The 57,671-nt window shown below is 38.9% G+C and carries 45 protein-coding genes and 2 tRNA genes (1 of these 47 running past the window's edge); 30 read left to right on the top strand and 17 right to left on the bottom strand.

Annotated elements, in window-relative coordinates:
• The first annotated feature begins 40 nt into the window (after window positions 1-40).
• From H4O18_RS04290 to tsaB, 7 genes are all read left to right on the top strand, one after another.
• Window positions 41-1,153 carry an efflux RND transporter periplasmic adaptor subunit gene (locus H4O18_RS04290; protein ID WP_187581870.1) on the top strand — a complete coding sequence of 371 codons (1,113 nt, stop codon included), beginning with the start codon at window positions 41-43 and terminating at the stop codon, window positions 1,151-1,153.
• Window positions 1,154-1,252: 99 nt separating this feature from the next.
• The gene (locus tag H4O18_RS04285; RefSeq protein ID WP_187581869.1) at window positions 1,253-1,954 is read left to right on the top strand and encodes an ABC transporter ATP-binding protein; all 702 of its coding nucleotides are present in this window, start codon (window positions 1,253-1,255) and stop codon (window positions 1,952-1,954) included.
• Window positions 1,947-3,176 (top strand): ABC transporter permease, encoded by a 1,230-nt coding sequence (locus H4O18_RS04280; protein WP_187581868.1) that lies wholly within the window; start codon window positions 1,947-1,949, stop codon window positions 3,174-3,176. Before H4O18_RS04285 ends, H4O18_RS04280 begins: the two co-directional genes overlap by 8 nt.
• Before the next feature lies 1 nt (window position 3,177).
• The gene (locus H4O18_RS04275; RefSeq protein WP_187581867.1) at window positions 3,178-4,440 is read left to right on the top strand and encodes an ABC transporter permease; all 1,263 of its coding nucleotides are present in this window, start codon (window positions 3,178-3,180) and stop codon (window positions 4,438-4,440) included.
• 30 nt (window positions 4,441-4,470) lie between these two features.
• A complete protein-coding gene (locus H4O18_RS04270) occupies window positions 4,471-5,619 on the top strand; it encodes an efflux RND transporter periplasmic adaptor subunit (protein WP_187581866.1) in 1,149 nt (382 codons plus the stop codon).
• Between the two features lie 31 nt (window positions 5,620-5,650).
• Window positions 5,651-6,991: a TolC family protein gene (locus tag H4O18_RS04265; protein ID WP_187581865.1), complete on the top strand. Its 1,341-nt coding sequence runs from the start codon at window positions 5,651-5,653 to the stop codon at window positions 6,989-6,991.
• A 19-nt stretch (window positions 6,992-7,010) separates the two neighbouring features.
• A complete protein-coding gene (gene tsaB / locus H4O18_RS04260) occupies window positions 7,011-7,682 on the top strand; it encodes a tRNA (adenosine(37)-N6)-threonylcarbamoyltransferase complex dimerization subunit type 1 TsaB (protein ID WP_187581864.1) in 672 nt (223 codons plus the stop codon).
• On the opposite strand, the gene H4O18_RS04255 is transcribed toward tsaB, so the two are convergent.
• The 3 genes from H4O18_RS04255 to H4O18_RS04245 all read right to left on the bottom strand — a co-directional run bounded on the left by H4O18_RS04255 (window position 7,679) and on the right by H4O18_RS04245 (window position 9,869).
• Complete coding sequence (locus H4O18_RS04255) at window positions 7,679-8,515, bottom strand: mechanosensitive ion channel family protein (RefSeq protein ID WP_187581863.1); 837 nt, start codon at window positions 8,513-8,515, stop codon at window positions 7,679-7,681. The two genes, tsaB and H4O18_RS04255, sit on opposite strands and share 4 nt — an antisense overlap.
• A 181-nt stretch (window positions 8,516-8,696) precedes the next feature.
• A complete protein-coding gene (locus H4O18_RS04250) occupies window positions 8,697-8,897 on the bottom strand; it encodes a dodecin family protein (protein ID WP_187581862.1) in 201 nt (66 codons plus the stop codon).
• Window positions 8,898-8,966: 69 nt separating this feature from the next.
• Complete coding sequence (locus tag H4O18_RS04245) at window positions 8,967-9,869, bottom strand: NifU family protein (RefSeq protein ID WP_187581861.1); 903 nt, start codon at window positions 9,867-9,869, stop codon at window positions 8,967-8,969.
• 118 nt (window positions 9,870-9,987) lie between these two features.
• On the opposite strand from H4O18_RS04245, the gene H4O18_RS04240 reads away from it, so the two are divergent.
• Window positions 9,988-10,980, top strand: coding sequence for a PorP/SprF family type IX secretion system membrane protein (locus H4O18_RS04240; RefSeq protein ID WP_187581860.1), 993 nt, complete (start codon window positions 9,988-9,990; stop codon window positions 10,978-10,980).
• A 192-nt stretch (window positions 10,981-11,172) separates the two neighbouring features.
• Here H4O18_RS04240 and H4O18_RS04235 read toward each other — a convergent pair whose 3' ends face one another.
• Complete coding sequence (locus H4O18_RS04235; RefSeq protein WP_187581859.1) at window positions 11,173-12,351, bottom strand: vWA domain-containing protein; 1,179 nt, start codon at window positions 12,349-12,351, stop codon at window positions 11,173-11,175.
• Between the two features lie 319 nt (window positions 12,352-12,670).
• On the opposite strand from H4O18_RS04235, the gene H4O18_RS04230 reads away from it, so the two are divergent.
• From H4O18_RS04230 to H4O18_RS04195, 8 genes are all read left to right on the top strand, one after another.
• A complete protein-coding gene (locus H4O18_RS04230; RefSeq protein ID WP_187581858.1) occupies window positions 12,671-14,875 on the top strand; it encodes a tetratricopeptide repeat-containing sensor histidine kinase in 2,205 nt (734 codons plus the stop codon).
• 72 nt (window positions 14,876-14,947) lie between these two features.
• Window positions 14,948-15,679: a LytR/AlgR family response regulator transcription factor gene (locus tag H4O18_RS04225; RefSeq protein ID WP_187581857.1), complete on the top strand. Its 732-nt coding sequence runs from the start codon at window positions 14,948-14,950 to the stop codon at window positions 15,677-15,679.
• Window positions 15,680-15,791: 112 nt separating this feature from the next.
• On the top strand, window positions 15,792-16,301 hold the full coding sequence (locus H4O18_RS04220; RefSeq protein WP_187581856.1) for a gamma carbonic anhydrase family protein: 510 nt from the start codon (window positions 15,792-15,794) through the stop codon (window positions 16,299-16,301).
• Window positions 16,302-16,465: 164 nt separating this feature from the next.
• Window positions 16,466-17,350 carry an ACP S-malonyltransferase gene (gene fabD, locus H4O18_RS04215; protein ID WP_187581855.1) on the top strand — a complete coding sequence of 295 codons (885 nt, stop codon included), beginning with the start codon at window positions 16,466-16,468 and terminating at the stop codon, window positions 17,348-17,350.
• Between the two features lie 148 nt (window positions 17,351-17,498).
• A complete protein-coding gene (locus tag H4O18_RS04210) occupies window positions 17,499-20,087 on the top strand; it encodes a T9SS type B sorting domain-containing protein (RefSeq protein WP_187581854.1) in 2,589 nt (862 codons plus the stop codon).
• Between the two features lie 280 nt (window positions 20,088-20,367).
• Window positions 20,368-25,323 (top strand): Calx-beta domain-containing protein, encoded by a 4,956-nt coding sequence (locus H4O18_RS04205; protein WP_187581853.1) that lies wholly within the window; start codon window positions 20,368-20,370, stop codon window positions 25,321-25,323.
• An 8-nt stretch (window positions 25,324-25,331) separates the two neighbouring features.
• Complete coding sequence (locus H4O18_RS04200) at window positions 25,332-26,324, top strand: PorP/SprF family type IX secretion system membrane protein (protein ID WP_187581852.1); 993 nt, start codon at window positions 25,332-25,334, stop codon at window positions 26,322-26,324.
• Between the two features lie 13 nt (window positions 26,325-26,337).
• Entirely contained in the window at window positions 26,338-28,269 is a 1,932-nt protein-coding gene (locus tag H4O18_RS04195) for an OmpA family protein (RefSeq protein WP_187581851.1), read from the top strand.
• Between the two features lie 38 nt (window positions 28,270-28,307).
• Here the strand turns inward: H4O18_RS04195 and H4O18_RS22085 are convergent, their stop codons facing one another.
• The 5 genes from H4O18_RS22085 to H4O18_RS04175 all read right to left on the bottom strand — a co-directional run bounded on the left by H4O18_RS22085 (window position 28,308) and on the right by H4O18_RS04175 (window position 32,786).
• Window positions 28,308-28,499, bottom strand: a complete 192-nt coding sequence (locus H4O18_RS22085) for a hypothetical protein (RefSeq protein WP_246473974.1) — start codon at window positions 28,497-28,499, stop codon at window positions 28,308-28,310.
• A gap of 146 nt (window positions 28,500-28,645) precedes the next feature.
• Window positions 28,646-29,905, bottom strand: a complete 1,260-nt coding sequence (locus H4O18_RS04190) for an NRAMP family divalent metal transporter (RefSeq protein WP_343065408.1) — start codon at window positions 29,903-29,905, stop codon at window positions 28,646-28,648.
• Window positions 29,906-29,996: 91 nt separating this feature from the next.
• Window positions 29,997-30,338 carry a SanA/YdcF family protein gene (locus tag H4O18_RS22080; RefSeq protein ID WP_246473972.1) on the bottom strand — a complete coding sequence of 114 codons (342 nt, stop codon included), beginning with the start codon at window positions 30,336-30,338 and terminating at the stop codon, window positions 29,997-29,999.
• Window positions 30,339-30,654: 316 nt separating this feature from the next.
• Window positions 30,655-31,107: a hypothetical protein gene (locus H4O18_RS04180; protein WP_187581849.1), complete on the bottom strand. Its 453-nt coding sequence runs from the start codon at window positions 31,105-31,107 to the stop codon at window positions 30,655-30,657.
• Between the two features lie 827 nt (window positions 31,108-31,934).
• The gene (locus H4O18_RS04175) at window positions 31,935-32,786 is read right to left on the bottom strand and encodes a 3-keto-disaccharide hydrolase (protein ID WP_187581848.1); all 852 of its coding nucleotides are present in this window, start codon (window positions 32,784-32,786) and stop codon (window positions 31,935-31,937) included.
• Window positions 32,787-33,379: 593 nt separating this feature from the next.
• Between H4O18_RS04175 and H4O18_RS04170 the strand changes: the two genes are divergently transcribed.
• The 11 genes from H4O18_RS04170 to H4O18_RS04125 all read left to right on the top strand — a co-directional run bounded on the left by H4O18_RS04170 (window position 33,380) and on the right by H4O18_RS04125 (window position 47,744).
• Window positions 33,380-36,607: a SusC/RagA family TonB-linked outer membrane protein gene (locus H4O18_RS04170; protein ID WP_222942329.1), complete on the top strand. Its 3,228-nt coding sequence runs from the start codon at window positions 33,380-33,382 to the stop codon at window positions 36,605-36,607.
• A 19-nt stretch (window positions 36,608-36,626) separates the two neighbouring features.
• Window positions 36,627-38,402 (top strand): RagB/SusD family nutrient uptake outer membrane protein, encoded by a 1,776-nt coding sequence (locus H4O18_RS04165; protein WP_187581847.1) that lies wholly within the window; start codon window positions 36,627-36,629, stop codon window positions 38,400-38,402.
• A gap of 95 nt (window positions 38,403-38,497) precedes the next feature.
• Window positions 38,498-40,384 carry a heparinase II/III domain-containing protein gene (locus H4O18_RS04160; RefSeq protein WP_187581846.1) on the top strand — a complete coding sequence of 629 codons (1,887 nt, stop codon included), beginning with the start codon at window positions 38,498-38,500 and terminating at the stop codon, window positions 40,382-40,384.
• Between the two features lie 158 nt (window positions 40,385-40,542).
• Window positions 40,543-40,671 (top strand): hypothetical protein, encoded by a 129-nt coding sequence (locus H4O18_RS22345; protein WP_281387240.1) that lies wholly within the window; start codon window positions 40,543-40,545, stop codon window positions 40,669-40,671.
• A 97-nt stretch (window positions 40,672-40,768) separates the two neighbouring features.
• Window positions 40,769-42,586 (top strand): DUF5060 domain-containing protein, encoded by a 1,818-nt coding sequence (locus tag H4O18_RS04155; RefSeq protein ID WP_187581845.1) that lies wholly within the window; start codon window positions 40,769-40,771, stop codon window positions 42,584-42,586.
• A 419-nt stretch (window positions 42,587-43,005) separates the two neighbouring features.
• Window positions 43,006-44,322, top strand: coding sequence for a tyrosine-type recombinase/integrase (locus tag H4O18_RS04150; RefSeq protein WP_187581844.1), 1,317 nt, complete (start codon window positions 43,006-43,008; stop codon window positions 44,320-44,322).
• 125 nt (window positions 44,323-44,447) lie between these two features.
• Window positions 44,448-45,221 carry an RteC domain-containing protein gene (locus H4O18_RS04145; RefSeq protein ID WP_187581843.1) on the top strand — a complete coding sequence of 258 codons (774 nt, stop codon included), beginning with the start codon at window positions 44,448-44,450 and terminating at the stop codon, window positions 45,219-45,221.
• A gap of 76 nt (window positions 45,222-45,297) precedes the next feature.
• Window positions 45,298-45,576 (top strand): helix-turn-helix domain-containing protein, encoded by a 279-nt coding sequence (locus tag H4O18_RS04140; RefSeq protein WP_187581842.1) that lies wholly within the window; start codon window positions 45,298-45,300, stop codon window positions 45,574-45,576.
• Between the two features lie 4 nt (window positions 45,577-45,580).
• Window positions 45,581-45,970 carry a hypothetical protein gene (locus H4O18_RS04135; protein ID WP_187581841.1) on the top strand — a complete coding sequence of 130 codons (390 nt, stop codon included), beginning with the start codon at window positions 45,581-45,583 and terminating at the stop codon, window positions 45,968-45,970.
• A gap of 260 nt (window positions 45,971-46,230) precedes the next feature.
• Window positions 46,231-47,058 carry a hypothetical protein gene (locus H4O18_RS04130; RefSeq protein WP_187581840.1) on the top strand — a complete coding sequence of 276 codons (828 nt, stop codon included), beginning with the start codon at window positions 46,231-46,233 and terminating at the stop codon, window positions 47,056-47,058.
• A gap of 395 nt (window positions 47,059-47,453) precedes the next feature.
• Window positions 47,454-47,744, top strand: a complete 291-nt coding sequence (locus H4O18_RS04125; RefSeq protein WP_187581839.1) for a hypothetical protein — start codon at window positions 47,454-47,456, stop codon at window positions 47,742-47,744.
• A gap of 54 nt (window positions 47,745-47,798) precedes the next feature.
• Here H4O18_RS04125 and H4O18_RS04120 read toward each other — a convergent pair whose 3' ends face one another.
• The 4 genes from H4O18_RS04120 to H4O18_RS04105 form a co-directional block, all read right to left on the bottom strand.
• A complete protein-coding gene (locus H4O18_RS04120; protein ID WP_187581838.1) occupies window positions 47,799-48,158 on the bottom strand; it encodes a helix-turn-helix domain-containing protein in 360 nt (119 codons plus the stop codon).
• 164 nt (window positions 48,159-48,322) lie between these two features.
• Entirely contained in the window at window positions 48,323-48,592 is a 270-nt protein-coding gene (locus H4O18_RS04115) for a hypothetical protein (protein WP_187581837.1), read from the bottom strand.
• 9 nt (window positions 48,593-48,601) lie between these two features.
• Complete coding sequence (locus tag H4O18_RS04110; protein WP_187581836.1) at window positions 48,602-48,823, bottom strand: hypothetical protein; 222 nt, start codon at window positions 48,821-48,823, stop codon at window positions 48,602-48,604.
• Window positions 48,824-48,832: 9 nt separating this feature from the next.
• Window positions 48,833-49,615, bottom strand: a complete 783-nt coding sequence (locus tag H4O18_RS04105; RefSeq protein ID WP_187581835.1) for a hypothetical protein — start codon at window positions 49,613-49,615, stop codon at window positions 48,833-48,835.
• Between the two features lie 923 nt (window positions 49,616-50,538).
• Between H4O18_RS04105 and H4O18_RS04100 the strand changes: the two genes are divergently transcribed.
• Window positions 50,539-51,111, top strand: coding sequence for a hypothetical protein (locus H4O18_RS04100; protein WP_187581834.1), 573 nt, complete (start codon window positions 50,539-50,541; stop codon window positions 51,109-51,111).
• Window positions 51,112-51,277: 166 nt separating this feature from the next.
• On the opposite strand, the gene H4O18_RS04095 is transcribed toward H4O18_RS04100, so the two are convergent.
• The 3 genes from H4O18_RS04095 to mutS form a co-directional block, all read right to left on the bottom strand.
• Window positions 51,278-51,361: transfer RNA gene (locus tag H4O18_RS04095), tRNA-Leu, on the bottom strand.
• 31 nt (window positions 51,362-51,392) lie between these two features.
• Window positions 51,393-51,468, bottom strand: a tRNA-Gly gene (locus H4O18_RS04090).
• 166 nt (window positions 51,469-51,634) lie between these two features.
• On the bottom strand, window positions 51,635-54,211 hold the full coding sequence (mutS, locus tag H4O18_RS04085; RefSeq protein WP_187581833.1) for a DNA mismatch repair protein MutS: 2,577 nt from the start codon (window positions 54,209-54,211) through the stop codon (window positions 51,635-51,637).
• Between the two features lie 208 nt (window positions 54,212-54,419).
• Here mutS and H4O18_RS04080 point away from each other — a divergent pair, with 208 nt between their 5' ends.
• On the top strand, window positions 54,420-54,950 hold the full coding sequence (locus tag H4O18_RS04080; RefSeq protein ID WP_187581832.1) for a TrmH family RNA methyltransferase: 531 nt from the start codon (window positions 54,420-54,422) through the stop codon (window positions 54,948-54,950).
• Between the two features lie 739 nt (window positions 54,951-55,689).
• Here the strand turns inward: H4O18_RS04080 and folK are convergent.
• Window positions 55,690-56,835 (bottom strand): 2-amino-4-hydroxy-6-hydroxymethyldihydropteridine diphosphokinase, encoded by a 1,146-nt coding sequence (gene folK, locus H4O18_RS04075; protein ID WP_187581831.1) that lies wholly within the window; start codon window positions 56,833-56,835, stop codon window positions 55,690-55,692.
• A gap of 186 nt (window positions 56,836-57,021) precedes the next feature.
• Between folK and sppA the strand changes: the two genes are divergently transcribed.
• Window positions 57,022-57,671, top strand: the 5' portion of a protein-coding gene (gene sppA / locus H4O18_RS04070; RefSeq protein WP_187581830.1) for a signal peptide peptidase SppA. 1,111 nt of this gene lie beyond the right edge of the window; the window shows 650 of its 1,761 coding nt (coding positions 1-650); the start codon lies at window positions 57,022-57,024; its stop codon lies beyond the right edge, outside the window.

Here is a 57,671-nt window from a genome sequence, read left to right as displayed (position 1 = left end):
AAAAAGGAGTAAATCAATCAATCAAAAACAAATCATAAAAATGAAAAAGTCAGTTACTGTTATAATATTAACATTTATTGTTTTTAGCTGCTGTGGAGCCTTGTATTATCTATATCAAAAGAATGCCGAGGACCCAGTGGTCTACGAAACCGAAAAACCATCCACCCAAACAATAATAAAGAAAACTGTGGCCACCGGTAGCATTTTACCTTTGGAGGAGGTGTTGATCAAACCTAATATTTCTGGGGTTATTGAAGAGGTTTTTGTAGAGGGGGGCGATTATGTTAACTCTGGCGATTTAATCGCTAAAATCAAGGTTGTTCCCAATCTGTCAGCATTGAACGAGGCAAAGAACACCATAGAGGAGGCCAAGATTTCCTTGGATGACCAAAAACGCAATTTGGAACGTCAAAGAACTTTGTTTGACAAGGGTGTAATTTCCAAAGTGGATCTGGAGAGGGCCGAGGTGTCAGCTGATCAGGCAAAACAATCCTATGCGGCAGCCAACAAGCGCTTTGATATAGTTAAGACCGGGACAACCAAAGGTTATGGCAATGAGGCCAATACCTTAATCAGGGCTACGGTAAGTGGAATGGTTTTGGAAGTGCCGGTAGAAGTAGGTAATCAGGTTATAGAATCCAATAATTTTAATGAAGGCACTACTATTGCGGCTATTGCCGATGTGGATAAGATGATTTTTGAAGGAAAGGTAGACGAGTCGGAAGTAGGCAAGATAAAAGAAAACCTGCCCTTGGAAATTACTGTTGGAGCCATAGAGAATGCAGTTTTTGATGCTGTTTTGGACTATATTGCCCCTAAGGGGAAGGTGGAAAATGGAGCTATTCAATTTGAGATTAAAGGTACTTTAAAAAAGCGCGATTCCATATTTATTAGGGCGGGGCTAAGTGCCAATGCTTCCATAATTTTAGCCAAGGCAGATAGTGTTTTAGCGGTAAAGGAAGCTTTGATTCAATTTGACCCGGAAACCAAAAAACCCTTTGTGGAAATAGCTACAGGTGGTCAGAAATTTGAACGCAGGGAGATTCAATTGGGAGTAAGTGATGGAATTTATGTCCAAATTCTAAACGGAATTAAGGCGGACGATGAAATAAAAATTTGGAACGAAATAAAACCTGCCGCCTTGGGCACCTAGACTCTTTTAACACAGCTTTAACATATTGAACTGTAACAACTATACCCATAGTCGGTCATATATTCGTATTTTCAGGAACCTCACCTAATTCAACAAAACATGATAGAAATAAAAAATCTTCATAAATCCTATAAAATGGGAAGCAATTCCCTTCACGTATTAAAAGGTATTAACTTTTCGGTTGAAGAAGGTGAACTTGTAGCCATAATGGGATCTTCAGGATCCGGTAAATCCACTCTCTTGAATATATTGGGTATGTTGGATGTGCTTGATGAGGGGTCCTATACCCTGGACGGAGTACCAATTAAAAACCTGAACGAAACTAAGGCTGCCCAATACAGGAACAAGTTTTTGGGTTTTGTTTTCCAATCCTTTAATTTGATCAATTATAAAAGTGCCATGGAGAATGTAGCACTTCCCCTGTATTACCAAAAAGTTGGGCGGAAAGAAAGGCAGGAAAAAGCCTTAAAATATTTGGAGCAAGTAGGTTTGCGGGAGTGGGCGGATCATTTGCCCAGTGAATTGTCCGGAGGGCAAAAGCAAAGGGTAGCTATAGCCAGGGCCATGGCAGCGGAGCCCAAAGTTCTATTGGCAGATGAACCTACAGGAGCCTTGGATAGCACAACCTCCTACGAGGTAATGGACCTTATTCAAAAAATTAATGACGCCGGCAATACCATACTTATAGTTACCCATGAGCCGGACATAGCGGACATGTGCAAAAGGATTGTGCATTTAAAGGATGGGGTTATTGTTGAGGACAAGAAAATAACCCAGATTAGGGCTTCCCAGTATGTTTAGTAGGGATAATTGGAAGGAGATATTTGAGACAATCCAAAAGAATAAGCTAAGGACCTTTCTGTCCGGATTTACCGTTGCTTTGGGCATTTTAATTTTCGTTGTTCTGTTTGGAATGGGAAACGGCTTGGTAAATACTTTCGAGGAGTTTTTCGGGGATGATGCCACCAACGTACTATACGTGTTTCCAGGAAGAACCACCGTTCCGTATAAAGGATATAAATCCAATAGGGCCATTGAGTTTGACAACAGTGATTTGGCGGACATAAATAAAAACTTCGCTATGTTCATTGATTACGCCACACCAAGAATTTCTAGAGGTGGCTTGGTAAAATATAAAAGCGAATCCAATAACTATACTACCAGAGCGGTTGGTCCAGCACATCAATATGCCGAAAAGACCATAATGATGAAGGGTCGTTTTTTAAATGAGGAAGATATAAGGAATAGTACGAAATATGTTGTCATAGGAAGGCTGGTAGAAAATGATCTTTTTGGAAGTGAAAATTCCTTGGGCGAATATATAGATGTGGCAGGGAGTGCTTTTATGGTTATCGGTGTTTTTCAAGATGATGGGGGGGATAATGAGGAGCGATTGATCTATATGCCCTATACGACAAGACAGTTGATTGAAAAAAACAACGATAAAATAGACCAGATAATTGTGGCCTTTAAGCCAGAAATCGGTTATGCCGGAGCCATGGCCTTGGATAGAAGCCTGGATAGATTTTTTAGGGAGAAGAAGTACATAAGCCCGGATGACCAGAGTGGCGTCTTTATTAGAAATGTTGCGGACCAATTAAAGCAACAGCAACAATTTGCACGGGTCTTACAGATTATAGTTGCCTTTGTAGCCTTTGGAACCATTATAGCAGGTATTATAGGTATCAGTAATATTATGGTTTTTGTAGTCAAAGAGCGCACCAAGGAATTGGGTATTCGAAAGGCATTGGGGGCAACACCGAAGTCGGTCATTAGTTCTATCCTTTTGGAATCGGTTTTTATTACCACTATTTCAGGCTTTCTGGGAATGCTTCTTGGAGTTTTTATTTTGAATTCCTTGGGCGAAAAATTGAAGGACTACTTTATAACCAATCCCTATATAGATATTACAATGGCCATTAGTGCAACATTAGTTTTGATACTGTTTGGAGCCATTGCGGGGTATATTCCGGCTAAAAGAGCTGCGGATATAAAACCAATTGAAGCCTTAAGAGACGAATAATATGGGATTTTTATTTGACAGCAATACATGGCAGGAGATTTTTGGTTCTATTGGTAAAAATAGGACTAGGACCATTATTACGGTGATAGGCGTGTTGTGGGGAATTTTTATTTATATCGTTTTGTCCGGTGCAGCTAAAGGGTTGGACAATGGTTTTGAAAAGCAATTTCAAAATGTGGCTATGAACAGTATGTTCACCTGGGCACAAAGCACCAGCATGCCTTATAAAGGATTTAAAACCGGAAGACAGATACAACTTAAATTGAAGGATGTGAGTATTCTAAAAAATAGGATTCCGGAGATTCAATATATCGCCCCAAGAAACGTAAAGGGTGTATTCGGAGGTGGCCCGGCCCAAATTATTAGGGGAGGGAAGTCCGGGAATTATGCGGTCTATGGCGATTATCCTATTTCTACCAAAATAGCTACCAAGAAAATATATGATGATGGTAGATTTATTAATGACGAGGATATTGATGGTGCCAGAAAGGTATGTGTAATTGGGGAACGTACCCAAAAGGAGTTGTTCGAAATTGATGAAAACCCCATAGGCAATTATATCAGAATAGATAATGTGTTCTTCCAGGTAGTGGGGGTGCATAAGTTTACGCCCGGAGGTGGATTTGAAAGTGATTCCGATATTTATATACCCTTTACAACCTTTAGAAAATTATATAATACGGGGGAAAATGTGGGTTGGTTTGCCATTGCAGCCTATGATGATGCGGATGTTATTAAGGTTGAAGAAAATGTAAAGGCGATTCTAAAGGCAATTCATAATGTGAATCCAAAAGATGATCGGGCTATTGGATCTTTTAACCTAGGGGAAATCTTTAATAGAATTGTCGGCTTTGCAAAGGGGTTGACCTTCATGTCTTTGGTTGTGGGTATAGCCACTATTTTAGCGGGAGTTATAGGAATCGGGAATATTTTATTGATCTCTGTCAAGGAAAGGACCAAAGAACTTGGGGTTAGACGTGCTCTTGGAGCTACCCCTAGGGAAGTTAGATCCCTTATTATCTTGGAATCGGTGTTTTTAACGATGATAGCCGGGGTCATGGGAATTATTCTTGGGGCGGGAGTGTTAAGCTTGATTAATAAGTGGACCCAGGGCATGGATTTCCCCTATGCCAATCCTACCGTGCCTATACCTTATGTTTTAGGGGCTTTGGCAATTATGGTAGTTCTAGGTACTTTGATCGGCCTTATACCTGCCCAACGTGCCGTAAGTATAAAACCAATAGATGCTTTAAGAGAAGAATAAACAAACCAATACAAATAAATATATAGTAAAATGAATAAGATTGTAAAATATGTGCTAATAGGAGTTTTAGTGCTTGGAGCTCTTTGGGCGGCGGCCTTTTTTGTTAAGTCCAATAGCAAGTCGGCAATTACCTACGAGACAAAAAATCCGTTCACGGCCAATATTCAAAAGAAAACTGTGGCAACAGGTAAGGTGGTACCAGAGGATGAAGTGGAAATAAAACCGCAGATTTCTGGTATCATTGATGAAATTTTGATGAAAGAGGGCGCTGAGGTAAAAGCAGGCGACTTAATTGCTAAAATAAAGGTGGTTCCTAATGAACAGTCCCTGAACCAGGCCAGAGGCCGTGTGAAAAACGCTGAAATAGCTTTGAACAACACTAAGATTGAATACGATAGGAACAAGTCCATATTTGATAAAGGAGTAATATCCTCCCAAGATTTTAATACCCAGCAATTGAGATTTGATCAAGCAAAATTGGAACTGCAGAATGCACAATCCGATTACCAGATCATCCGTGATGGATCGGCTGGAGGTAGCGCTACTGCGAACACCAATATTAGGGCCACCGTTTCAGGAACCATACTGGAGATTCCTGTGAAAGAAGGAGATCAGGTAATTCAGAGCAATAACTTCAACGACGGTACTACCATTGCAACCATTGCCGATTTGAGCATTATGATTTTTGAAGGTAAGGTGGATGAAGGTGAAGTTGGAAAATTGAAATTGGGAATGCCCTTGGAAATTAGCCTGGGAGCCATCAATGATAAAAAGTTCGACGCCAAACTTAGGTTCATTGCCCCAAAGGGTATAGAGGAATCTGGTGCAGTCCAGTTTAAGATAGAGGGGGACGTAACCGTTGATGACGACTTTTTAATTCGTGCCGGGTATAGCGCCAATGCCTCTTTGGTGTTGGAAAAGAAAGACAGTGTAATGGTAATTCCCGAGGCCCTTCTACAATTTGATAAAATAACGGATAAGCCCTTTGTGGAGATAGCCGTTGGTACTGTGGAAGAGCAAAAATTTGAAAGAAAGGATGTTGAGATAGGGATTTCGGACGGAGTAAATGTGGAAATTGTTTCTGGAATAACCAAAGATGACAAGGTAAAGGTTTGGAACAAGACAGAGCCTATAAAGAAGGGCACGGAAGAAGATGGTGAATCGGCAGAAGGGAATTAAGCAGGAATATCAATCAAAAAACAATCAAAACATGAAAATTAAGATTATTATAGGGTTGTCTCTTTTCTGTAGTGGCATAATTACCGCCCAAGAAAAAAAATGGACCTTGGAAGAATGTGTGTACTACGCAGTTGAAAATAACCTGACCATAGAGCAATATGAACTAGATCTTGAAAATGCCAAAATAGATAAATCGGATGCTATAGGCGATATGTTGCCCAATTTTAATGTAAATGCAAGTCTCTCTGGTAATTCAGGACTCGTTTTAGACCAATCCAGAAACCAACAAGTTACAGGAACGGTAACAACGGCATCTGGAGGCTTTAGTTCCTCGGTCAATATATTTGACGGACTAAGGAATATTCATAGGTTAAATAGGGCTAAACTTAACGCCTTGGCCAATCAATATAGGCTGGATAATTTGAAGGACGATATAATGCTGGCTGTGGCTAATTCCTACCTTCAGGTTTTGTCCAATAAGGAGTCCCTTAAAGTTTTTAGGGCGCAATATGCCGTTACCGGTCAGGATTTGAAAAGGACAAAGGAGCTGGTGGATGCAGGAGTTGTACCTAAAGGTGATTTATTGGAAATTGAAGCCACTGCTGCTACTCAGGAACAACAAATTGTAAATGGTGAAAATCAAGTGTTGATTTCAAGAATCAACCTGGCACAATTGCTACAAATAACCGATTACGAAAATTTTGACATTGCGGAAGAAGAATTTGACATTCCTCCCTCCAATATTTTGGATAACTCCCCTAAAACAATTTTTGACAAGGCACTTACCTTTAGGAATGATATAAAATTCTCCTTATCAAACGTAGATTTGGCATTAAAGGATTTGGATATAGCCAAAGGGGCTGTTTATCCTACTTTGGGAGCTTTCTTTAATTATGGAACGCGCTATTCAAGTGAATTCAGAGATCCATCAACTTTTAACCGAATCTCTTTTGCCGACCAGTTGTATTTAACCGATGGTATTGCCTACGGACTGCAGTTAAATATCCCCGTGTTTAATGGGTTTAGTGTTAAGAACAATATTAAACGGGCCAAGATCGGGGTAGAAAGGTCACGGCTACAGTTAAAACAAGATAAATTGGATTTGGAAACCAATATAAATCAGGCATATGTAGATGTAAAGAGTTTTTCCAAAGCCTACGAAGCGGCACAGAAAACATTGGAGGCTAGGAGGTTGGCTTATGACTATTCTAGAGAAAGGTTTAATGTAGGCTTAATGAACGCCTTCGATTTTAGTCAATCACAATCCAGGGTAGACGATGCAGAGGCAGTATTGATAAGAACAAAATACGATTATATTTTTAGGTTAAAGGTATTGGAGTTTTATTTTGGGTTACCTATAACATTGGATTAAACTATATTTGTAGTCTATTATGGCTATGATTTTAAATTTAGAGACCGCAACCACGAATTGTTCGGTGAGTATTGCTAAGAATGGGGAGGTAATTATATTAAAGGAGGATAACAGCCCCAATTATTCGCATTCGGAACAATTACATGTTTTTATACAGGAAGCTTTGAAAGAAGCTTCCTTATCTTTTAAGAATATATCCGCAATTGCCGTAAGCAAGGGCCCTGGCTCCTATACCGGTTTACGCATTGGGGTATCAGCAGCTAAAGGACTTTGTTTTTCATTGGACCTGCCTCTAATCTCGGTATCCACCTTGGAAAGTTTGGCCAAGCAGGGACTTGGTAAAAAGTACGATTTTATTATACCCCTGCTGGATGCTAGGAGAATGGAGGTGTATTCCACAGTTTTCGATGCAGATGGTAATAACATAAGGGAGACCAAGGCTGAAATAATTCAAAAAGAGAGCTTTATGGAATATGCGGGACGGGGAAGAGTTTTATTGATCGGGGACGGTGCAGAAAAATGTAGGGCGTTGTTGGAACATCCCAATTTTAATTACGAATCCACATTGCCTACGGCTCTGGAAATGGGAAAAATATCCTATAAAAAGTTCAAAGCATGCGAATTTGAAAATATCGCTTACTTTGAACCGTATTATTTAAAGGATTTTATGTTGCAAGGTAAAAAAGCCTAGGACTTCGCGTTGTGTATAACCCTTTGTGGAAATGGAATCTCTATTCCGGCAGCATCAAACCTACTTTTTAGTTCTTCCATAACATGGAAGTGAGCGGCCCAGAAAACATCGTTTCGTGCCCAAAATCGCAAGGAAAGGTTAACGGAGCTATCCCCCAATTCGGCTACATAAACTTCAGGCGCTGGATCTTTTAGGATATTTGCATTTTCAGCACAGATTTCGAGTAATATTTCTTTTGCCAGTTTAATATTGGAGCTGTATCCAATGCCTATCGCAATTTTATCTCTTCTGGTACTTTGGGTATTGTAGTTAATAATATTATTGTTGGACAATTGTCCATTGGGTACTATCGCCATCTGATTTCCAAACGTACTGATTTTTGTGGTGAAGATTGAAATCTCCTTAACAGTGCCGTCTACACCTTGTGCTGAGATAAAATCACCTACTTTAAAGGGTTTGAACAGTAATATTAAGACTCCTCCCGCAAAGTTGGCCAAGGAACCTTGTAGGGCCAGACCAACGGCAAGGCCAGCGGCACCGATGATGGCTACCAAAGAGGAAGATTGTACACCCAACTGTGTAATTACAAGGACGAAGAGCATTAGTTTTAGACCAATGCTGATAAAGCTTTGTAGGAACGATTCCAAAGAAGGGTCGTAATCCGCTTTAAGGAAGAATTTCCTAACCATTCTATTGATCAACCTAATGATCCAAAGGCCAATTATAAAAGTTAGGGCGGCAGTGATTAAAGAGGTAGCCAGGCCGGGTAGAATTTCCCATGCCCATTCCTGAGCTTTAGTTAAATTATCTTCGTATTCGTTAAATATATTCATGTAATTTTAAATTTTTGCAAAACAATAAAAATTCCGGTTCCTTGTCAAATTCTAAGCACTAAACAATTGTTAATCTTGGGGGTTTGCACTTAAGGTTCACGCTATCGCCGTGCAAATAACAAAAAGACACTACAAAAAAAGCGCCTTTTAACGGCGCTTGTTGATTGAAATGCGAATAAAATTAATTCACTTCAAAGGTGACTTTAACGTTTACACGATAATCGTCCAGTTTCCCGTCCTTAACCGTTGCACTTTGCTCTTTAATATAGACCGAACGTATATTTTTAACCGATTTGGAAGCTTGCTCTACAGCTTTTTTGGCGGCATCCTCCCATCCTTTGTTGGAGTTAGCCAATACTTCAATAACTTTTAAGATTGCCATAATGTATAATTTTAGATTCTCTTAAAGTTAACAAATAAAACATAGAACAAAGCCTAAAAGGTGTCAAAATCAGCCGTTTAGGGCTACTACTTCCTGTACCTTGTCGCCCATCATATTTTTTAGCATTGTTTCAATGCCATTTTTTAAAGTATAGGTAGAGGAAGGGCAACCGCTGCAGGCTCCTTGTAATATAACGTTTACGGTTTTTGTTTCTGCCTCATATGATTTAAAAAGAATATTGCCACCGTCACTCGCGACTGCTGGTTTAACATATTCTTCCAATATATCGATGATTTGCTTTGAAGTATCATCCAAATTTGTATCCTCCAATTTGGCCTGTGGAGTATCAGTTTTTTGCTTTTGAAGGCTAGTGGCCGATACTACTTCATGACCTTCGGCAATGAAATCCCTGATTTTTTCACGCAATTCCAAGGTAATATCATCCCATTCCGCAACCTCGTACTTACTTATTGAAACATAATTTTCATCAAAAAATACTTCCTTCACGAAGGGTAGCATAAAAAGTTGTTTGGCCAATTCTGATTCCTTTGCCTCATCTATATTCTTGAATTCAAAAGTAGTAGGAACTATTTTTTTGTTGGTAACAAATTTCATCACGGCCGGATTCGGGGTCACCTCGGCATAAACTGTTACCGCAACTTTTTTCTTGTTGTCATCTTCATTAACTACAGGTTCTCCCTCATTAAGATAATCTACCAACTGTTGGGCTACACTGTCTTTTACATCGTCCCATTCCACAATATCATATCGTTCAAGTCCAATGAAATTACCTGAAATATAAACCGTTTTAATAAAAGGCAGGTAAAATAATTGTTGGGCCAAAGGCGAATTTTTAGCCTCGTCTATGTTCTTGAATTCGTAATTATTATTTTTTGTAATGAAATGATTAGTTTCAAATTTTAGTATCGCCGGATTCTTCGTGGGTACTACGGTAACTATAAACTCCTTCATTTTAATATTTTTCACAAAAGTACGAAGGTTTTCTAAGTAATGGCATATATAATAATGTAGTATTTCATCCGTTATATTTTATATTTGGACGATGTTATTAATTCACCCCTAATCTTAAATGAAACACCATTTATTGATCCTACTTTCGTTTTTTGCGATTGGCTTCCAGTCCATGGCGCAAGAAGGTGTCCCAGTTTATTTTGATTATTTGGCGGATAATTACTATTTGGTATACCCATCAATGGCAGGAATTGGTGAAGGAGGGAAAATTAGGGCAACTATTAGAAAGCAATGGTTTAATGTTGACGAAGCGCCCAATTTACAAACTTTAAATGCCCATGTAAGGGTTGGTGAAAGTAGTGGCTTTGGGGCAACCGTATTTAATGATGCCAACGGTTACCATTCCCAAACGGGGTTAAAGCTCACTTACGCACATCATCTACGTCTTGGTGGGGATTATAGGAGTCTTAATCAACTTTCATTTGGACTAAGTGCGGGAATTCAACAAAGTAATTTGGATGAGTCCGAGTTTGTTTCGGTTATTCCAGATCCAATTATAACCGGTTCCAGGAACAGTGTTAGCTATTTTAATATGGATTTGGGGATGTCCTATAATTTTATGGAGTTCTATGCCCATGCCGCTATTCACAATTTAATGGGGCGAGGTAGGGATTTATATTCGGCAATCGAGTCCAACAACTTAAGAAAATATTTGGTATCCACTGGTTATGTATTTGGAAGGAGCGAATGGCAGGTAGAACCTTCGGTATTATTTCAATTTACGGAGTTTACTCAGGAAAAGGCTATTGATATTAATGCAAAGGTCTACAAGAGTGTGGATTTTGGAACGGTTTGGGGCGGCGTTTCTTACAGAAGAAGTTTTGATGGTGCGCAATATCAGACCGCCACAGATTTTGGGGAACAACGTTTGCAGCTTATTACCCCAATAGTTGGTGTAAATTACAGAAATTTTCTAGTGTCCTATAATTATTCCTATCAAATGGGCGATGTTCGATTTGATAATGGCGGGTTTCATCAAATTACCCTGGGGTACGACTTTGGTCAATCCGAGAAAAGATACGATTGTAAATGTCCGGCAGTTAATTATTGATCCCATTGTTACATTGGGAGCCAATGCATAGTTCCATATTAATCACTATAATAATTTATTTGTAGCCCTTGCCTGTGCTACTACCAAATAATAAAATGTTCAACAGATCCTATAAGATCCATTGAACATTATTTTCTTCAATTTATGATGTAGTTGGAATTCTTACAAGGGAATCCGACTTTTTTTAACCGATTATTCCCAACGATAATTCTTCTTGGCCGCCTGCTTCTTTATTGCTGTAAACATGGCATTTTCCAATTCACCTTTTTCGTTATCCTTTTGCTGCTCGGCAATATAGGCTTCCCTTTTGCTGTTCAGTTCTTGAATTTCCTTTTGTATGTCAATACGCTCCCTTTTCTTGTCCTCAACATAGGTTGCAATTTCCGCTTTGGATTTCCCCTGTAATTCCATCGGCAATTGTTCTTTTTTAATTTTAGCGATATCAAAATCCTTTTCTTTAGAGGCATCCACTAAATCCCATGAGGAATTGGAATATAGTCGAGACGATTTGCTAACAGCTCTTTTTACAGCAACAGCTTCTTCCATTTCCATAGCATTGTCATCTTGGGCACTTTGCTGTTGAATCTTGGCTGCACCCAATGCGTCATATGAAATATAAGTTCTGTTTAATTTGGTGTTTAGTTTAATGATCACATCATCATATGGAGTGTTTATATGGACTACTTTCCGGTTATGGTCAATGGCCATATATTCTCCACCTGTTAGTTGGGCCCCATTTTTCCAATCGGTGTTTATTCCTTGTTCATAGGCACCGCAAAAAATAGTATTGATCATGACGTCTTTCTCCTTGGCATTGGCCACTGCATCCTTATAGTTTATTTTTCCTTGGTTAAAAGGCTCATTTCCGGCAATGAAGATCATTTTTAGATTGTCTGGATTTTTTCCCCAGTCCAACTGGTTCAACGAGGTTTGTATCACTTGTCCACAATACTCTTCCCCTCCATCTGTAGATAGGGAGAATAATTTTTCGGAAATCTCATCCAAATCACTGCTGAAGCCCAAAACCTGTTGAATGTAACCTTCCCTGGAAGATAGATTATCGTTTCCATATTGATAAAGTGCAATTTGTAATTGTGGTCTACCATCGTTGCCGCACTTGGCATGTGTAAATTTGTTGACAATATCCCATAATTGTGCTTTCGCCTGATTTATAAGTCCGTCCATACTATTACTGGTATCAAGCAATAGCGCAATCTTGACCAAGTTATTGGCCGGCCGGGATTTTTCCATGGTCGCTTCGGTTAATATGGTTTCTTTGCTGCTGTTCAAATAAGTAAGGTCGGAAGCATAACTGTTGCCCATACCTAGGGTAATTGCCCCCATTATTACAATTTGTTTTAAATTTTTCATTTCTACTTTATTTAAGTTAAACATTGATTCTATTTTAATTTTAGTGGTTGGGCAATTGTGCTTTACCGCTATTGTTGCCATGTATGAGACCCCGGAATTTTAATTATTTCGATATAATTGGGTGAAATCACATGTTAAAAGTAGAGGCAACATATTTCAAAAAAAATCGGTAATGAGTAAACGGCTCTTTTGGATGAGGCAACAGGAGTTTTGAATTCGTAAAGCCCGTTATTTGTTAGTGAACTGCCTAGTTTGATGGAATTATGCATTTTTTAATATGATTTAAATCGATTAAGTTTATCCTATATTATATAAGCTAATGACCAAGTATTTTTACATATGTTTCTTAATAGTGTTCAGTTGGGCCGTTGGGTATGCCCAAATACCACGGACTGGGGAACAATTTGAGGTGCAGGGTGTTGTTAAGGACAAGGTAAGCTACCAAGGTGTTTCGGGGGTAGCGGTGTCTACCAATAGCGGGGAGTATTGCCTAACCAATGCCCGAGGTGAATTTAATATAGAGGTGACAATGGGCGAGGAACTTGTGTTTAAAAGCCCAAGTATGGAAACCGTGCGCTATCGGGTCAATAGTAAAAAGTATATAGAAATTTCGGTTGATATCTCGGAAAAAGGTGAAGTTGTAGCAAGCAAGAACAGGAGTGGGGATAGGTCGGTCTCTTTGTATCGTACCTATATAGATTCGGCAAATTTTTATAAGAAGAAGGATATTCGGAAAAGCATCGATTTTATTACCCAATCCATCTCCCACTTGGGGGTCGGCAATAATAAGGAGGAATTGGCTATTTCCTATACCACCTTGGGAGAAGTATATCAGTACCACAAACAGTATGATTTGGCTATCTCCAGTTATAAGGATGCCCTTTCGGCGAACAAGACCCTTAAAACTTCATTGCTATTGGGCCAAACCTATATATTGAACGAAGAGTTTGGGCCAGCGGAGAAAGTTTTATCCCCCTTGGTCAATATAGCTAAAATGGTTCCCTATCAAAGAGTGGAGCTGTACGAATTTCTTGGGGATGCCTACGTTGGCCTTGGGGAAGTGGATAAAGCTGTGGCCTTTTATAATGAAGGGCTTACGGTGGCTGAAAAGAATCAGATTTCACCAAAGACTATCGATTTAAATTCCAAGATAGCTGGGGCCTATGCAAAGGACAATAGGCTACAGGAGGCCGATGATTATTTTAACAATTCCCTGCAAATGGCCTCTCAACAAGCCCCTCAGCGCTCTGTACAGGAAAAAGAGAAGGTGGCCGATTTTTACAATCAAAAAAATCAATTTGGCCAAGAAATAGCATTGCGAAAAAAGAGCTTGGAGGATCTAAAAAAAATACCTAAAACCAAGTCGCCCGCGGCAGGAATATCATATCAAAACGATTCTATTACGGCGCAAAGAATAAATTATAAGATAGCCAACGCCTATATTGCCCAGGATAAATATGACGAGGCCATACCTTATTTGGAAGAGAGTATTAAAGATGCTGACGTGGAAGACGATTTGTTCGTCCAGAAAGATGCCACGAGAAAATTGTCGGAAGTGTATAAATATAAGGGCGATTTCACTAAGACTTTGGAGACCTATCAACAATATGTAGCTGTTGTAGATACCTTATATGTTAGAAAAGAACAGGAAATAGCCAGAGCGGCTCGTTTTAATAGAGAGATTGCCTCCAAACAGAGCAGAATTTCCGGACTGGAACAGGAGAGGGAGCTTTCTCAAAGTAAATACAGTCTGGCGCTCACAGAGCAACAATTGGTGGAGGAAAGTATAAAACGGCAAAATTGGATCATTTATTCCTTAATTTTTGGAATGCTTTTGATGGGGTTGGCTACCTACTTCTTTTATAGGAGCAATAAGCAACAAAAATTGGCAAATAATTTATTGGCCTTGAAATCGCTAAGGTCACAAATGAACCCTCATTTCATATTTAACGCCCTAAATTCTGTAAATAATTTTATTGCCAAAAGCGACGAAAGAAGTGCAAACAGGTATTTAAGCGATTTCTCTACCTTAATGCGGGCCGTATTGGAAAATTCTGATGAAGATTTTATTCCCTTGTCTAAAGAATTGGAATTATTGGAATTGTATACCAAGTTGGAGCATTCCCGTTTTACGGATAAATTCGATTATAAGATTGAGATAGATCAAAATATTGATATTGATGCTTTCCAAATTCCTCCTATGCTGTTGCAGCCCTACATAGAAAATGCGATATGGCACGGTTTGCGCTATAGGGAAGACAAGGGTTTTCTAAAGATTGAGCTTAGGCAAAAGGATAAAAATGCCATGGAGATTTCTATTACGGACAATGGTATAGGTAGGAAAAAATCGAAAGCCATTAAGACCCAAAATCAGAAGAAACAGAAGTCCAAGGGTATGGGAAACATTAAAAAGAGAATAGAAATATTAAACGATATGTATAAGGATAAAGTGGACGTTTTTATTTCTGACCTGGAGACAAATGGCACGGGCACTAAAGTAGTATTCTCTATTAAGAGGGATTGATAAAATAATAAGGTGTCTAGTTTGCATGTCACTTAGGCCTACAATATTTTCAATATGTTATAATATCCAAGAATGAAGTTAAATGCTATAATTGTAGAAGACGAAGTAAATAGCAGGGAAATTCTACGTAATTATTTGGCCAAATATTGTCCTATTGTAAGTCTGGTAGGGGAGGCGGCAACCATTGCGGAAGGACTTGCCCTAATCAAAGGGAATGACCTGGATTTGGTGTTTCTGGATGTGGAAATGCCATTTGGAAATGCTTTTGATTTATTGGATCAGATGCCGGACCGTGATTTCGAAACCGTTTTTGTGACCGCATATAATCAATACGCTGTAGATGCCCTTAACGCCCATGCGGCCTACTATTTAATGAAGCCCATTAGCATAGACGAACTTATAAAGGCAGTGGAATATGTAACTGAAATAAGGGCAAAGGAAAAAGCGATAGAGAATCACATACTTACGCCAAAATTCAATAAGGTGGACGGTAAGATCACCCTGCCACAACAAGATGGCTTTCAGGTACTGAATGTGGCCGATATTTTATATTGCAAGGCAGATGACAATTACACGGAACTGTATTTGGAGAATAAAAAGATCCTGGTAAGTAAAACTTTGAAATATTTCGAGGAGGCCTTAGGGGAATATGCCTTTGCCCGAATCCATAAGTCGTATTTGGTAAATGTTAACGAAGTGGTCCAATATAAGCGGGGCAAGGGGGGTAGTGTGGTAATTTCCAATGGTAAGGAAATAATGGTTTCCGCTTCAAAAAAGAAGAATTTGTTATCGTATTTTGAATAGCATAAATTTGCATCAAGTATAAGGTTGCAAGTCCCTGATATAGGTAGGCCACTTAAAAATGGGAATGGGGAGCTCTAAAATTAAACCTCGCCAAATAATTAAATAAATCAAAATGATTAAAACCATTAACGGGAAATCGCCCCAGATAGGTGAGGATTGTTATATAGCTGAGAATGCCACCATTGTTGGAGATGTAGTCATGGGAAACCAATGTAGTGTTTGGTTCAATGCGGTCTTAAGGGGTGATGTTCATTATATAAAAATGGGAAATAAGGTAAATGTGCAGGACGGTGCTGTTATACATTGCACTTATTTAAAGTCGCCCACCAATATTGGCAATAATGTTTCCATAGGGCACAATGCCATTGTACACGGGTGTACTATACATGACAATGTGTTAATAGGAATGGGCAGTATTGTTATGGATGATTGTGTTGTTGAAAGCAATAGTATTATTGCAGCCGGTGCCGTGGTTACAAAGGGAACTCGCGTACCTTCGGGTACTGTTTTTGCGGGCATGCCGGCCAAAAAGATAAAGGATATCAGTACTGACTTAAGTGTTGGTGAGGTAGAGCGAATTGCCAATAGTTACGTAAAATATTCGAGTTGGTTTAAGGAGTAATTTTAGTGATTAAACGATTGATGATTATTTTATAGATGTTAATTGAAAATTTTAATGAATTAGGTTAGGAGCCAAAAGAAAAACTAATTCTTAGTATTCAAGGCAAACACCTAATCAAATAATCTTATTTTTGCCTCAACATTAAATAGTATAAAAACAAACGTATGAACGCATATATTTTTCCTGGTCAAGGAGCACAATTTGTAGGAATGGGATTGGATCTTTATGAAAAGTATCCCTTAGCGCAAAAAATGTTTGAAACCGCTAATGAGATTTTAGATTTTTCCATTACCGATCTTATGTTCGAGGGTACTCCGGAGGACTTAAAGGAAACGAAGGTTACTCAGCCGGCCATCTTTTTGCATTCGGTAATCATGAGCAAGGTTATGGGCGATAGTTTTAAACCAGATATGGTGGCAGGTCATTCCTTGGGCGAATTTTCAGCGTTGGTGGCCAATGGGGCCCTGAATTTTGAAGATGGATTAAAGCTGGTGTTCCAACGTGCAATGGCAATGCAAAAGGCCTGTGAAATACAGCCAAGCACGATGGCAGCTGTTTTAGGTTTGGATGATGCTATTGTTGAAAAAATATGCGCCGAGATACCTGGTATTGTTGTTCCGGCCAATTACAATTGTCCCGGACAATTGGTAATCTCCGGTGACGTGGATGCCATAAATGCCGCTTGTGAAAAATTGAAGGAAGCCGGTGCCCGAAGGGCTTTGGTACTGCCAGTTGGAGGAGCGTTTCACTCGCCCTTAATGGAGCCTGCAAGGGAAGAATTGGCAGCTGCTATAGAGAATACAGTTTTCAATATACCAAGCTGTGCCATATACCAAAATGTGCCTACCACTGCGGTTAACGATCCAGAGGCTATAAAAGCAAATTTAATTGCCCAGTTAACTGCCCCTGTAAAATGGACCCAAAGCGTACAGCAAATGGTAGCTGATGGCGCAACTTTATTTACGGAAGTAGGTCCGGGGAAGGTACTTCAAGGCTTGGTGAAAAAAATTCATCCTGGAGCTGAAACTATGTCTGCGGAACTGGAGTAATTAAGTTCACTTTCAATATTCGATTGAGTTCATTTTATATTGGAATTTGTCAATTTTAGAGATATTATTTGTGTACTATTGGTCACCCTAATTTTACAGTGACTTTTATCCTGCTGTTAGATTACTAAGCAAATCCTTCAGTTGGCGCATGAAAACACTTGAAAATCCCTATACTACCATGTTTCGATTAGGCTGGAAGCACTTGCTTTTGGTTTTATTGGTTATGATTCCTATTGGTAGTTTTGAAATTTCATCTTTTGCCCTAAAACAGGGTTTATATGCATTCGAATCTACAAAAGGGCTTACTGATAATTTTGAGTCTGTAGAAATTGAATCTTTTCTCTTGCAGGAAAGAGCTGGAATTACGGTTGGTGCCATTAGTAGAAATACCAATGAATCAGGTAGGACAGCATTTTTTACAATTGTCCTGAATTCCAAACCGAAAGGGAAGGTGAAAATTGATTTAAAAAGTAGTGATGAGTCCGAGGGAAAGATCGATAAGGAAGAGGTGAGCTTTGATTCCAAGGATTGGAATATTCCACAAATCATTACTGTAACTGGTGTGGATGATGATGTTGTTGATGGAACGGTTAATTATAGGATTTATATAGATAAGATTGATGCTAAGGATGACGATTATGACGACCTAAAGGAAGATGAAATAGCGGATGTACAAGTGGCCAATGAGGATAATGATGAGGCCGATTTTATCGTGACTCCGCAAACAGTAACTACAAGGGAAGATGGGTCTTCTGTGTCCTTAAGCATAGTGCTGTCTGCCAGGCCAGAAGAGGATGTTACCCTTTTCATAAATTCGGGTGATACTACCGAGGGTGTTGTTTCCAAAGATGAAGTAAAATTTAAGAAGGATAAGTGGAGTTCCCCGCAAACGGTAAACATAGAACCGGTTGATGATGAAATAATGGATGGTGATATCTCCTATCTCATTACCATCGGAATAAAGGAAAGTGATGATGACTATGCGGGAGTTCCCAATAAGACGGTAAGCGTAATTAATAGGGATGATGACTTTAGTTGTCCTGCTGGCGAAACGGCACCTGCGCAAAATCCTGACATATCCACTGTGTTCTGTCAGGCATTCAGTCAAAATTTAAATGAATATAATAACAGTCCCATACCTTCGGGTTCAGTTTTGATATGGAGCAGCAGTAGCGATTTTAGCAATACAGGTGCACACTTGACAAGTTCTATTGTGAATAATGCAGCATCCTATTATGGTTACTTTTATCATGAAGGAGCTAATTGTAATAGCCCCCCTTTGGAAATTAATGTGGTACAGAGCGAAATTCCTCAGGTATTAGGCACGGAACCTGCTACTATTTGTGGGTCAGGAAGGGCCAATTTAAGTGCTACAGTTAGTGCGGGCGGAAGTGTACTGTGGTATTCATCAGCTTCAAGCGTTCAAGTATTGGCGGAGGGAAGGAACTTTACAACCCCTATTAATTCTCGAACAACGGATTACTTCGTGGAAGCTTCGGCAAACGGTTGTGCCTCAGCTCGCTTACCGGTTAGGGTTACAGTAATCGAGGAATCCAGCCCGGGAACTACAACCAATACCTCGGCCTGTAATGTGGGTGGAAATGGAGTTACAAGCGTAGATCTAGACAATACAAGGGTCGGTGGTTCTACAGGTGGGTGGAGTATTGTTGGGACACCTCCCAGTGCAATATCAATAGGGTCAGGGAATGTGGTTAATTTTTTAGGCGCTTCATCGGGGGATTATGTATTCCGATTTACCACCTCAAACACAAATAATGTATGTCCGAGTGCTAGTGTTGAGGTGGTTATTACTGTAAGTGAATGTACTTTGGATTCGGATAAGGACGGTCTCTTGGATTCGGCAGAAATGGTATTGGGAACTGATGTTAACGACCCGGATACGGACGGGGACGGTATACGGGATGATGTAGAAGTTGGCTCAGATGTAAACAATGCCCTTGATGAGGATGGGGATTCAATTATAGATGCGCTTGAGTCTAACATTTTGGATGCTGATGAGGATGGTGTGGTGGACCAAAAGGACCCTGCCAATGATGAACCATGTGTACCAAAGGCTACGGCTGGATGTGGGGTAGATTTTGCATTGGAGCTCGAGGTAGATAACCCCAACCCAATTGTTGGAGATCAAATAAATTTCACCATCATCTTATATAATCTAACCACGTTGGATGCCGTGGATGTCAGAATAAATGAACTTATAGATGCCTCGTTAGGTTTTCAGTATATTTCGCATACAGTGGATAGTGGTCTTTATGACCCCCAAAGAGGTGTTTGGCTGCTTAATGAAGTTGATGGGGAGGCAATATTCACATTGCAAATTGAAGCTCGCGTTCTGCAAGAAGGTGTGTTCCAAAATACGGTTGCCCTAGTTTCCTCTTTGCCCAAAGATGACAATGTAGCCAATAATGTGGCATCGGTCACTGTCCGCGTGGGGGCTAGATCGGTAGATGCCTGCGGGTTTGTTTTTAATCAGATATCGCCTAATGGGGATGGAATCAATGATAAACTTGTGATAAATTGTATTGAGGAATATTCCAATATATCTTTGGAAATCTTTGATCGTTATGGTAATAAGGTGTATGCAGCACGGGGATATGATAATTCTTGGGATGGAACGGGGAAAAATGGAATTTTGCCAAAAGGCACCTATTTTTATATGTTGGATTTGGGGGATGGTACCGAAGTAAAAAAAGGATGGATTCAGATAATGGGATAAGGGACAAATAGCAGCTAGTAGTGTAAGTATGCAGAGTTGGGTTAATGAGCTATTCTCTGACATGTTTCTTAGAGGGAAATAAATAAAATTAACAACTGTTATCATCACCAAAATGCCTTGGAGAAGGTATGTTTTAAATACGCTGATCTTTCTATGTTTGCTTTTCACCTGATAAATTCATATTTAAGCAGTATTGTTAGGCTTGTGGGGTATTTTTTCTTAATATTGATTGCCCATTTTGTAGGGGTATGGTCTATCTATGCCCCGGTTAAATCTTAGTATGAAAGAACCGGTTATGAAAATAATTTCCCAATATAATATACTTTCCATTCTTTTGGTTTCTTTTAGGCTTAAATGTCTATTGCTTTTAGGGGCTATGCTAATGCTTAGTTCAGGAATTAATGGGCAGATAATTGCTATAGAGGCTTCAGATCCTGATGCTTCTGAGGCAGGATTGAATAATGGACAATTTAGAGTTTTCAACAGTGAGGCGATAGGGTCAGATATTACAGTACTATACTCAGTTTCAGGGTCCGCGACAGGTACTGGAAATACGGATTATTTGGCCTTGTCGGGTTCAATAACATTGCCAGGAGGCACTGGGTTACCAAATGAGGCAGTAATAAACGTAACATCAATTGTAGATGACCTTTTTATAGAGGGTGATGAAACTGTTGTTGTAACTTTGGATAATACAGATTTTGGCGCAATTGGTACGCAAGATGAAGCTACCGTAACGATACAGGATAACGATGCATCCGTTCAATTTTCAACTGCCAACAGTTCGGCTCAGGAAGATGTAGGGAATAATTTGCCAACGTTAATAGTGAATGGAAGAGTGGAAAGTGGTTCTTCGGGCATCGTATTGACCCTAGGTGGTACGGCAACTATAGCGGATTATTCTTTACCAAGCACTACGGTGAATATTCCACCTGGATTGTATAATAATACTGCTGTTTCTACGGGCCTTTCAATAATTTCAGATGCCATAGTAGAGACCGACGAAACAATTATTTTAGGTTTTGGTGGACAAAATGGTGATATTGTTGCAACGAATAGCCCTACGTCATCAACCTATACCATTATAAATGATGATATTGTTGCCGTATCCTTTTCTTCGGCAGCCGGATCTGGTCCGGAGAACACTGGGGACAACCTTCCGACTCTTTTTGTGACGGGCACAGTTACAGCCACCACTAACGTAACGGTGACCAATTCTGGCACTGGTACGGCGACCAGTGGGGTAGATTTTACTTTCGCAAGTCCCCAGGTAGTTGCCATCCCGGTAGGCGTTTATGATGGTACGGCGGCAACGGAAATTCCTATACCTTCCCTTGCCATAACGAACGATTCAAGCGTGGAGCCAAACGAAACAATCGTGCTAGGTCTTAGCGGCGCTACAGGGGACGCATCCCTTGGAGCCATAACCTCCACAACTTATACAATACTGAACGACGACAACGATGTGATGTCGATAGGTGGTGGTGTGACCCTTTCAGAGGGGAACACCGGCGCAACAGCCTTTAATTTTACGGCGAGCCGGACAGGGTCTACCGCGGCAGCCGCGACGACTACCTTTACGGTGACGAGCACTGGTGCGAACCCCGCTAACGCTGCGGACTTTGGGGGCTCGTTCCCTACTGGGACGGCGACCTTTGCGATCGGTTCCTCCACGGCGGCGATAGCGATAAACGTAAGTGGTGACACTACGGTTGAGCCCAACGAGACTTTTGCGGTAACGCTGAGCGGACCCAGTGCTGGCTATACCATAGGTACGGCGACGGCGCTGGGGACGATAACCAACGACGACAGTGATGATATGTCCATGGGGGGCAATGTGACGCAATCCGAGGGGAATGCTGGCAGCACGACCTTTAATTTTACGGCTAACCGTACGGGGTCGACAGCGGCCGCGGCCACGGCTACATTTACGGTGACGGGCAGCGGAGCTGACCCTGCCAACGGTGCTGATTTCGTTGGAGGTACGTTTCCCAGTGGTACGGCAAACTTTGCGATAGGTTCCTCCACGGCGACAATTACAATAAATGTCAACGGTGACACCACGGTGGAGCCTAACGAGACTTTTTCGGTAACGCTCAGCGCTCCGACAGCGGGTTATGCTGTTGGAACGGCGACGGCGTTGGGGACGATAACCAACGACGACAACGATGTAATGTCGATGGGCGGTGGGGTAACCCTTTCAGAAGGGAACAGCGGCACAACAGCATTTAATTTTACGGCGAGCCGAACTGGGTCTACCGCGGCCTCGGCCACGGCGTCCTTCACAGTGACGGGTAGCGGAGCAGACCCTGCAAACGGTACGGATTTCGTAGGAGGTACGCTTCCCGGCGGTACGGCGAACTTTGCAATCGGTTCCTCCACGGCGGCTATAACGATAAATGTGAGCGGTGACACTGCGGTGGAGCCCAACGAGACTTTTACGGTAACGCTCAGCGGTCCGAGTCCGGGCTATACTATAGGGGCCCCGGCGACAGCCCAGGGTACGATAACCAATGATGACAGCTATATTGCAAGTATCACTGCTAACGATCCTACTTCCACGGAGGCAGGCACCACCACTGGTCAGTTTACAGTAGATCTTGGGACGATTAACACTACCGGGAGCGCTATCGTGGTGAACTATACGATAGCGACCGGCGGTTCTAATGCGACCAATACTACGGACTATGGCACTTTGAGTGGCAGTGTATCCATAGCAAATAATCAACGTTCAGGGTTAATCACCGTCGCCCCGGTTGACGACGAACTTGTCGAGGGCCCTGAGACGGTGATTTTGACACTGGCCACGGGGACAGGCTACACATTAGCTGTAGCACCGAACAATACAGCGACGGTTACCATTGAGGATAATGACAGCTATATTGCGACCATAACGGCCACTACTCCCGATGCTTCGGAAAGCCCATTGACTGCGGGTTCTTATACAGTAGGTCTAAATACAGCCAATATAACGGGGAATCCAATAGTCGTAAATTATACAGTTGGCGGCACGGCTACACCCGATTCGGATTATATAGCACCTTCGGGCACAGTTTCTATACCCAATGCCCAAGAAAGTAGTACTATTACGGTAACTCCCATTAATGATACCGAAGTAGAAGCTGCTGAGTCGGTAAATGTGACCTTGAGATCTGGTACGGGATATAACGTAGGTTCCCCCAACAACGCCACCGTTTCTATAACCAGTGAGGATAGGGCTGGAGTGTCCATTGATGATGTGTTGGTAAATGAAGGTGATGGAAGTGCTTCCTTTACCGTTACATTAAATAGAGCAGTCCTTTTTGGAACTAATGTTACTTATTCAACAGCCAATAATACGGCCACGGCCGGGTCAGATTATGTTAGCAAATCAGGCTCCGTTTCATTTTTAGGTTTTAATGGAGAAACAAAAACTATTGTAATTGATATTTTGGAGGATACTGTGTCAGAGGGCACAGAAACCTTTTTTGTAAATCTGAACAATGCCACAGGTTTTGCACAAATTGGAAAGGCCCAAGGTATTGGAACCATCGCCGATAATGACAATTGTATAGAGGCCCCTTTAATAAATACAACGCCTACAATATTTTGTGAAGATTTTAAACAGGATTTGGATGCATATACTGATACTGTCATTCCTTCAGGTTTTGAATTAATTTGGAGTAGTAGCAGTGATTTTTCTATTACAGGAGCTAGATTAGGAAGTAGTGAGGTAGATTTTGCAGCTACTTTTTATGGATTTTTGTTCAATTCGGGATCAGGCTGTGTCAGTCCTCCATTAGAAGTAACTTTGGTGCGTAATGAACCTCCTGAAATATTAAGTACCACACCAACCACCATTTGTGGCCCAGGCACGGCCACCATTAGTGCAACGGTATCCGCTGGAGGTAGCTTGTTTTGGTACAGTTCAACGTCGGATAGTCTGCCACTTGGTGAAGGTAGCACTTTCACTACACCAAATAACACGGCCACTACAATTTACTATGTAGAAGCGTCGGCCAATCAGTGTGTTTCGGAACGGATTGGGGTTACCGTTACTATGGCAGACCCTGTTTTGCCCGGTACAACCACTGATGATGCTGCATGTAGCATAACAGGAGGTGGGCCCACGACTTTGGATTTGGATACTACTAGGACCGGAGGTACTTCTGGGGAATGGACTATAGTGGGCACCCCTCCAGGGACTGTCACTATTGGGTCGGATAACGTTGTTGATTTTGAAGGGGCTGCAGATGGTGAATATATTTTTAGATTTACTACTAATACGGCTGTTTCCCCTTGTGTAAATGAAAGCGTTGATGTTACCATTGCTGTAACTACTTGTACTGTAGATAGCGATGGGGACGGTATTATTAATAGGGATGAAAATGCTTTGGGCCTTGACCCTAATAATCGGGATACGGATGCTGATGGCATTGACGATGGAGTAGAAGTGGGACCGGATATAAGTAATCCGATAGACACGGATGATGATGGTATAATAGACGCATTGGATTCCAATATCTTGGATTCGGACAATGACGGTATTGTGGATCAATTGGATCCAGCGAACAATAACCCTTGTATCCCTAATATCTCAGATGCCTGCCAGATCGATCTTGGTATTGAGAAGGTGGTTGATTTAGAAAGTGTATTAGTAGAACGAGAGGTTACTTTTACGGTTACCTTGACCAATTTAAGTCAAATCATGGTCTCCAATGTTGCGGTTAACGATCTTGTAAGCCCTGCACTTGGTTTTGAGTATATTAGTAGTACGGTTACTAGCGGGACATACAATGAAATTGCTGGAGTATGGCAATTGGATGAGATTTTGGCGGATGAGGTGAATACATTAACCATTACGGCTAGAGTACCTGAAATCGGCACTTACCAGAATGTTGCCGCCATTGTGGACTCTTTTCCGGAAGATTCCAATGCTACCAATAATACGGCCACAGCAACCGTAACGGTGACCCCTCGTTCCACGTCCGAATGCGGATTCCTCTTTAATCAGATATCACCAAACGGAGACGGATTTAACGACGCAGTATATATTAACTGCATTGAAGATTATCCCAATAATACCCTGGAAATCTATGACCGTTACGGTAATGAGGTTTTTAAAGCCAGTAGTTATGATAATACTTGGATGGGAACGGGTAAGAATGGCGATTTGCCAAAAGGAACCTACTTTTATATATTGGATCTTGGCGATGGTACGGAAGTGCGAAAAGGTTGGATCCAAATCATAAGATAAAAAAGACTATGAATTTTAGAATATACAGGATAGGGTATAGAAATCCAATATTGTTTTGTAGCTTACTGTTATTTTCCATTACTGTGCTTTTCGGACAGAAGGAACCACAGTATACCCAATATATGTACAATATTGGCAGTTTTAATCCAGCGTATGTGGGTACCGTGGAGACTCCAGATATTTCGGGTCTGTACCGTGTTCAATGGTCAGGTATTCCAGGAGCGCCAAAAACCTTACGGTTTGGGGTAAATCTGCCTTTGGCCAATGAAAAAAATGGTTTGGGTTTTAATGTGGTCAGTGATCAGTTGGGGCCAACTTCCCAAACCTATATAGATTTTGCTTATTCATTTCAGGTAAAACTTTCAGACGATACCAAGTTGTCTTTTGGTGTAGATGCAGGTGGCTCATTACTTGATGTGGATTATACCAAAGGCGATTTTGAAAATCCAAATGAACCGTTGCTCAATAATGCCGATACCTTTAATAAATTTTATCCCACTATAGGAGCAGGTATGTTTATGTACCAAGAAAATTGGTATGTGGGCTTATCCGTACCCAATTTTTTAACTTCAGGGATATATGCTGATGAAGTAGCCAATATAATAGAAGATAAGGTACAGTTTAATTTTATCGGGGGCTATGTTTTTGACCTTTCTGAAGGCCTAAAGTTTAAACCTGCCTTTTTAATGAACTATTTAAATGGTGCACCTTTAAACTTGAATCTTTCTACCAATTTTTTGATTAGTGACTTGGTAACTTTGGGGGCTTCTTATAGATTGGACAATGCCATAAGTGGTTTGGCAGGACTTCAAATTTCCAATAGTCTATTTATGGGGTATTCCTATGATTATAATACCAATGGTTTAGGGGAATATAGTCAAGGTTCACATGAGGTAATATTAAAGTTTTATTTAGGAAAAGCAGGGAATAAAATTAAAAAGGAAAATAATCGATATCAAAAAGGGAATCCTAAACAAATAGATTCCCCAAGGTTTTTCTAAAATATATATGAACATGAGGTTTAATGTAATAGTTATATTTTTTATCATCTTATCGTCCTTAGGTTTTTCTCAGCAAAAAAAATCCAAAGGGGATGTGCTATTTTTTGAGTATTCCTATAGTCAGGCTATTGTTGAATATCAGAAGGAATTAAGGGAGGGTCAACTTACGAATAAACAGTATTTAAACTTGGCGGATTCCTATATGAAAGTCAGCAACTATAAAAAGGCCACTGAAATTTATTTGGATATTTATCAGAAAGACACTACTATGTCTACCTATCATTTTAATAAAATGTTACAGTCGTTATCCAGAACTTCTGAAATTGAAAAGGTGAGGGCGTATCTCGCTACCAAAAAGGATGATCTTTCCATTGAATTGCTCGAAAATGCAGATTTTAATTATGAGTTGATCGCATCGAATAGCAATGACGATTTGAAATATAGGATATTTAATGTAAATGGAAATAGTCCCCAAGCAGACTTTTCCCCAACCTTTTATAAGGATAAGCTATTATTTTCAAGTAGTAGGCCAGATGGGTCTAAAAAGATATATGGGCCCTCTGGGGAATCGTATTTAAATGTTTATGAGTCCAAGATCGATCAGCAGGGCGAAGTGAAAAGTCCACAGGTTTTTAAAGGTATATCCGAAAGTAAATTTCATCGCGCTACACCTTATTATTCGGAGGAGCTCGGTTATATATTCTATGTTCTTTCCAATTCTGATGGAGAGGATTTACAATTTAGTGAAAATGGGAAAAATGCCTTGGCAATAGGGCGGAGCAATGGTAAGGGGTCGTTCGAGTTTATATTAAGAGATCCGGATACCTCGTTCTATTATCCGTTTTATGAAGCCGCTACTGGAAGATTGTTTTTTGCCGCTAATTTTCACGATAGTTTTGGGGGTACCGATATCTATTTCGTGTACACCAACAATGGATTAATTATGTCCGCCCCCATAAATTTGGGGCCGAGAATTAATACACCTGGTAATGAAATAGCTCCTTATATATTTGAAAATAGCCTATATTTTTCGTCCGATATTTTTTATGGGCTAGGAGGAATGGATATTTACAGATCGAACATACAGGCAGATAACAGTTTTAGTATTCCTGTAAACTTAGGGGAGGGGATTAATTCGCCTAAAGATGACTTTGGCTTCATTATAAAAAATAATGGTTCTAATGGCTTGTTGGGCTATTTTTCGTCCAATAGGGAAGGTGGTAGAGGTAACGATGATCTATATGGTTTTAATGTTTCTGAAAAACCTGGCCTAAAAACCTTGGCCCTAAAAGGAAAAGTGGTTGACCTTACTTCCAATAATGGTGTGTCCAAAGTTCAAGTAAGGCTCATTGATCAGGAAGGAAAGATTGTTAAGGAGGTGTTTACGAATGAGAATGGTGATTATAATATTGAGATTCCATTCCAAAATACCATTACTATTGAGGCAACTAAAGAAAAATACTCCATATTTTCGGTGACTTATAATGACAATCAACTCGATAAAATCCAGGAAACGGCTTTTAATATGGGGATTAAATCTCTTGAAGATTTGGTTGAGGATCAAGAGGGACAGACGGTCGTAAAATTAAAAAAGTTCTACTTTGATAGGGGTCAAAGCAAGATTACGCTTGAAATAGCACAAGAACTGGACAAGGTGGTTGATGTTATGAGCAGATTTCCACAGTTGCAACTAAGAATAGAATCACATACTGATAGTAGAGGGGGTGCGAGTTCTAATTTTATACTTTCACAAAAAAGATCGGATGCCATTAAAAAATACCTCTTGCAGCAAGGGGTGTCAGCGTCGAGTATTCTCTACACTGTTGGTTATGGTGAGGATAAACTTCTGAATGGATGTAAGAATGGCGTTTTTTGTCTTGACATGCTACACAATAAAAATGAAAGATCCTTGATTGTTGTGCTTAATTATAATTTATTATTTTAAAATTCTTATCCTCTTTAAGGAATTGGAAATAGTAATTTTTATTTAGTTAAGACACATGTACTGCAATCTTTTATTTGGCCATAGTAGGTTTCCCTATATTTATGGAGCGTACTAAAGGGTATACCTAAAACAGCTTTTTTTATGTAGGTTACCCGCGTATTTAGAATCCCCATTTTGGAATTATAACGTTTTTCAATTATGGTATTCCTTTTAATTCGAATCAATTTCATAAATCTATCTTTATCATATGTACCTTGGAAGGATAGCAATAATATAATTCAATTCCAAATTATGGGTGTTAAGTCTTTATTTATGGCGAGGTAGTAAGTCAGGTGTGAGTGGCAAGGCTGAGGACACTTTTAAGAATATATATATTTCAGAATAAAACCATCCAACAATAGTAAATGGAAAAAAGAGCAAGGAAGAGAATTCCAACGTATGTCAATATTTGCAAGTTTTTAGAGGGCCTGTATATTTCGGGAATTTCATGGCTCATTACATTCTTTAGATTCATATACCCTATGATTGGCGCTACCACAAATGAAACAAAAGTGGCCAATGCCACCAGCAAGCCCATGTTGGCTGAAAAGCTAAGAATGACCGTATAATTGATAATTGCAAGGAGTATTATCGCAATGGTAAAACTCTGTTTTTTAACGTTCTTTTTTTTGGGGTAGAGCAATGTTATAATATCAACACTTACACGGGCAATGGCATCATGGGCAGTGATGCAAGTGCTGAACATGGTGGAGAATGCGGCAATGCCTATCAAAATATAAGCCCAGGAGCCAATATTGGCGGTAAATAATTGGACTAATTGATCTGCAAAAATTACAGCACTGTTGCTCAGTTCCGTATTGGTGCCATAGAGGGTAAGCCAACCAATGGTCATAAAGAAAATTGCAAGGATTCCTGTGGTGAAATAGCCAAATTTAAACTCTTGCAAGGCCTCCTTTAAAGAAGGTTTGCGACTGGAGTTTTTAAGTTTTTCAATACTCCAAAGACTTATCCAACTAGAGGCTTCGACGGTGGTTGGCATCCACCCCATTAATCCGATTAAAAAAAGGATTCCTACTTCATTAAAAATATTGGGCGCTTTAAAGTTTTCTATTTCCGTAACCTGTCCATTGGCAATTACCAAAATTGAAGTTGCTAAAAGGGCTAGGAATAATAGGGATACTACATATTTTAATGAGGTTTCCAGAAATTTATAACGGCCGACAATAAGTATCGCACATATCACTATAAAAAGGCCTCCCGCCACAACATTTACGGGTGTATTGGATAGTTGAAGGAGGTTGATAAGCAATCCCGAAGTAACTACATATAATGCGGCTAGAATGGTAAAGGTGCTGAATAAGGTAATAACGGCATAAAAAATTAAATACCCTTTGCCACGATTAAGATAACCCTCTATGAGGGTTTTATTGGTGATATTGGTATATCGTATTCCGAATTCGAAAAAAGGATATTTGAGTACGTTGGCCAATATAATGGGAATTACCATAAGCCACCCATATTGCGCACCTGCCTTGGTGGATAATACTAAATGGGAAGTTCCTATGGCCGTACTGGCAAAAAGCAGGCCGGGACCAAGGTTCCTAATCAGAGTCCTAATAGAGGTCATTGTGGACATTTCAGGGGCAAATATAGCTAAGATTACTTGATTTTAATTTTCTCCACATAAAATTTGGGCTGTGTATTTAGGGCTAGAGCAATAAATACCTTTAAAGTGCAAAGTACTCTCTAATCTGTACTTTCAAGCCATTTTTCAACGAAATATTATCGGCATTAAATCCAATTGCGTGTAATCCTTTTTCTTCAGCTAGATAAATAGCCCGTTCATTGTGGAATTTTTGAGAAATCATGGTTGCACTGTCCAATCCGAAAATCGTCTTGGCCCGAACCATGGAATCCAAAGTTCGAAAACCCGCGTAATCCAAAAAAATTTTTTCCTGTGGAATGCCTCCTTTAATAAGGTCTTTTTTAAATACCGTAGGTTCGTTGTAATATAGGGAACTGTTGTCGCCACTGATCAATACAAAGTCAATTTCCCCTGCTTTGTACAATTCAGTGGTCGCTTTAATTCTATTGGTGTAATATGGGTTGGAACCACCGCCTACAAGTCGGTTGGAGGTGCCTGAAACTAGGCCTACCTTATTTTTGCGAATTTCCTTTACGTTCCAAAGGTCTTATTTTCAGTAGCTTTTTGAATTATATAATCGCAGGTGATTAAAGCTAAGTAAATACCAAATATCCTCAGTAGGAATGCGAGGCCAATTTTCTTTATCATACTTCACTGGAATGAGATATCCAAAATGCCCAAAAGATAACCCCCGACCTTATCAAGTCGGGGGTGTAAATAATATCTTAAAACTTAATTATTTAGTTGGCGTTTGCGCCTATGTTGCCTTGGGTGATGACAATTTCCATGTGATCTTCATTTTGATGAATCTTAATGTGACCATCAAATTTTAGAAGTTGTTCGTAGGTAATCGGTGTTCCATCGTCCAAAGTAGTGATAACTGTGCTACTGGATTCGCAATCACAATCTATGGGAGCCAACGTAATGGCCACCTCTCCACCAGTTTCTGCGTTGTTGAAATAAATGAATGCAGGATGGATGTCGGTGGAAGAACCGTTTATCTCCAATAGAACCGTAGTTGATCCATCTTCATTCTTTTTAAAAGTAACCTTCCCAGAAATTTTGGAATTGGAAACAGAGCTCAATGTGTACACTTTAACACTTGTGGAGGATTTAGAGGAATCATCATCTTTGCTACATCCAGAAATAATTAAAGAAATCGACACTAGAAATAAGTATACATATTTTTTCATTTTACGGAGGATTTATTATTTATTAGTTAAAGGTTCGGAAATTATTTCATCAGTATTTTACAAAAACTTTTATCGGTATAAAAATCCGATAAAAGGACATTATAATCTACTATTTTTTATATATGTAAATATAAGTCGGGTGCCAATCTGTTTTTAACTTAAACAATTAAAAAATTAGTTCAATATATTATTAGGTAAATTAAGTGGTACAATTCGCAGTTTTTACTGGAATCATTAGTGTAGAAAGTTCGAAATTAGTATACTTTTCCTAAAGAATTATTAATATTCTATACATAGCTAGGTATAAGACAGATTCTAAGAGTGGTAAGGACTATTACGACTTCTTGGGCATACTATCTATCCCTCTAGGCTCCTTTTTCCTTAATAGATAATAAGGCCTGTTACCTTATTTCTTGCAGTCGGTAAATTAGTTGGTTCAATACAGTTTTCAACAGAATCAAAAACGCCGACTAAGTCCGAAACTCCTATGTTATTATGTCCTTTAAGAATAATGAATTTTCTTATATCTGGTGACGTCCAATAAAGCTTTTAATAGTAGTAGGGACTATTATGACTTTTTTGACTTCTTATCCCTCTTGGCCGCTTTTTTTTCTTTAGCAGATAATACGGGTTCCTTTTTTACATTCTTCTTTGCGTCTTGACTCTTTGCCATTGCGTTTGTTTTTATCAAAGATACTGAAAATACGTACAGATTTTAACTTCTATTCAATATTTGGGCAATAGCTAGAACTAAATAAGTTTTGGATTTTTAAGTACTAGTGCTCAGTTCTATTTCCCGTAGTTGTAAAATAGTTGACAATAAAAGGCTATTGTTGTCTCGCCACTCGTTTTTCCGTCATAAGTTTTGCGATTACCTTTTCCAATTTCTTTGGTTTGGCGGCATATTTCTCCAAATCAACAATTTCCACCTTCCTGAAATCAACAGGGTGACTTTCGCTTTGTAATGAAATACTTCCACTTTTTAATAGTTCTCCCTCAACAGCTCCATTAATAGGGTCTAATTGTGGTTTTGTATAGCGCATAACCTCCTCGCCGTTTACGTAATGAACAATTAAGGAATCCTTTAAGACAAGAACTTCTACCCGTGTCCATTGGTCCCCATGATAAGTTTTGGATGTAGAATTGGTACAATGCTGTTTTATTGTTTTGCCATCTTTTTCATATTGGGTTCCAGGAGTGCAGAGATTTGCCGTAGAACGTTTATCCTTGCCATTTCCTCCCAAAAGCTGCACCTCAATCGAATTTGGGAAATCTTGGTCTATGGTCATAGTCGCCGGATCCTGACCGTGAATCATAATTCCACTATTTCTATAGGCCCAACCTGGTCCTTCGTTAACTTGATCTCCAACAAATCGGTATTCAACACCAATTAAATAGGATGAAAATGGCTCTTTGTAAAAAAGATGTCCAAATTGCTCGTCAAATTTGGTGTATTGGTCATACCTCACCTGAATATTGCCATTTTTGACTTGAAAAGTATTGTTGAAGTTGTCGTTTAATTCGTGATGCCTAATTTTTATTTGCCAATCATTTAAATCCTTACCATTGAACAATTGTTTCCAATTCACATGTTTTTGGGCCTCGCATACATTGGAAAGTAGGCTTAAACTAAGTATTAAGAAAGCTGTTTTAAGTGTATTATTGAATCTTGCTTGCATAGGAAAAAGTTTAGTTCTAGTGTCCTAAAGTAGTATTTTATTTTAAAAGGGTAACCTGGTTAACCAGGTCATTTATCATTTTATTTGTATGGATGAGCCAATTTCCAAAATGTGGTTCAAATTACCTTGGGTAAGAGGTAAATGAAAAACAATACTACTATATGCTACCTAGTTTTTAGTTTCATATTTGATCAGATTTGCACCAAAGCTGATTAATCCACTGTCATTAAAAAATTCTGTATACCAAATTAATTGCTCATACTGATAAAGACATGGTTTGAATAAAGTTTTTTATCATTATAGTTTACACTTTGTGATCGTTTGGATTGAAAAAAAATAATTTATTTATTTTTTTTATTGAAATCTATTCCTATATTCGAAAAGTTAAAAATTTGTTAACATATAATTTTGGGTTGATTTTTATATGAATTCAATATCCTAGGGCAGCATTTTTTTACAAGTGTGTAAATAGTGTCTTAATTGTTTAAAAATTTGACATTTGATACTACAAGGGTTTCTCCAAGATTTGGAGTTGCAAAATTTAACAGAAATATCTCAACTTTTAGTAAATCAACTAACTTAATTTATTTATTATGATGAAAAATCGCTTACAAAAATTGATGCCAAAAGCTACGGGCTTCCTGCTGCCTGTTATGCTGTTTTCTATGGGCATACCACCAACATTTGCGCATGCAGGATTAAATGAACCACTTTCTTTTAGTGAAACAATACAATCGATTGTACAAGGTACGGTCATCGATGAGGATGGTATTCCACTACCTGGAACCAGTGTGGTGGTAAAAGGAACAACCACGGGTGCCGTTACAGATTTTGACGGTAATTACAGTATTGAGGCGCCTTCCCAAGGGGTTTTGGTTTTTAGTTATATAGGTTATAAGACTACTGAAGTGGCCATCGGAGGGAAATCCACCATTAATGCCACTCTTCCTATTGATGCCGGTCAACTTGAGGAAGTTGTTGTAGTAGGTTATGGTACCCAGAAAAGGAAAAACCTGACGGGATCTGTAGGTATTGCCGATGCCGAGCGTCTAGAGAACAGGCCTATTACCTCCGCAGGACAAGGGTTACAGGGTGTGGTTCCCAACCTTAACATCTCGATAAGAAACGGAGATCCCACTCAAGGTGCCGATTTTAATATCCGTGGTTTCGAATCCATTAATGGTGGTAGCCCTCTTATCTTGGTCGATGGAGTGCCTATGGATCTGGAACGTATCAATCCAAACGATATCAAAAGTGTATCTGTACTTAAGGATGCCTCTGCTGCAGCCGTTTACGGTGCAAGGGGTGCTTTTGGTGTGATCTTGGTAGAAACGAAAAAGGGTAGGGTAGGTAAAACCAGTATCAATTTCAGTACACAACAATCCTACGCCAAACCTATTTTTCTTATTGATCCTGTAACCGACCCCTATGATTTGGTCAACTATGTGAATCAGGCTTCCATACGTACAAGTGGACAACCAAGCTTTGATGACGATTATGTGGCTGGAGCAAAGAGGTATTCCGAAAATCCTATACCCGAAAATGAATGGGGTGTAAAAAATGGCAATTTACGTTATTTTGGAAGCAACGATTATAACAATAAGGCTATTGCGGATTTTAGTCCTCAACAGACATATGACTTCAGTATTAGTGGGGCTACGGAGAAAGCATCCTATTATGTGTCTTTTGGTTATCTTAGTAAAGACGGCTATATCAACAATTCTGAAAAAAATGAGAAATTCAAACGCTATAATGTTTTGATGAAGACAGATTATCAGGTGAATGATTGGTTAAATTTCGATTCGAAGATAGTCTATAACAATCAAAATAGTGATAAGCCGCACTTTTACAACTGGGACGTTAACATAAATACCGTGGCCAGGGTAACGGCCATCACACCCTTGAAATTTCCAGATCTGCCCTATTACCAGACTCCTGGTGACCGTGCTACCTATGAGCCATTTATAGGGAAGTATTTCGGTACCTTTTTTCCTTATTTGGAAGATGGCGGACGTGATACCTTTGTTGCCGGTGACATTTGGTTGACCCAGGGGGTTACTCTAGATCCTGCTCCTGGTTTAAAAATCAGAAGTGATTTTTCCTATAATTCCTTTAACAGAAATGATAAAGATGTGGCCAGTAAGATTGAAATCGTTGATACAGATCTAAATGCAGATCCTATGCTTACCAATGGTCTTAGTGGCAATGATTATATTCAAGAAACGAATAACCGCAATGAGTACTATGTTTTTAATGCCTTTGCGGAGTACGAGTTTAACGCAGATCGTTCCGACAAAGATCATTTCTTAAAGGCTATGATCGGCTTTAACCAAGAATGGGGGCACAAGCGTTTTTTCTCTGCTCGCGCACAGACGTTGATAACACCATTGATCAATAATATTAGTGCAACAACGGGCGCTCAGACGACGAATGGAAATGAGTCTGACTTCTCGTTAAGAGGTGGATTTTATCGTTTGAACTATATTTTTAAAGATCGATACTTGTTCGAGGCCAATGGTCGTTACGATGGTACCTCACGTTTCCCAACGGACGACAGATTTGGTTTCTTCCCCTCTTTTTCTGCGGGATGGAATGTGTCCGAAGAGCCTTTTATGGATAGTGCAGAGGGCTGGATGGATCAATTTAAGATACGTGGTTCATGGGGTTCATTAGGGAACCAGTCGGTGGAAGAAAATTATGGGAACTACCCTTATATTACCAGTTTGGGGTCTAGTACTTCACCTTTTATCCTAGGGTCGGGAAGAACGCCTTACGTAAGTCCAGGAGGTTTGGTCAGTCCAAGCTTAACATGGGAAACCGTGGTGTCAAAGAACCTTGGCCTCGATTTGGCTTTGTTTAAAAATAAGTTGTCCATTACGGCAGATTATTATACCCGTGATACCAAAGACATGTTAATGTCAGTGGACTATCCAGGGCTTTTGGGTGTAACTGCACCAGCTAGCAATGCGGCCGACTTACGGACCAAAGGATGGGAACTTTCCCTTACATGGCGAGATACCTTCGGCCAACATGGTAGATGGGGCTTGAATCTAGCTTTGTCCGATAGTCAGACTGAAATCACAAAATATGACAACCCATCTGGAGCCTTATCGGAATATTACGTTGGCCAACAGGTTGGTGAAATTTGGGGTTATGAAACTGTAGGAATTTTTCAGACAGATGCAGAGGTGGCAGCCGCACCAGATCAATCCCCAATTGGAAACAATTGGTCGGCCGGTGATATTCAATATGCCGATTTGAACGGCGATGGTAAAATAGATCGTGGTAGTCAGACACTGGATGATCCAGGCGATTATAAGGTGATTGGTAATACTACGGCCCGTTATTCTTTCGGGATCAACCCTGATATAAAGTATAAAAACTGGTCACTAGATCTATTTTTTCAAGGGTTGTTTAGGGATTACCTTCCTAGCAATGGAAACTGGAATGCCTTTTACCCCAGTAACTCCAATCTTGTAGAGAAGTATTACATTACGGAATCATGGAGCCCTGAAAACCCGGATGCCTATTTTGCAGCACCGCTAGTTGGAACCTCCGATAAACGTAATATATTACCACAATCCCGTTACGTGCAGAACGCAGCATACATTCGCCTTAAGAACATTACCTTAAGTTTTAATTTGCCGGATACGCTGCTTGAAAACCTTGGTATGAGCAAAGCTCAATTATACCTTGCTGGACAGAACCTTTGGGAATCTACCAAAATGCATAAACCTCTTGATCCTGAATCCGTCTTTACAGTGACCCAAGAGTATTATTTACAGCGAATCTTTACATTTGGAGTTAATGTGTCGTTTTAATCATAAGAAAATATATACTATGAAAACTAATAGAATTAAAAATATAATGTGGTTTGCGGCGACACTTCTTTTGTTCGGTTGCAACGATGACTTTTTGGAAAGGGTACCACTTGATAGTGTAAGTGATGCTACTTTCTGGGCTACTGAAAGTGACCTACAGGTCTATAATAATAATTTTTATGACCTTGCCCGAAACGATGATAATGTGCCAATTATGATGGGGCATTTTGATGGATTTAATAGCCATCGATTTGGAATATGGTATTTGGACGAGGCTTCGGACAATATCACGGCGCAACATAGTAGGCACAATAGGTATAGATCATTACGGGCTGGTATCCATGTAACGCCCGATGGACCGGAGTGGTATGGTTATAAGGGGTGGAACTTTGTGCGCTCTTTGAACATTGGGTTGAAAAATTACGACCTGGCAAATGTTTCCGAGGAAATTAAAAATAAATATAGGGCGGAAGCACGTCTTTTTAGAGGTTGGTTTTATGCTGATAAGGTTTCTAAATTTGGTGATATCACGTGGATAGATGAAGAACTTTCTACGGAATCTGAAGAATTATTCAGTGCCAGGACCCCGCGAAATGAAGTAATGGCAAATGTTTTGGCAGATTTGAATTTTGCTACACAAAACCTGCCGGAGGCTTGGGGTGATGGTGGCAATCATGGCCGATTGAACCGTTGGGCCGCCTTATTGATCAAATCAAGAGTTTGTCTTTTCGAAGGTACATGGCAAAAATACCATGGTGGTAGCAACAGTGAAATGTGGCTTACCGAAGCAGCCAATGCGGCTAAGGAGCTTATAGAAAATGGCCCATATTCCCTTTATAGTACTGGAGATCCTGAACACGATTACAACGCATATCACCGTCAATTGGACCTCGATGGAAATCCTGAGGTTATTTTATGGAGGAAATACGATCCAGGACAGTATACCAATCACGTAATGTCCTATTGGAGAGGTTATAATGGTGGTGCAACCAAAAGTATGGTCGAAGATTACCTGTGTACGGATGGTCTGCCCATTACCCTTTCAGGTGAGTATGCCGGGGATGCACAGATTGAGGATGTTTTTGAAAACAGGGATCCAAGGTTAAGACAAACCATATTGCACCCGGATGACCGGGCGTTCTATAACTTTGGCAATAGTGGAGACTTTGCTTATCCTCGTGTTACCGGTATGGTAGGAGGTGAAAAAAGTGCTACTGGATATCAGATTATAAAAGTTTATGATGTTGCGGCAGCTTATAGATCATACAATACCTCATGGACTCCTGCAATTACCTTGCGTTTAGGTGAGGCCTTGCTGAACTATGCAGAAGCGGTAGCCGAGTTGGGAACCATGACTCAACAAGATTTGGATATGACCATCAATGCTCTTCGGGATAGAGTAGCCATGCCGCATCTAGATATTAACAATGTACCGGTTGACCCACGCTATACCGGTGATGGAATTTCACCATTGATTGCCGAGATCAGACGGGAGCGCCGGGTTGAGTTATTTATGGAAGGATTCCGTTATGACGACCTCAGACGTTGGAAACAAGGAGCCAAATTACAGAAGAAAGATTTGGGCTTATTGTGGGATGCTGCGGCTGAAGCCCGATATGCAGGGGCAACGGTTAAAACGGCGGTTGATTCTGATTCAGGAAAGACCTATATAGATCCTTATGGTGGTTCGGATTGGGCCAATCCCCAGTTTGATGAGAACAAACATTATTTGTGGCCTATTCCACTATCGGAAATTTCTCAAAACCCCGACCTAGGGCAAAACCCAGGGTGGTAACAGAAGTTATATTTAATAAGACAAAGCCATCCAAAGTAGATGGCTTTGTTTTTTAATTACCTGAACGATTTTATTAATTCTTAAACCAATTCCAAATGCCATACAAAAAAGTCCAACGGTTTTTATTTTCTGTACCACTAATATGCTTGTTAACAGTCCAGATTACATGGGCCCAAGAGGAGGCTAATAGTAATCTGCCAAAGCTTCAAAACCCTATAAGTGTACATTACCTTCAAAAAAAGCTAAAAAAGGCAGGGCCAAAATTGGTCTTAAACCCTAAAATTGAAAAAAACCTAATAAAGAAGCTGAAAACAGATCCAGTTGTCCGGAATTTGTACAAGGCCATACAAGCCAACGCCGTTGAAATTCAAAAAGAGCCGTTGTTGATAAGGGAGTTGGAAGGCAGACGTTTGCTTCATGTGTCACGGGAAATGTTGTATCGTATCAATATTTTGGGGATGGTGTATCGTATTGAAAAAGATCCGGTTATTCTTGCGCGTATCGATGAGGAACTAAAAGCCGTGTGTAATTTTTCGGACTGGAACCCATCACATTACCTCGATGTAGCAGAAATGTCGATGGCCGTTGCATTCGGTATTGATTGGGCAGGTGAGGCATTGCCTTCAAGTACCGTTGAACTGGCCAAAGTTTCACTTATCGAGAAAGGTATCAAACCTAGTTACAATGAAAAAGGCAATACAGGCTGGGTAGGAGGCAACAATAATTGGAATCAAGTATGTCATGGCGGTATGATAGCCGCTGCTATAGTTACAGCCGATAAAGATCCGGAATTGGCGGCCAGGACCATCAGTAGGGCTTTGGATAGTATTCCTCAAGCTCTTGTTTCCTATGGTCCCGATGGTATTTATCCAGAAGGCTCAACCTATTGGTCCTATGGTACTTCTTTTACGGTGTTTACTGCTGCTATGTTCGAGAGTGCATTTGATACTGACTTCGGATTGTCCGAATTTCCTGCTTTTTTGGAAAGTGCTAATTTCAGATTGCTTTGCAACGCTCCGTCCGGTTGGTATTATAATTTTGCCGATTGTGGTGATAAACGTAGCGAACAAGGAGATATTACTTTGGCTTGGTTCGCTTCGAAAACAGGCAATAAGGCTTTTTTTGAAGAAGATAGGTTTTTAGCTCCCGCCGAAGGTATGGGAAAATTGGCTAGAAATGCTGGTGCTGGACTGGTGTGGGTTTCTCAATTTAAGGAAAAAGACGACCAAAAAACCCCATTGGCCTGGAAAGGTGATGGAGATAACCCTATAGTAATTTTTAAATCGGTTGCTAACGACCCGCACCAATACTATTTCGGAGGAAAAGGGGGTAGGGGAACAGTAAATCATGGGAATATGGATGGAGGATCTTTCATATTTGAACTTAACGGGGTACGTTGGTCTATAGATGCAGGAAACCAAAATTATCATAATTTGGAAAAGACAGGCTTTGACCTCTGGCATAGGTGCCAGGAGTGCGAGCGCTGGTCGCTTTTAACGAAAAATAATTTTGGTCATAGTACATTGACCGTAAACAATCAACATCATGAAGTAGATGGAATGGCTTTTTTTACTGACTTTAAAGACGGAGATCAACCAGAGGCCACAATAGATCTTAGTGCTGCCTTTGAAGGTCAATTAAAAAGTGCCCAACGTCGCTTTGTTAAAGATAGCCCTACATCCTTGCTTATAGAGGACTCCTTAGTAGCCTCCGATTCAACGCAATTGGTCACTTGGCAAATGCTTACAGTGGCGGATGTAGAGATTGTTAAAGGAGGCGCAATTTTACGTCAAGACGGGAAGCAATTAAAGTTGGAAAATCTATCCCATCCCGAAATAACGGTATCAGTTGTTGCTGTACATCCGGCGCCATTGGAATTGGATAGACAAATAGAGAGCTTAAAACGTATCGAACTGCGACTGCCGGCATACACCCTTAACGACCGTAAAACTATTCTTCGGGTACGTCTTTCAGGGGACTAATAATAACAGCAGGTGTTTCATTCCATATTAGAGGTGAAGGTGATTAGAACCGCGGGTTATCAGTATTATGTAAATAGCTGAAATATCCTTTCAGTCGAATATGATGGCCATTTTGGACAGATGGGATTATTTTTGAAAGGTCTGAAATATGGCTCTAAATGAAGTTGTCCGTTAAGGCCACCCACACCGAGTGTTTAGAAATTGTACGGTTGAGAAAAGCCAAGGTAAAGGAAATCGATAAGGAATACATAAGTGTCGATTTTGTGTTGGACTTGGATGCCGGATAAACGATGCTGGAAAGGCATTTTATAGGAGGGAATTAAAGCAGCGGTGCTTATTATTCCTATATTGAATTGCAAAATTAAAACCATTTAACTGTTTGTTATGAAATCATTTAAATCTACTTTTTTTCTAACTGGCTTATTTATCTTTTTCGTTCACAGTGGCGTAATAGGGCAAAAAATAACAGGAGAGCTTAAAAAATGGCATAAGGTAACCTTTAATTTTGAGGGACCCGAGACCTCTGAAACAGCCGTTGACAATCCATTTCTGAATTATCGTTTAAATGTGGTCTTTAAGCACGTAAAAACGGGTAAGACTTATCAAATTCCTGGATACTATGCAGCCGATGGTAATGCCGGTAACACTAGTGCAATTGCGGGAAATAGTTGGAAAGTTCATTTTGCCCCAGATGAAATTGGGGAGTGGACCTATAAAGTAGATTTTAAGAGAGGGAAATGGGCTGCTGTCCGGACCTCGGAAAAGCTATCAAGCGGTGAATATATGGATGGGGCAACTGGAGGCTTCAACATTGCAGAATCCAATAAGTCGGGTCGGGATTTAAGGGGCAAGGGCATATTGCAATACGTAGGGGAGCGCTACCTCAAATTTGCCGAAACAGGGGAGTACTTTCTAAAATGCGGTTCCGATGCTCCGGAAAATTTATTGGCATATGATCAGTTTGATGGTACTTTCCACAGCGATGGCCATAAAGATGATTTGGTTAAAACTTGGGAGGCACATCGCCAGGACTGGAGAGAAGGAGACCCTACTTGGAAGGATGGAAAGGGAAAGGAGCTTGTTGGTGCTATCAATTATTTGGCCTCTAAAGGGATGAATGCATTTTCATTTCTTACCATGAATATTGCAGGTGATGATCAAAACGTCTTCCCATATGTTGATTATGACACCTACGATCGTTTTGATACCTCTAAATTAGATCAATGGGAAGTACTTTTTGAGCATGCCGATAAACTCGGAATGTTTTTGCATTTTAAAACCTTGGAGCACGAAAACCAGGGGCTACTCGACAATGGAGGGACAGGTCTATATACCAAATTGTACTTTCGAGAACTAATTGCCCGCTTCGGGCATCATTTGGCACTTAACTGGAATTTGGCAGAGGAAACAGGTGATTGGACCGCTGCGCCTCCCACTTTTCCCGTTGATGTGGCGGAAAGGCTGAGGTTGGCCGAATACCTCTCTTCCATTGATCCTTATAAACATCATATCGTAATTCACAATGGCGATTGGTTTGATGGTCTATATGGTCCCGATTCCAAATTTACAGGAGCTTCCTTGCAGACCAATAAGGAGGATTTTAGTAATGTACACAAATCGGTTTTGCGAATACTCGAGGAATCTAAGAATACCGGGAAAATTTGGGCCGTAGCCTGCGACGAACCTGGGGATGCACAGCACTCTCTAATTACGGATGCGGAGGACCCAAAACACGACGATGCACGGAAAAACGGATTATGGGGAGCTATGATGGCCGGGGCCTGGGGTACGGAGTGGTATTTTGGATACAAACACCCACACTCGGACCTTAGTTGTCAAGACTTCCGTTCACGTGATCTCTTCTGGGACCAAGGCCGATTCTGCTTGGAATTCTTTAAAGACAATGAAGTTCCCGTTTGGGAAATGGAATCCAATGATTCCCTTATTTCAACGCAAGGAGATTATGTTTTGGCCAAACCTGGTCATACCTATGTGGTATTCCTTAAAAATGGAGGTGAATCTACCTTGGACCTAGGTAATTATGAGCTGGAGTATGAAGTACAGTGGTACAACCCTAGAAAGGGTGGCCCGTTAAAACAAGGAAAGATAAAGACCATCTCCGGTAGTGGTTCTCAATCCTTGGGAATGCCTCCAAAAGAAAAAGACCAAGACTGGGTGGTCCTGGTAGTTAAGAAAGCCTAGCCTTGGCCAGTATGTTTGTTCCCTGCTTTTATACTCGAGGCTACAATTGCCTTGCGGCGAGTCCCGTTCGAACATGTTCATAAGAAAAGACCAGTCCTTGCAGGACTACTATTTTTGCTTCCTGCATTTTTACCCAAATAAATTTGGCAAAAATGAAGGCACAAAAAAACCAAAGCTTTCACTTTGGTCTTTCTTCATTTGTACTCGAGGCGGGAACTGAAACTACTCTATAGGGGTTACATGTGAATATTCTATTTACGATAAGTAAGACATATAATATCAATAAATACAATGGTTTAAGGCAATTTTCAAAAATGTAATATACTTTAAAATTATTGATAATAATAGTAAAATGGTTGGCAAATGGTTGGCATGAATTGTTTTAATGCTTATATTTAAACGTTCAAATATTCTAAACCATGGCAACTATAAAACTTCAATTATTGGGCAAAGCAGAAAACGCCCCTATTTATTTAAGACTTTCGATAAATAGAAATTTATCCCCTCGTACCAAAACGGGACTTTATATAAACCCTAAAGATTGGAGCGATAAAACTGGATTACCAAAACAAACAACCAGTGCAAACAAAAATCTTTCTGCTGAATTGCAGAACTTAAAAACTTACATCTTTGAAAAGTTTAATGTGGCGAGTATTGAAGGGGCTACAATTAATATAGAATGGTTAAAGCATAATATCGATGTGTTCTTTAAACGTAAGAATGAGGATAGCACAAGCGAGTATTTAACCGATGCGATACAAAGTATTATTGATGAGGTTTCCACTAGGAAAAACGCAAAGGGTGGTATTGGGTTATCCAAAAGCAGAAAAAATGCCTATATATCTTTAAAAAATGTATTAACGGAGTATCAAAAAGGGAAGAGATATAAAGTAAAGGATGTTAATGTAAAATTTGGGAAGGATTTTTTAAATTACTTACTTCATACCAAGAAATACCAAAAGAGTACAGCGCTAAAAAAATTGGCAGATATAAAAACAGTTTGCAGTGATGCGGAATTAAGCGGTATAGAAACTAACATACAATACAAGAAAATTGAAAGTAGTAAAACCAATAATGAAAATATAATCTATTTAAGCCCCTCTGAACTTCTAAAGATAAAAGAGGCCGAATTAGATAACGAAGCGCATAAGAACGCCCGTAAATGGCTTTTATTGGGCTGTAACTTGGGGCAAAGGGGGGGTGATTTGCTAAAACTAAATGAAAATAACTTTGTAACTCGTAACGGATATGAGGTAATTGAACTGAAACAACAGAAGACTGGTAAAAATGTAACTATACCTGTACTTGATACTACCAAAGAAATAATTAAAAGTGGATTGCCATATAAGATTTCAATACAAAAGTTTAATGAATATATCAAAGTGATATGCCAAAAAGCAGAATTAAATGAAATGATAAAAGGAAGTAAAATTGAAGTTACGGAAAAAGGCAAAGGGAATAAACAAAAGCGTAAAATTGATGGGGTTTACCCTAAGTGGCAATTAATGGCTTCACACGTTTGCAGACGTTCTTTTGCATCCAATCTTTACGGAACACTACCTACACCTTTAATTATGCAAATAACGGCACATAGTTCCGAACGGTTACTATTAAACTATATAGGTAAAAATACATTGGACTATGCCCAACAGATTGCAGATTTCTACACTTTGCAAGCAATAAAGGAGAAGAAAGAGCCAAAATTATTTGTTGTAAAAAACATCTCAACAAATTAACTAACTAAAATTATATTTGTAGAATTTAGGTATCGTCCTGTATAATGCAGGGGGGTAGAATTTTTACTAAATTCAATGCTTGAATTAAATTCTGTATTTAGTAAGGCAATACAAACAATATTCGAATGATAAATAAAAACCCGTTGGATGATGAGAGTCCTTACTATAAACTAATAGAGATTATAGATAATGAAGTTGATTCTTTATTAGAAGATAATGTGTTTCAGTTTGGTTTGAGAGTAACTCTTAGTCAGGGTGAAGATGGAGGAAAATTATCTTTAATTAACCGATTAAATGAGGTCGAAGAAAATTTAACCAAATTAAAGGGGATGGTTGCGTGCACTATATCTGAATTTATTGACGCCATTTATTACAAGAAGTTTAAATTAACAACACACCAAACATTAATATTTGACCCTCAGATATTAATTAATTTTTTTGAAAATACAATTCACGAAGAAGATTTGAATTTATTGAAACTAGAAACGAATATTTCATTGGCTCAATTTGTTAATAAGAGTAAATATAATAATGCTTTATTATATGATTTTGCAAAAGGCTTGGCTCTAGTTAATGAGTATTATATCTATAATGATTTAATGGATAGATTTGGTTTTTCTCGCAATGTTGAAAAAATAAATTCAGCAAAAAATATAAAATGGCATATTTCTCAAACTGAATTAATAGAATTGGCAAAAGCCTTAATTGAAAATGGAAATGTAGTAGGAGTACAACAAGAAATTATAGAGTACTTTTCCTCAGTTTTTGATATTGAAATCGCATACCCAAATAAATTAATAACAGATATAAAGAACCGCAATAGTGGTAGTGAAACTCTTTTTATTGATAAATTACGAACGAGTTTATTCAATTATCTTACAAAAGAAAATAGACGTTAGTTAAGCGTTAGTAACCTTTAGTAACCTTTAAAGTATCGCAAATTTATACCATAATTAATTCTAAAAAGATTAAGTGATGGTACAAATTCAATTATTAGGTATAACACCTGAACAACTACAAACAGCCATTATTGAGGGCGTAAAACTTCAATTAAATGATTTAAAGAAACATTTCGAGCCTAAGACACCAGACGAACTACTTACACGGTTGGAGGTTAGTAAGATGCTTAAAATTGACTTGTCAAGTGTTCACAATTGGACAAAGAAAGGCATATTGAAAGCCAATCAGATTGGCGGGCGCGTCTACTACAAGCGTTCAGAGGTGGAAGGTGCAATTGTTGAACTTAAACAGTAAAGCAATGGCAACGCAGACACCTCAACCCATAACCCACGTTTACAAGGAAATTAACGAGGGTAAATATAGGAGCGTAAAACACTACGAACTTATAAAAGCATCTAGCAATAATGTGCAATTGACCAAACTTCTCAATTTAAGTAAGGATAGAAACTGTGCAAAATCTTTACCCGTTTATTGGTTGCAAATCCATGATGGTAAAAAATGGATAAAGCCTAGGTTAACGGGATTGTTTAAGACCGAATATAAAAATGTTTTTAAGGGAGATACTCAAAGAAAAAGGAACCTTCTAATATTTGAGTTTTTGGACAATGGAAGTACATTAGTTATAAAATACTTTCAAGACTACTTCACAGGCGATTTAAGAAACGTATCGCAGTACATCAACAGTTAGTATGGAAAACATAAAAGAGGGCGTAAAAACCCTCTTTTGTTTGTTCAAATGTTCAGTAAAACTGGCAACGCCTTACCTAATCCCAAAGGTAGGAGTTTTTACTGCTAGTATAGTATAAAGTAAAAAAGGGTTAAAAATTAATACCTATCACTTCACTAGATAACATAAGGTTCAAGTTTAGCAATGACTATATTGTTGATTGGAATAGTTCCAAATTCGATGAGGTTGTTACGTATAAAAAGGATAGGGAAAGTACCTATATGAAAATGATTGATAGACCAATAGGGTTGGAAAGTCTTGGTATAGGTAATACACAAGTTTCTATTAGTGCAAACGCAAGATTATTGAATGAAAACTATAAACAGGGATTTTGTTTAAATACTGTTGACCAGTTAAGGGATATTTTAAAAAAGAACGGTCTATTACTTCATGAAGATTTTATTAAAGAATCAGTTTTAAATTTAGCCCATGTTAAAAACGATTTTGACATAGATATTGATGATATAATTTCAGAATTGGAATTGATAACACCTAGTAAATTCTTTAAGGTAATAAGGGATAATGGGATAACATTTGAAAGTATAAATAAAGGTGATAAAATGGCTGTCAATGTTTATGGCAAACACTATGAAATGACCAAAGCCAATAAATCGAAGTACAAGGGGTTGGATATTAATTTTGAGGACTTTAAAGGGCTGTCTAGAATGGAGAGCCGATTGAATGACTGGCGAACGGTAAAAAAGTATTTAGGCACTAGGAATATGCACGATATTCTCCAACAAAAAAACACTAATTACATAATGCTCATGAACATATTAAAAGGACAATCAATGGAAACTCCCAAACTTGATTTAGGACAGTTTAAGACCATTTCCCAACTAGATGACTATGCACGTACTAAACTCTTATTTGAACAATGTAACGGCAATTATGGACTTATGGTGGCAGAATTAAAAAAACGGCTGGGTAATAATACAAAGGCAACCTATCAAACCAATAAAATCAAAAAATTATTGCCGTTGGTTCAAACCCCAGGAGGGCGCAAATTAGTTAATTTGGTATGTCTTAAAAGTAAATTAAAGGAATGAAGTAAATCCTAACTTTTTAATTCATTTTTCCATCAATCGAACAACTTACAGAAAAGGGGATTTATAATAACCTGACCTTTGATTAATCAAGTTCTTTCAAAAGTAAAACTATACGCGCGCGCGATTCAAACGAACCTTACGTCATTAAAGAAAACGGAAGAATCGGAAACTATAAAAGAGTTTTTATTAAAGAGTATTTTGAAGTCAGTGCACGCACGCGAACAGATACCAATGAAGATTTTTCGGGAATCACAACATACGCACGAACGGTAAGATTAGGGTAAGGTTGTTTTTATGATAATGTAATTAGGTATATTAATTAACAACTTCGCGCGCGTATTGTTTCGATTTATTAATGAAGTAGCAAAATCAGTTGAATTTTATACCCATAAAAAATGAAGTCAACACATGGAGTAAAACCTCATCCCCCAATTAGAAAAAGAGTATTTAATGGTAAGCCTATAAGTAATACAAGGCGAGTAGAACGGACAATACAACTAGTCAAATATCTTTCCGAGTTTAGAACAATCAATCAGATAAAGAGTTTTTTGAACATACATGAAAAATCTGTTCAAAGATATCTTAACTTGTTGGTGCAACTTGGGTTTGAGGTTGAGGTGAAATATTCAAAATATCACGGTTATAGAATAGCCAATGTTAAAGAGTATTTCGGGGTAGCAAAATGAAAGACTAATGTGGTGGAAGCCAAAATTTTTAATGATGATATTCAAACATTAATTCTAATGTTGGTTTTCTACTTGTTTTTTCAATACTTCCCTTTCAATTAGTATTTTGAAAGTTGGATAATCCATTAACTCATCGAACCTGACTATTAACATGTGTAGCAATTCTGGGGTGGTTATATCCCTTAATTTTTCGGCAATATTTTTATTTGTTAAGTATAGGTCGTTAGGGTCTTGCATGTTTGGTTTGTGAAACAAATATTTCTCCAATATTTCAATAGTCCCTTTATGGGGGTTCTTTGAATTTCCATTCAAAATTTTATTTATTCCTGCTTCTGTTAAAGGGGTTTCCTTTGCTATCTCATAAGCCGTTAACCCTCTTTCTTTAATTTCTTTGATAATGCTTTTTAGTGACATTTCATTAGTTTAAAAATGGTTGTGGAGTTTTACTAAATTAATCTATACATTTAGTTTGGTTGTTGAGGTTCCAAAATGAAAGACTTTTCTGGGGTCATAACGCGCGAACAGATAGGGAAATAATTTATTTTAAGTTAACAGCGCAAGTGTAGCGTAGTTTCTTCTTACCAATCATTATCAACAGCCGATAACTCGAACAAAGAATTAAAGTTATCCTGAAATAAGTAAATATCCTTTCTTTCAAATCTAGGCTTAAATTCATCACCTCTAGTGGCGTACACTTCCAATTTTTCTATATCGGTGGCAAATCGCAAATTGGACATTATTTCAAGTAGTTGAATATCCCTTACAGTTATCCTATACCTTTTATCCTTAAAGTCTATTGTAACCCTCCCTATAAAGTTTGAGGTTGTCATATAGATAGGTAGGCTCATTCTGTTTTCTCAATTCAAATCCAAAGGGAATTTTGATATATCGGCTATGATAGAATTTCCTATAATTTCCAAATTCTCAAATTTACCAGACGTTTTAAGGGATGCAAATACATCTTCTTTTGATAGGCTGGATTCATACACCTTTTGCCAAATAAGGTCGTTGGATTCTATCTTAAAATCATGTTGTGCGTTCAGGGCTACGGTAAACAGTAAAATAAATATTAGTCTCATAGTTTTTGTTTATATGCAGTTATAATCGAATATCAGAACATCGTCTTTGGTCATTATCCCATCCCCATTATAACGTGGTGCGGTTGGGTCTCCACCGTTAAAAAAGAACACTTGTATAACTTCCCCTTCATGGTATCCGTGTATATTTATCCAGCCATATTCTAAAGGAATTACTATTTTTTGAATAAGTTCTTCACTAGGATATAAAGGCGGCAGGGTGTCAAGACTCACCATTACACTAACGGAATCAACACATTTTTCATTTAGAATGGAAATAAACATTGTCTGTAGTCTCTTGGAATCAAATCCACTTTTAATAACACCCTCTAAATCAGGGGCGGTGTAATCATTAAAGCAGAATACAGTGCCGCTTACCGTTTCTTCCCCATTGACCAAAATGTCCATTGGCAGGGTAGTGTCCCAATAGGGCGATAAATCCAGTTCATCATCATGTGGCAAGGCGTAAATGGTATCATTGCCGTTCATTAACAGAACATCGTCAATAGTGTAATTACCAAAAGGCAAAGTTGCATCTGGATTGCTTACGTATCTACCACCTACCAAAGATATAGGGGCTGTATAGGTGTAGTCCTCACCTCTATTATTAGTCAAGTTATAAAGTACCTGATAAGGCTCTATGTTCTTACAGGATGGAACTTTTTCAGTCGTTCCCTTAATTTTTGGTGCTGATACCGAAAAGGCTATCGATCCAAATTCTAAAGGTCTGGTTTCGAGGGTATCCTTGTTGCATCCAATTAATAGGAGGGCTAAAAATAATGGCAGTTGTTTCATTTTGGTTTGTGTTTATAGTTGTTAATGTTAGAGTACTATAATTGAAAATTATTATTATCACACACCCCAACCACTAAGTGATTACGGGAGGATTATACCAAATTTTTGGGGGAAGTTTTGTCTTTAGGAACAATTAAATAAATACATTTCGAACTACATGATATTTATCTATTAGTCATCCCTGTCCTCTAATAGTGAGTACAACTTCGAACAGCAGTTCTTTTTGTATATTACTTTATCGGACAAACAATTTACATAATTATCTGAAACTAAAAATAAAAATTCACATATAAATTTTGGTTGTAGATAAATTATATATCAATGGAAAAAAAAGGTTTTTAGAGGTTACAAAATGAAAGACTTTTTTGGGGTCATAACGTGCGTATGGTAATCAGTGGTAACTTAAATCGCACTAAGATTACCCTAAGGTTACCCCAAGGATTAGAATAAAAAGACCATTTAAAATTTAACTATTATTCAGATTTTGAAAATAAAATATATGGGTATCTGTTCGCGTGGGAATTAGAAAAATGTATCTATCAACTAATATATTTTCTTACGAATTTAACTACTTAAAAAGGGTTTCAAATCAACGATTGATTTAATAACCCACTATCTGAACGCGCAAGAAGAACGGCAACGATATTAGAACGATACTAAAACCTCGAGAGCGCCTCAAGTTAACCTCAAGGAAACGGTGAGTTTAGGGCAAGGTTACGACAAGGAAATGGCAGGAAAATACTTTAATATGTAATATCGGTAAGGAATTTTGAAAATAGTAAAAGTTACAAATGATTTTGTAAATTAATGCTGTGGAAACGGTTACTATTACCGTTAATGTTGTTGTGTTGTAACGAATAAATACCGTCTAGTAACAGTATAATAAACGAGCATTAATTAAATACTAATCCAAACTAATCATTATGAAAATTAAAAAGCAACTATTTTCAATTTTATTTCTAGTGCCAATTACATTGGCATATTCCCAATTTGATAAGGAATTCACAAAAAGAAATTGGAAGGTAGGTAAGGAAAAAACAATATTCAATAATCCTGTGACTAGGCTCGAGGGGTACAATGACACTTATACGGTCACCAACATAGGCATTAAAACCATTGAGCAATTAATTGATGAAACCCAGAATAAAGCAAAGTCCGAAATGTGGACAAAGGAAAAAACCGATAAAACAATAGTTGGATATAAGGAGATAGCACAGGGAGGGGTTATTTATATTTATTTAGGAAGAATAACTTTAGATTCTGCTAAACTGGAGAACTTTACAGTTATAGTTATGGATTCCGATGATGAAACAGAACTAATAAGGAAAGAATTGACAGGGGGTTCACCTAGCGTGCCGTCAAGCTCTATGCTGGACTTATGGACGAACATGTCGTTTGTTCCTATAGATAAAGAAAATTCAGGGGAAATTTTTGTATATGTTATAGACAGGCTAGGAGATTCAAATAAGAAATTTAAATTCCACATAAAGGTTTAATAGATATGGGAATTAACAAATCGAGCAAAAAAGTTAACCATCAAATAGAAGGAACTATAATAGGCTTTTTGAACTTGTTTTTTTAATCGGTTGGCAAATGGTTGGCATGATTGTAAATAAAAAAACCGTAACACTTTAATAATAAAGTTGTTACGGTTTCTCTTTGTACTCGAGGCGGGACTTGAACCCGCACGGACTAATGTCCATTGGATTTTAAGTCCAACGTGTCTACCAATTCCACCACTCGAGCCTAACTGCTCAAGGCAGTAGAGATTTTACAATGGAGCGAAAAACGGGATTCGAACCCGCGACCTCCACCTTGGCAAGGTGGCGCTCTACCAACTGAGCTATTTTCGCAATTTAAAAATGAACGTAGCATCCTTTTCAGATGCGGGAGCAAATTTAATATAATTCTATAAAAAGCAAAGAACTTTTCACTAAAAAGAATCAAAATAATTATAATACGCCCAAGGTGAATATATTAGATTGGAAATATAGTCGCGCAGGCCTACAATATTAACTCCTAGGCATTTTTCTTTTTGGTGAGCAAACGCTTAATTTCATTTAGTTTCATCAAGGCTTCCACAGGGGTTAAGGTGTTGATATCCAAATGGGTAATTTCTTCTTTTATCTGTTCCAATAAAGGATCGTCCAAATTAAAAAAGCTAAGTTGCATTTCGTTTTGCACCAATTGTAATTTATCGGAAAGCTCTTCGCTGGAATGTGATTTTTCCAGCTTTTTAAGAATTTTATTCGCTTTATGGATTACTTGTTGCGGCATACCCGCCATCTTGGCAACATGTATACCAAAACTATGCTCACTGCCCCCAGGGGTCAATTTTCGTAAAAAGAGCACATTGTCCTTCAATTCCTTTACAGATACATTGAAATTTTTAATGCGACTAAATGTAGAGGTCATTTCATTGAGCTCGTGGTAGTGGGTGGCAAATAAGGTTTTGGCTCTGGCAGGATGTTCATGCAGGTATTCTGAAATGGCCCAGGCTATAGAGATACCGTCATAAGTGCTGGTGCCCCTTCCTATTTCGTCCAAAAGCACCAAACTTCGCTCGGAGAGGTTGTTTAGAATGGAGGCGGTTTCGTTCATTTCCACCATAAAGGTAGATTCCCCCATAGAAATATTGTCGCTGGCACCAACCCGTGTAAAAATTTTATCTACATAACCAATTTTAGCAGCATCGGCCGGTACAAAACTTCCCATTTGAGCCAACAATACTATTAGCGCTGTTTGTCTTAATATGGCCGATTTACCACTCATATTGGGACCGGTAATCATAATAATCTGCTGCTCGTCCCTATTTAAGGTTACATCATTGGCAATATATGCTTCTCCCAAGGGCAATTGCTTTTCAATAACAGGATGCCTTCCTCCAATAATGGACAGTTCGGTGGAATCATCCATGTCCGGGGAAACATAATTGTTTTCCTTGGCCAACTGGGTAAAGCCACAAAGACAATCCAGTTGGGCTATTTGATAGGCATTATTTTGTACTGGTGCAATATATTCCTGCATCCAAACTACCAATTGTGAGAACAATTGTTGCTCCAAACTTAGAATTCGCTCTTCCGCACCCAATATTTTGGCTTCATATTCTTTTAGCTCCTCGGTGATATAGCGTTCTGCATTTACCAATGTCTGCTTTCGGATCCAGTCCTCCGGCACTTTGTCCTTATGGGTATTCCTTACTTCTATATAATAACCAAAGACATTGTTGGAGGCTATTTTTAGGGAGCTAATGCCCGTGTGTTCGGTTTCCCTTTGCAGCATTTTATCCAGATAGTCCTTTCCAGAAAAAGCAAGGCCTCTCAATTCGTCCAATTCGGCAGAATATCCTTTTGCAATAGTACTGCCTTTTAGCATATTCACTGGTGCCTCCTCACTGATCATCTCTTTAATCTTGGTCCTTAGCATATCACAGGTATGCAATTGATCACCAATAAGGTTTAGCGCTTCATTTTTGCTTTTAGTAGTGATTTGCTTTATAGGTACAATGGCCTCCAAGGAATTTTTAAGCTGAACCACTTCCTTGGGATTTATTTTTCCCGTGGCCACTTTGGAAATTAATCTTTCCAAATCCCCGATCATCTTAATGCCGCTCTGCAATTTATGATGGGCAACCTCATTTTCGGTTAAATGGGTAATTACCTGATGCCTTCTACGGATTTTTTCTATATTCTTTAGGGGAAGTGCCAACCACCTTTTTAGCATTCTTCCGCCCATAGGCGAAATGGTTTTGTCTATTACATCTAAAAGTGTAACCGCATTTAGGTTGTTGGAATGGTAGAGTTCCAAGTTTCTTATGGTAAACCGATCCATCCAAATATATTCTTCTTCTGCAATGCGTTGAAGGGTGTTGATATGCTGTAATTGTCGGTGCTGGGTGTCTGAAAGGTAATGTAATACCACCCCTGCGGCTACTATACCGTGGGACAAATGGTCTACGCCAAAACCTTTTAAGCTTTTTGTCTTAAAATGATTGGTTAGGGTTTCAAGGGCATAGTCATCCTGAAAAATCCAGTCTTCAGTAAAGAATGTATGGAAGTTTTTGCCAAATACTTCCAGGAATTCCTTTTTATTGGCTTTTGATACCAATATCTCGTTAGGTGAGAAATTTTGAAGTAGTTTGTCTATCTGTTCTTCATTTCCTTCCGAAGTTAAAAATTCGCCTGTTGATATATCAACAAAGGATACACCTAATCTCTTTCGGCCAAAATGGACCGCGCATAAAAAATTATTGGTTTTGGCCGATAGAATATCGTCGTTCATTGCCACTCCCGGGGTCACCAGTTCGGTAACGCCCCTTTTAACTATGGTCTTGGTGAGTTTTGGATCTTCAAGCTGATCGCATATGGCCACACGTTGCCCTGCTTTCACCAGTTTTGGTAAATAGGTATTTAAGGAATGATGTGGGAAACCGGCCAATTCCGTTCGGTCCCCCCCGTTGTTACGGTGGGTGAGAATAATGCCCAGTATCTTAGAGGCCTTAACGGCGTCTTCCCCAAAAGTTTCATAAAAATCCCCGACACGGAACAATAGTAGAGCATCAGGATATTTCACCTTAATTGTATTGTACTGTTTCATTAAAGGGGTTACCTTTTTTGTTTTTCCTGAGTCGGCCAAAGCGATTTTATTAACTTATTTTTGCATTCCTTTCTGAAACAACGAATGTAAGGTTTATCTACTGGAATGTACACTATTGTTGATATTTTGGGGATAACTTTATGCCGGTTGGAGAGGAATTTATGTCAAAATATAAGTGGCGTTAGAATTAAAAAAAATATTGGATTGTATGCGTAAATTGGAGAATAGCGAATTGGACCGACTTAATGTGGATGAGTTTAAACAGGTGGAAAAGACTCCTATTTGTATTGTTTTGGATAATGTAAGGAGCTTGAACAATATTGGATCGGTTTTTAGAACAGCGGATGCCTTTTTGATCGAGAAAATCTACTTGTGCGGAATTACTGCAACCCCACCTCACAAGGACATTCATAAAACTGCTTTGGGAGCAACTGATAGTGTTGCCTGGGAATACCGGGAAAACACATTGGAATTATTGGAGGAACTAAAGCATGTGGGTTATATTTCTCTTTCTGTAGAACAAGCAGAAAATGCAGTCATGTTAAATGATTTTGAAGTGGATAACAATGATAAATATGCCTTAATTTTTGGGAACGAAGTAAAAGGAGTTTCCCAAGATGTAGTTTCAAATAGTGATGGGGTATTGGAAATTCCGCAATACGGTACCAAGCACTCGTTGAATATTTCAGTAAGCGTGGGAATCGTGGTTTGGGATCTCTGGGCAAAATTAAAAGGGTGAAATCAATTAAAAGAGAAACCTGCTTAAAACCAAATTGAAAATAAGCCGTTCCTTTAACCTTTTAGTGTCAAAATATTATTGTCCGCTATAGGTTACCATTGAACATTGTAATCAAAGTTTATGGTTTGGTCCAGCTTCTTCCGTTGTGGAGATGCCATGGCCGTAAAGAATTATTGAAGCCTTGGAAATAATTTAGGCCATGGCATCGGTCCATGAAATCCTAAGATTTTATGGGCCACCTAGTGAAGAAGGGTCTTTTCTCCTGCCTGCCGGCAGGCAGGTTTGTTTCGTTTTCTTTGGACAAGCAAAGAAAATGAAAGAAGAAGGTATTCATGTACCTACTTCATCGGTTTCATTGGGTAAACAAAGAAATCGAAGATTCACGAAAGCGAATTATGTATAAAAAAAATATTTTCAACATAAGTTTTACTCGATTCTTCCCGATAAACAATATAAAAAATCTAAAAAACACAACAGTTAAGCATGATTTGTTATCGGCTTGATTCTGCCATATGCACACATGGAACTATTTGGGAAGGAAACAAAAATAAAGTTCATATAAAACCAAAAACCCAACCGAATGGTTGGGTTGGCAATATATAGTTTGAGTTAGTTAGTTCAAAACCTTAAAGTCTTTCCGTCGTAATTTTTGAAAGCCTATTACGACTCAAAACGGCTTTATTGGAGGCGCAAGTAAATAAATTGATTTGTTCTGTGCAAATAATATGTGAAAATTATCTTAAAATGATAGTTTTACCGCAAATTTTTGGATTTGGTCCAATATCACCTCATAATCGTCAAGGTTTTCAACAAAATCCAATTCACTAACATCCACAATTAGATTGTTCTGCTCGGGAAAGCTTTTTAAAAAGTCGAAATAGCCTCGGTTTAACTTCTCTAAGTATTCTGGGGCAATATTCTGTTCGTAATCTCTTCCCCTTTGCTTAATGTTTTGTAATAGTCGTTCTGTGTTTTGGTATAAATAGATGTACATCGTTGGCTTCTTAATTTCTTTATGCATGAGATTAAAAAGCTTTCTGTAGAGTTTAAATTCCTCCTCCTGTAGGGTAACTTTGGCGAAAATGAGGGATTTGTTAATGTCGTAATCGCTTACCATAAAATTCTTGAACAGATCATATTGGGAGGTATCGTCCATAAACTGCTGGTAGCGGTCGGCTAAAAAGGACATTTCCAAGGGAAAGGCAAACCTACTTTGATCTTCATAAAATTTAGGAAGGAAAGGGTTGTCCGCAAATCGTTCCAAAACCAATTTAGCGTTGAAATCCTGTCCTATCTTATGGGCTAATGTGGTTTTCCCGGCACCAATATTTCCCTCTATCGCAATATATTGCAATTGGGAGAAAAGCTGTGATCTGGTAGTGTATAGCTTATGATGGGTTCTGGTTATATTACTTTTGTCCTTGCATTCCTGTAAAAGATTTCTAGTATCCTTGTTTAGAACAGGATGATAGAACTGTGGGGCTATGTCCGCCAAAGGCCTTAAAACAAACCTTCTCAACTGCAGACTAGGGTGGGGGATGGTCAGCGCCGCGGAATTGATTATTTCCCTTTCATAATATATTATATCAATATCCACAGTTCTGGAAGCGTACCCAGCCCCTTCATTTCGCTCCCTACCCAGCCTTGTTTCTATTTCCAATAATTTTTTTAACAAATCCAATGGCATTAAGGAGGTTTCTACGGCAATGCAGCAATTGTAAAAATCTTCCCCCTCAAAACCCCATGCCGGTGTTTCATAGATCGGTGATATCTTAACAACATTTCCAATAGTGGAATGGATTAAAAACACCACCTCCTGCAGGTGGTTTAGTTTATCCCCTAAATTACTTCCAAGTGATAGATATGTTGTTGCGGTCTTGTTCATATTAAGCGAGCAAAGTAAACAAAAGTAATTTACTTCATAAAGGGAAATTCCAAAAACACTGGTAAATTTTATCAGCCTTATTCAAGTTACTAATTCTAATTGCTATGGGGGATATAATTCAATATTTATAATAGCATAAATTTCACTTTGGCTATCTTTGTAAGTTATTAGCAATACTTATATCGAATGAACTTTTTAAGAAATTTATTAGCGGCAATTATAGGTTGTCTCATAGCCTTTGGAATCATGTTTGTAATGTTTCTTGTTTTGGCAGCGCTTATCGGGCGCGGAGAAGATACTGTTGTGGTCAAGAATAATTCCGTTTTGGAAATACAATTGCAAACCCCTATCAACGATTATGTTGGAATGGACGAATCCAACCCTTTTGCAGGGCTTTTCAGTGTAAAACAAGGATTGGACGAGATACTGCACGCCATTCGTGTGGCCAGGGAAGATAACAAGATAAAGGGGATAAGTCTAAATAATAATGTGCTTATGGCGGGCTTATCACAAACTAAGGCTATACGCGATGCCTTAAAAGATTTTGAAGGTAGTGGAAAATTTATATACGCCTATGGAGATTTCTATACTCAGAAGGATTATTATTTGGCCAGTGTAGCTAACGAGGTATTTCTTAATCCAGTGGGAGCGCTGGATTTTAAGGGACTGTCCACGGAAGTGTTATTTTTCAAGGATCTTCAGGAAAAGACCGGTATTAAAATGGAGGTAATTCGCCATGGGAAATACAAAAGTGCTGTTGAGCCTTTTTTGTCGAACGAAATGAGCGACGCCAATAGGACACAGATCAAGGAATTATTACATGCTTTGTGGGATTC

It is taken from the genome of Arenibacter arenosicollis, from assembly GCF_014397245.1.
Lineage (GTDB): Bacteria > Bacteroidota > Bacteroidia > Flavobacteriales > Flavobacteriaceae > Arenibacter > Arenibacter arenosicollis.
Note: the sequence above shows the minus strand (reverse complement) of the source record. Positions and strands in the feature narration are given on the sequence as shown.

Excerpts from the sequence above, each read along its gene's own strand:
- H4O18_RS04290 (WP_187581870.1), top strand. The coding sequence starts at position 41 with ATGAAAAAGTCAGTTACTGTTATAATATTAACATTTATTGTTTTTAGC.
- H4O18_RS04285 (WP_187581869.1), top strand. The coding sequence starts at position 1,253 with ATGATAGAAATAAAAAATCTTCATAAATCCTATAAAATGGGAAGCAAT.
- H4O18_RS04280 (WP_187581868.1), top strand. The coding sequence starts at position 1,947 with ATGTTTAGTAGGGATAATTGGAAGGAGATATTTGAGACAATCCAAAAG.
- H4O18_RS04275 (WP_187581867.1), top strand. The coding sequence starts at position 3,178 with ATGGGATTTTTATTTGACAGCAATACATGGCAGGAGATTTTTGGTTCT.
- H4O18_RS04270 (WP_187581866.1), top strand. The coding sequence starts at position 4,471 with ATGAATAAGATTGTAAAATATGTGCTAATAGGAGTTTTAGTGCTTGGA.
- H4O18_RS04265 (WP_187581865.1), top strand. The coding sequence starts at position 5,651 with ATGAAAATTAAGATTATTATAGGGTTGTCTCTTTTCTGTAGTGGCATA.
- tsaB (WP_187581864.1), top strand. The coding sequence starts at position 7,011 with ATGGCTATGATTTTAAATTTAGAGACCGCAACCACGAATTGTTCGGTG.
- H4O18_RS04255 (WP_187581863.1), bottom strand. The coding sequence starts at position 8,515 with ATGAATATATTTAACGAATACGAAGATAATTTAACTAAAGCTCAGGAA.
- H4O18_RS04250 (WP_187581862.1), bottom strand. The coding sequence starts at position 8,897 with ATGGCAATCTTAAAAGTTATTGAAGTATTGGCTAACTCCAACAAAGGA.
- H4O18_RS04245 (WP_187581861.1), bottom strand. The coding sequence starts at position 9,869 with ATGAAGGAGTTTATAGTTACCGTAGTACCCACGAAGAATCCGGCGATA.
- H4O18_RS04240 (WP_187581860.1), top strand. The coding sequence starts at position 9,988 with ATGAAACACCATTTATTGATCCTACTTTCGTTTTTTGCGATTGGCTTC.
- H4O18_RS04235 (WP_187581859.1), bottom strand. The coding sequence starts at position 12,351 with ATGAAAAATTTAAAACAAATTGTAATAATGGGGGCAATTACCCTAGGT.
- H4O18_RS04230 (WP_187581858.1), top strand. The coding sequence starts at position 12,671 with ATGACCAAGTATTTTTACATATGTTTCTTAATAGTGTTCAGTTGGGCC.
- H4O18_RS04225 (WP_187581857.1), top strand. The coding sequence starts at position 14,948 with ATGAAGTTAAATGCTATAATTGTAGAAGACGAAGTAAATAGCAGGGAA.
- H4O18_RS04220 (WP_187581856.1), top strand. The coding sequence starts at position 15,792 with ATGATTAAAACCATTAACGGGAAATCGCCCCAGATAGGTGAGGATTGT.
- fabD (WP_187581855.1), top strand. The coding sequence starts at position 16,466 with ATGAACGCATATATTTTTCCTGGTCAAGGAGCACAATTTGTAGGAATG.
- H4O18_RS04210 (WP_187581854.1), top strand. The coding sequence starts at position 17,499 with ATGAAAACACTTGAAAATCCCTATACTACCATGTTTCGATTAGGCTGG.
- H4O18_RS04205 (WP_187581853.1), top strand. The coding sequence starts at position 20,368 with ATGAAAGAACCGGTTATGAAAATAATTTCCCAATATAATATACTTTCC.
- H4O18_RS04200 (WP_187581852.1), top strand. The coding sequence starts at position 25,332 with ATGAATTTTAGAATATACAGGATAGGGTATAGAAATCCAATATTGTTT.
- H4O18_RS04195 (WP_187581851.1), top strand. The coding sequence starts at position 26,338 with ATGAGGTTTAATGTAATAGTTATATTTTTTATCATCTTATCGTCCTTA.
- H4O18_RS22085 (WP_246473974.1), bottom strand. The coding sequence starts at position 28,499 with ATGAAATTGATTCGAATTAAAAGGAATACCATAATTGAAAAACGTTAT.
- H4O18_RS04190 (WP_343065408.1), bottom strand. The coding sequence starts at position 29,905 with ATGTCCACAATGACCTCTATTAGGACTCTGATTAGGAACCTTGGTCCC.
- H4O18_RS04180 (WP_187581849.1), bottom strand. The coding sequence starts at position 31,107 with ATGAAAAAATATGTATACTTATTTCTAGTGTCGATTTCTTTAATTATT.
- H4O18_RS04175 (WP_187581848.1), bottom strand. The coding sequence starts at position 32,786 with ATGCAAGCAAGATTCAATAATACACTTAAAACAGCTTTCTTAATACTT.
- H4O18_RS04170 (WP_222942329.1), top strand. The coding sequence starts at position 33,380 with ATGATGAAAAATCGCTTACAAAAATTGATGCCAAAAGCTACGGGCTTC.
- H4O18_RS04165 (WP_187581847.1), top strand. The coding sequence starts at position 36,627 with ATGAAAACTAATAGAATTAAAAATATAATGTGGTTTGCGGCGACACTT.
- H4O18_RS04160 (WP_187581846.1), top strand. The coding sequence starts at position 38,498 with ATGCCATACAAAAAAGTCCAACGGTTTTTATTTTCTGTACCACTAATA.
- H4O18_RS22345 (WP_281387240.1), top strand. The coding sequence starts at position 40,543 with ATGAAGTTGTCCGTTAAGGCCACCCACACCGAGTGTTTAGAAATTGTA.
- H4O18_RS04155 (WP_187581845.1), top strand. The coding sequence starts at position 40,769 with ATGAAATCATTTAAATCTACTTTTTTTCTAACTGGCTTATTTATCTTT.
- H4O18_RS04150 (WP_187581844.1), top strand. The coding sequence starts at position 43,006 with ATGGCAACTATAAAACTTCAATTATTGGGCAAAGCAGAAAACGCCCCT.
- H4O18_RS04145 (WP_187581843.1), top strand. The coding sequence starts at position 44,448 with ATGATAAATAAAAACCCGTTGGATGATGAGAGTCCTTACTATAAACTA.
- H4O18_RS04140 (WP_187581842.1), top strand. The coding sequence starts at position 45,298 with ATGGTACAAATTCAATTATTAGGTATAACACCTGAACAACTACAAACA.
- H4O18_RS04135 (WP_187581841.1), top strand. The coding sequence starts at position 45,581 with ATGGCAACGCAGACACCTCAACCCATAACCCACGTTTACAAGGAAATT.
- H4O18_RS04130 (WP_187581840.1), top strand. The coding sequence starts at position 46,231 with ATGAAAATGATTGATAGACCAATAGGGTTGGAAAGTCTTGGTATAGGT.
- H4O18_RS04125 (WP_187581839.1), top strand. The coding sequence starts at position 47,454 with ATGAAGTCAACACATGGAGTAAAACCTCATCCCCCAATTAGAAAAAGA.
- H4O18_RS04120 (WP_187581838.1), bottom strand. The coding sequence starts at position 48,158 with ATGTCACTAAAAAGCATTATCAAAGAAATTAAAGAAAGAGGGTTAACG.
- H4O18_RS04115 (WP_187581837.1), bottom strand. The coding sequence starts at position 48,592 with ATGAGCCTACCTATCTATATGACAACCTCAAACTTTATAGGGAGGGTT.
- H4O18_RS04110 (WP_187581836.1), bottom strand. The coding sequence starts at position 48,823 with ATGAGACTAATATTTATTTTACTGTTTACCGTAGCCCTGAACGCACAA.
- H4O18_RS04105 (WP_187581835.1), bottom strand. The coding sequence starts at position 49,615 with ATGAAACAACTGCCATTATTTTTAGCCCTCCTATTAATTGGATGCAAC.
- H4O18_RS04100 (WP_187581834.1), top strand. The coding sequence starts at position 50,539 with ATGAAAATTAAAAAGCAACTATTTTCAATTTTATTTCTAGTGCCAATT.
- mutS (WP_187581833.1), bottom strand. The coding sequence starts at position 54,211 with ATGAAACAGTACAATACAATTAAGGTGAAATATCCTGATGCTCTACTA.
- H4O18_RS04080 (WP_187581832.1), top strand. The coding sequence starts at position 54,420 with ATGCGTAAATTGGAGAATAGCGAATTGGACCGACTTAATGTGGATGAG.
- folK (WP_187581831.1), bottom strand. The coding sequence starts at position 56,835 with ATGAACAAGACCGCAACAACATATCTATCACTTGGAAGTAATTTAGGG.